The sequence below is a fragment of the Dapis purpurea BLCC-M126 genome (assembly GCF_050015975.1).
Classification (GTDB): Bacteria; Cyanobacteriota; Cyanobacteriia; order Cyanobacteriales; family Microcoleaceae; genus Trichodesmium.
On sequence record NZ_JBNHER010000147.1, the window covers coordinates 1 to 42,965 of the forward strand.

General features: G+C 37.8%; 21 protein-coding genes. 6 read left to right on the forward strand and 15 right to left on the reverse strand.

Features of this window, described 5'->3' with window-relative positions; translation table 11 throughout:
* Positions 1-476: 476 nt before the first annotated feature.
* Positions 477-1,295 (reverse strand): SDR family oxidoreductase, encoded by an 819-nt coding sequence (locus ACP6PL_RS12995; RefSeq protein ID WP_426545684.1) that lies wholly within the window; start codon positions 1,293-1,295, stop codon positions 477-479.
* Positions 1,296-1,689: 394 nt separating this feature from the next.
* Positions 1,690-2,532 (reverse strand): Cif family virulence factor, encoded by an 843-nt coding sequence (locus ACP6PL_RS13000; RefSeq protein WP_426545685.1) that lies wholly within the window; start codon positions 2,530-2,532, stop codon positions 1,690-1,692.
* A gap of 229 nt (positions 2,533-2,761) precedes the next feature.
* On the opposite strand from ACP6PL_RS13000, the gene murG reads away from it, so the two are divergent.
* Positions 2,762-3,826: an undecaprenyldiphospho-muramoylpentapeptide beta-N-acetylglucosaminyltransferase gene (gene murG / locus ACP6PL_RS13005; protein ID WP_426545686.1), complete on the forward strand. Its 1,065-nt coding sequence runs from the start codon at positions 2,762-2,764 to the stop codon at positions 3,824-3,826.
* A gap of 247 nt (positions 3,827-4,073) precedes the next feature.
* Here the strand turns inward: murG and ACP6PL_RS13010 are convergent, their stop codons facing one another.
* Positions 4,074-4,889 (reverse strand): sulfotransferase domain-containing protein, encoded by an 816-nt coding sequence (locus ACP6PL_RS13010; RefSeq protein ID WP_426545687.1) that lies wholly within the window; start codon positions 4,887-4,889, stop codon positions 4,074-4,076.
* Between the two features lie 148 nt (positions 4,890-5,037).
* On the opposite strand from ACP6PL_RS13010, the gene ACP6PL_RS13015 reads away from it, so the two are divergent.
* Both ACP6PL_RS13015 and ACP6PL_RS13020 read left to right on the forward strand, forming a co-directional pair.
* Positions 5,038-7,089: a mechanosensitive ion channel domain-containing protein gene (locus tag ACP6PL_RS13015; RefSeq protein WP_426545688.1), complete on the forward strand. Its 2,052-nt coding sequence runs from the start codon at positions 5,038-5,040 to the stop codon at positions 7,087-7,089.
* A gap of 61 nt (positions 7,090-7,150) precedes the next feature.
* Positions 7,151-7,276: a hypothetical protein gene (locus ACP6PL_RS13020; protein WP_426545689.1), complete on the forward strand. Its 126-nt coding sequence runs from the start codon at positions 7,151-7,153 to the stop codon at positions 7,274-7,276.
* Between the two features lie 163 nt (positions 7,277-7,439).
* Here the strand turns inward: ACP6PL_RS13020 and ACP6PL_RS13025 are convergent, their stop codons facing one another.
* Positions 7,440-7,979: a PEP-CTERM sorting domain-containing protein gene (locus ACP6PL_RS13025; RefSeq protein ID WP_426545690.1), complete on the reverse strand. Its 540-nt coding sequence runs from the start codon at positions 7,977-7,979 to the stop codon at positions 7,440-7,442.
* 563 nt (positions 7,980-8,542) lie between these two features.
* Between ACP6PL_RS13025 and ACP6PL_RS13030 the strand changes: the two genes are divergently transcribed.
* Both ACP6PL_RS13030 and ACP6PL_RS13035 read left to right on the forward strand, forming a co-directional pair.
* Positions 8,543-10,228 carry an NAD(P)H-quinone oxidoreductase subunit 4 gene (locus ACP6PL_RS13030; RefSeq protein ID WP_426545691.1) on the forward strand — a complete coding sequence of 562 codons (1,686 nt, stop codon included), beginning with the start codon at positions 8,543-8,545 and terminating at the stop codon, positions 10,226-10,228.
* A gap of 246 nt (positions 10,229-10,474) precedes the next feature.
* Positions 10,475-10,789: a hypothetical protein gene (locus ACP6PL_RS13035; RefSeq protein ID WP_426545692.1), complete on the forward strand. Its 315-nt coding sequence runs from the start codon at positions 10,475-10,477 to the stop codon at positions 10,787-10,789.
* Positions 10,790-11,152: 363 nt separating this feature from the next.
* Here the strand turns inward: ACP6PL_RS13035 and ACP6PL_RS13040 are convergent, their stop codons facing one another.
* Positions 11,153-11,599, reverse strand: a complete 447-nt coding sequence (locus ACP6PL_RS13040) for a CHAT domain-containing protein (protein WP_426545693.1) — start codon at positions 11,597-11,599, stop codon at positions 11,153-11,155.
* Between the two features lie 758 nt (positions 11,600-12,357).
* Between ACP6PL_RS13040 and ACP6PL_RS13045 the strand changes: the two genes are divergently transcribed.
* Complete coding sequence (locus tag ACP6PL_RS13045) at positions 12,358-12,771, forward strand: hypothetical protein (RefSeq protein ID WP_426545694.1); 414 nt, start codon at positions 12,358-12,360, stop codon at positions 12,769-12,771.
* A gap of 260 nt (positions 12,772-13,031) precedes the next feature.
* Here the strand turns inward: ACP6PL_RS13045 and ACP6PL_RS13050 are convergent, their stop codons facing one another.
* The 10 genes from ACP6PL_RS13050 to ACP6PL_RS13095 all read right to left on the reverse strand — a co-directional run bounded on the left by ACP6PL_RS13050 (position 13,032) and on the right by ACP6PL_RS13095 (position 42,664).
* Positions 13,032-15,581 carry a CHAT domain-containing protein gene (locus ACP6PL_RS13050; RefSeq protein ID WP_426545695.1) on the reverse strand — a complete coding sequence of 850 codons (2,550 nt, stop codon included), beginning with the start codon at positions 15,579-15,581 and terminating at the stop codon, positions 13,032-13,034.
* Between the two features lie 706 nt (positions 15,582-16,287).
* Entirely contained in the window at positions 16,288-20,670 is a 4,383-nt protein-coding gene (locus ACP6PL_RS13055) for a two-partner secretion domain-containing protein (RefSeq protein ID WP_426545696.1), read from the reverse strand.
* Between the two features lie 220 nt (positions 20,671-20,890).
* The gene (locus ACP6PL_RS13060) at positions 20,891-21,136 is read right to left on the reverse strand and encodes a hypothetical protein (protein WP_426545697.1); all 246 of its coding nucleotides are present in this window, start codon (positions 21,134-21,136) and stop codon (positions 20,891-20,893) included.
* Positions 21,137-21,654: 518 nt separating this feature from the next.
* Positions 21,655-23,505 (reverse strand): ATP-dependent zinc metalloprotease FtsH, encoded by a 1,851-nt coding sequence (gene ftsH, locus ACP6PL_RS13065; protein ID WP_426545698.1) that lies wholly within the window; start codon positions 23,503-23,505, stop codon positions 21,655-21,657.
* Between the two features lie 474 nt (positions 23,506-23,979).
* On the reverse strand, positions 23,980-24,948 hold the full coding sequence (locus tag ACP6PL_RS13070; RefSeq protein ID WP_426545699.1) for a TRAFAC clade GTPase domain-containing protein: 969 nt from the start codon (positions 24,946-24,948) through the stop codon (positions 23,980-23,982).
* A gap of 918 nt (positions 24,949-25,866) precedes the next feature.
* Positions 25,867-31,209: a trifunctional serine/threonine-protein kinase/ATP-binding protein/sensor histidine kinase gene (locus ACP6PL_RS13075; protein ID WP_426545700.1), complete on the reverse strand. Its 5,343-nt coding sequence runs from the start codon at positions 31,207-31,209 to the stop codon at positions 25,867-25,869.
* 164 nt (positions 31,210-31,373) lie between these two features.
* Positions 31,374-32,792: an ATP-binding protein gene (locus tag ACP6PL_RS13080; protein ID WP_426545701.1), complete on the reverse strand. Its 1,419-nt coding sequence runs from the start codon at positions 32,790-32,792 to the stop codon at positions 31,374-31,376.
* A gap of 156 nt (positions 32,793-32,948) precedes the next feature.
* Positions 32,949-38,366, reverse strand: a complete 5,418-nt coding sequence (locus ACP6PL_RS13085) for a trifunctional serine/threonine-protein kinase/ATP-binding protein/sensor histidine kinase (RefSeq protein WP_426545702.1) — start codon at positions 38,364-38,366, stop codon at positions 32,949-32,951.
* 166 nt (positions 38,367-38,532) lie between these two features.
* Positions 38,533-39,864 carry a hybrid sensor histidine kinase/response regulator gene (locus tag ACP6PL_RS13090; protein ID WP_426545703.1) on the reverse strand — a complete coding sequence of 444 codons (1,332 nt, stop codon included), beginning with the start codon at positions 39,862-39,864 and terminating at the stop codon, positions 38,533-38,535.
* Positions 39,865-39,874: 10 nt separating this feature from the next.
* A complete protein-coding gene (locus tag ACP6PL_RS13095) occupies positions 39,875-42,664 on the reverse strand; it encodes an ATP-binding protein (protein WP_426545704.1) in 2,790 nt (929 codons plus the stop codon).
* Positions 42,665-42,965: the final 301 nt, after the last annotated feature.

Genomic DNA, 42,965 nt, shown 5'->3' on the forward strand with positions numbered 1-42,965 from the left:
TCCAGTTACTGTTTTGAAGCAAAAAAAAACCTCCACCAATAACGGCGGAGGTTATTCATCAGGGTGCATCTACCTTTTCTCTTTCCCATACTTCTGCATTAATCCCGGAAATAATCGACTTAATTTTCCAGTTACTGTTTTGAAGCAAAAAAAAACCTCCACCAATAACGGCGGAGGTTATTCATCAGGGTGCATCTACCTTTTCTCTTTCCCATACTTCTGCATTAATCCCGGAAATAATCGACTTAATTTTCCAGTTACTGTTTTGAAGCAAAAAAAAACCTCCACCAATAACGGCGGAGGTTATCCATCAGGGTGCATCTACCTTTTCTCTTTCCCATACTTCTGCATTAATCCCGGAAATAATCGACTTAATTTTCCAGTTACTGTTTTGAAGCAAAAAAAAACCTCCACCAATAACGGCGGAGGTTATCCATCAGGGTGCATCTACCTTTTCTCTTTCCTATATTTCTGCATTAATCCCGGAAATAATCGACTGAATTTTTCTCTTCTGTTTTCTTTGTATTATGTCGATGAACCATTGTTGCATTAGCTTGATCTGTCGGGACTACTAATAGTTCACTAATATTGACATGGGGCGATCGCGTCACACAGAAAAATACTAAGTCGGATATATCATCTGCTGTTAAAGGTGTCAAGTCTTTGTAAACATTCTTAGCCTTTTCTGTATCCCCATGAAACCTAACTTCACTAAATTCTGTTTCTACTAAACCTGGTTGAATTTCAGTTACTCGGACTGGAGTTCCTAATAAATCCTGTTTTAACCCCTCAGAAATTGCCCTAACAGCAGCTTTAGAAGCACAATAAACATTACCTCCAGGATATGCCCCACGACCAGCTATAGAACCAATATTAACTACATGGCCTCGACCTCGACTAACCATTCCTGGTACCACATAACGAGTCATATATAGCAATCCTTTAACATTAGTATCTATCATTTCTTCCCAATCACTGAAGTCGCCGAGATGGAGTTTATTTAAACCTCTACTTAAACCAGCATTATTAATCAAAATATCAATATCTTTCCAAGGTTCAGGTAAAGAATTTATTGCTGATTCAACTGCTAGGCGATCGCGTACATCTAACTGTAATAAATAAACTTTACTCTGAAATTTTTTAGTTAATTCTTCAGCAAGTTTTTCTAGTTTTTCTTGGCGACGAGCAATTAAAATTAATTTAGCTCCTGATTGAGCAAATATCTTTCCACAAGATTCTCCAATGCCACTACTAGCACCTGTAATTAAAACTATTTTATCTTCAATAGAAATCATTTTTACTCTTATAAAATCTTGTTGTTTTTTCTGATTTTTGACAAAGGTATTATATCTTTCTTACTTATACTAGAATACGATTCAGATTAAGACTAACATTGATGGTAGTGGTGTACAAGTGGTGATATTCTCAAAAAAATTAAGTGGGCAAGCAAATACTATTCCTCTAAAACTAAGAATCTAGATATATTTTCTGTTGCCTGTTGCCTATTGGTTGTTGCCTGCCTCCATAATAAATCACTACATTTACAGGACTACCAAACTCATAAGGTATAGAACTATGAGATAAACTTCTTCAGATTACAGAACTGCTAAAAAAAATTCTTAACTGAACTGTATTAATCTATAGACTTATCTATTTTACTTCTTGCTTCTTGCTTCTTGCTTCTTCCTTCTATTCTGCAATAACTCGTAAACGATAGGTACTAATAGTAATACCTCCTTTTCGCATTAAAACTGCTGATAACCATTTATCCTCAGAATTTTCTGGAGCCTCACCAATTTTAAAAATTCCCCCAGAAGACAATACATCTAATTTAAAATTAGCCGGTTCAAAATTATAAGAATCTTCATTAATGGGTTCTGCCAAAGCAGTTCCTAACATAATTTCTTCGCCCAAAGGCTCTTCAACAATCACATCAAAATTATACTTTTCACCTACTTCTACATCTGCTGGCAAATTAACATTAACAATAGGTGGTTTTTTTCCTGATGTTAGTTGATTCTGCTCGGCTAAAATTTCTTGTTCAACAATTTTTTCATCTTCATAACGCTGCTTAGAAGTAATAGTAGATTTTAAAGTTATATCTCTATCTTTCATTTCTTGGACACCAGTAATATAAGTGATAGTTTCCGCCACAATAGCATCACCATCGGTTTCCCAAGATTTAACTTTTGTCCGATATTTAACTGATTTATAGAGTTGCCAAAAATTAGCCAAAGCTGCTTCTAAACTTTCCCGATTTAAACCATCAGAATTAGTAAAATCATTACTATAAAAATCCATGACATCTTCTAAGTCTTGACGACTGGCAGCTCGATCAATTTTTTTCAATAGATCTGTCAGTTCTTCAGGTGTTTGATATCTACCTTGAGCTAGAGTCAAATTAGGAGATAAAACTACTCCTGAAAAAACAGTTAAACCCAGTAATAATGAACTAGATAATTTTTTTGATAATTGCTTAAATTTCATCAAAAATTTGCTTTGCGGACGAAATAGGATTTGAGAAATAATCATTTTTAACTTATAAAAGTTGTTAGTTGAAAATTTGCTGGTTATGAGAACCAGCCTCATTAGATGTTTATAAAGCATAACTGAAAAAAGGAGGACTTTCACCCTTTGCCCTATTTTTGCAAAACTCAAAGTCAAATAAATTACAATACAGAAATTATCAATTTATCTTGCTTTTAACTTTTAAATTTCAACTTTTGACTCACTTTCTTGTTATACCAGGGAGACAGAAATCTTGACCAATACACCAATTAAATTGTTAATCGCAGCAAGTGGCACAGGGGGACATTTATTTCCAGCGATCGCCACTGCTAACCAATTAAAGGATTATGACATCGAATGGCTAGGAGTTCCTAACCGTCTAGAAACTAAGTTAGTCCCATCCCAGTATCCTCTCCATACTATATCAGTTGAAGGCTTTCAGCAGAAATTGGGCCTGGGAACCTTCAAGATTTTAAGTGGACTTATTGGCTCTATCCTACAGGTAAGACAGATACTTAAGCGGGGCCAATTTCAAGGATTGTTTACGACAGGGGGTTATATTGCGGCTCCGGCGATTATTGCAGCTCGTTCCCTGGGTTTACCAGTTATTCTCCACGAATCTAATGTTTTACCAGGGAAGGTGACGCGCTGGTTTGGTCGTTTATGTAATGTTGTAGCAGTGGGATTTGAAGAAGGGGCAAAATATCTCCCTTCTGGGAAGACTGTATATGTTGGTACTCCTGTAAGAGAAGAATTTTTGTCTCCTCAATCTTTGGATTTGCCTATTCCAGAAAATGTTCCTGTAATTGCAGTTGTTGGAGGTTCTCAAGGAGCAGTGGCAGTTAACCAATTAGTGAGAAAATGTATTCCAGCATGGGTAGAAACTGGAGCTTGGATTATTCATCAAACAGGGGAAAATGATCCAGATGCTTTTAGTGTAGAGCATCCTCAGTATTTTCCCATGACATTTTATAATAATATGGCTGGTTTATTTCAGCGGGCTAATTTGGTAATTAGTCGTGCGGGTGCGGGTAGTTTAACAGAATTAGCAGTTACTCATACACCATCAATTTTAATTCCTTACCCTTATGCTGCTGATAATCATCAAGCTTATAATGCTGAAGTTTTTTCTAATCAGAATTCTGCCTTAGTTTTTACTCAGGCAGAATTAACTGAAGAAAAACTCCAGATTGAAGTTTTGGAGTTATTAAAATCATCAGAAAAGTTGAAAAAGATGGCTTTAGGAGCAGAAAAATTAGCAGTAAAAGATAGTCATCAAAAATTAGCAAATTTAGTTCATAAATTTTTGAGTCATTAAATTATTATCAATAAGGGAAAAGTTAATCCATGGATAATGGATAATTACATCTTTAACAATTGATAATGAACAATGGATAATTATTTTTGAGCATAATTATCAATCATCTATTATCTTAGAAGAGACTTTAAACCGGATTGATTAATTCTCAATTATCCATTGGTAATCAATATATTGATTATAATAAGTTACATATAATAAGTGTAAACTCTAACTTTTAAAGTCAATTGTGTTTGAAATATTTTGATTATCTATCAAGCCAGCCTGTCTGAGTTTTCTCATAATTCAGTTTAATTAAAACATCATCAAATAGATCTACAAATCTTTCTTCATGAATTGGCTTAAAATATTCTTTCCACTGCTGCTTTTTCCCTGACCTTATATGCTTTCTATTTTGGACTTGCCCAGAAAACAAACTTTTCCTGTAGGCAATTTTTAATAGACGAGGAAAAATTCTTTCATTGAATCCTAGAAACCGGAAAATTTCCCTGAATAAATTTAGATTAACATCTTGAATTAAATCCTCATATTTAATCTCAATAAAGTGAGGATTATCATAGTTCCAAGATTTCATGTCTTGAATTACATTCTTAGATGAATGCTCCATTTCAAAGATTAACTTATCGTCAAAAGATGAATAAGAATTTACTTTTTCCTGATAAGTCAAGCCTGCAAATTCTTCTCTCTTAATATGTAACCATTTTTCTGATGATTTCGTATGATAAAAACAACCAGAAACAACTATATCTCTAGGGTCTCTGATAATATGTAACCCTTTGTAATTAGAAATATTATCAAAATCAAAAAACGAATGATATTGAAGAAAAATATCAAAGTTACTGGATGGAGATATAAGAGATTTGTTGCCTCTATTTGCAGAAATTTTTAAGTCATAGAAGGAGGCAATAGAATTGAAAATATTCCCCATCCAAACAGTTCCAGTTTTGTGGTGAGTTCCGATCAAAACTCTATTATCTAGAACTTTGCCAAACACTAAACTCTTATTAATAATTCCTCGGGATTTAAGAATAAAAGATCGAGTTTGCTTTAGTAATGGTTTCATTATTCTGAATTATCTTAAAGTTTATGGTAGGATAAAAAAATTATAGCAGTAAAAGATAGTGCTAAAAAATCAGTAAATTTAGTACGTGAGTTTTTCCACATAAGTAGTTGATAATTAAACATTCATAATTCAGTTTTCGAGGGTAACTATGTGGCATGAATATTTGTGGCAAAAGTTTAGAAAAGTAGCAAGAGGTAAACTAGGTAGTCGCTCTTTGGCAAAAAATAATCTCTTGACTCTTTCCACAAGGCGAAAAACAGCTACAAGACAAATTGTCAAAATATTAATCATTGCTTGTTTAATACCTTTACTCTTTTTCATAGTACCAGCCTGGGTACAAGCCACTGATAATTATTTAGAAACAGCTCCAGTAACACTTAATGGTAAAAACTTGTTTGAAGTAGCAGGTCATAATGGAGCAAATTTGACCGCTACTGAACGAGCAGGAATTATCAGTTCAAAGTTAGAAAATATCTTCAGATCAGGTGAATCTATAGAGGTCAATATAGATAAGCAAAACCAGCAGATAATTCTGCGTATTAATAATAATTATCTAGTGACTATAACTTCTGAAGATGTCAAAGGAAGAATGGATAGAGAAGAGCAGGCAATTATATGGAAAGACACCATTGAAGAAGGTTTTAAATTAGCAAAACAAGAGAGTCAGCCTCGCAATCTATTGAAAGTATTATTAATCAGTATTATTTTAATTCTAGCAGCTTTAGTCCTAGAATTATTTTTAAGATGGCTAGAATTAAAAATTAACAAAATTTGCGAGGAAAAATATCCTCAGATTGTCAACTATTTACCAAAAATTTTGCCATTCATGGCAATTTGTATCAGAATAATAGTGTGGATAGCTATCATTCTTTATATTACCTATATAATACCATTTACTCGTGACTATCGTAATCTACTATTAGAGATTTTAGGTAATAGTTTTACTTCTCCTATTTTTAATTTAGGCAACAAAGGTCTTTCCATTGTTGATGTGGTTACCTTGATTGGATTAACCATCGGAATGTGGAAAGGAGTTGGGTACTTTATTAAAATCTTTAGAACTAAAATTATTAGTTTAACAGGAGCAGACCGAAGCGTTCAAGATACAATCAGTTTCTTAACTAGATATGGATTAATTTTTTTTGGCATACTAATTATCCTACAATTTTGGGGTATAGATATTAGTTCTTTAGCGATTATTGCTAGTGTTCTTGGTGTAGGTATCGGTTTTGGTCTCCAGAATATTGCTAATAACTTTATGAGTGGTATTATTCTGGTGTTTGAGCGACCGGTTCAAATAGGTGATTTTATTCAAGTAGGAGATTTAGTAGGTGTTGTTGAAAAAATAGGTTTGCGTAGCACTCACATTACGACTTTAGACAAAGTTTCTTTAATTGTTCCTAACTCTCGATTTCTAGAAAATGAAGTTTTAAATTGGAGTCATGGCAACCCTATTTCTCGAATGAAAATACCAATAGGTGTTGCTTATGGTTCCAACATTAAGTTAGTTCGGAAAGCTATTTTAGAAGTCGCAAAAAGTCATCCTGAAGTATTATTACATCCCTCCCCACAACTTTGGTTTCAAGAATTTGGTGATAGTTCTCTAAATTTTGATTTGTTGATTTGGACTAGAGAACCACGGAAACAATCTCAAATCAAAAGTGAGTTAAATTATCGCATTGAAGCAAGTCTACGAAGATATAAAATTGAAATTCCTTTTCCTCAAAGAGATTTGCATTTAAAATCCCCTGAAATAGAGCAGATGATTGAGACTTGGATGCAGAAAAATTCTCCTCCTCAAGTAGAACTTTATTATCCTGATAGTGTCAAATTTAACTGGGAAAATAATGTTTCTCAGTTAGACATAGAAGAAGATGATGATACAAAAGTATTAACTAAAAATTATATCAACTATCAAATTAACAAAAATCTAGATATAGATACCTTAGTTGAGGAAATGCGGGGTCCTAATGGAGTATCAATTAAAAACCGCCAACATCGGTGGGATGTCTACTCAAAATGTTTTGTTGGTTCTGAGGCAGTAAAGTGGTTAATGCGGACTCAAAAAATGGATTTGAATGAAGCAATTTATACTGGTCAATTATTAATTGATCGTGGCTTAATTCATCATGTTGTAGATAGACATGGTTTTAAAAATGAGCATCTTTTCTATCGTTTTTATGAGGATGAACAATATTAATGGATAATGGATAATGGATAATTGATAATGGTTTTCCTTTAAGTAGACCACAGTAGGAACGTTGCATGTAACGTCTCGCTTCCAAGAGCGGTTAGTTGAGGAAGGTTATAATCCTAGTTATGGAGCGCGTCCTCCTGCTGTTTTAAAGTTTGCAGATCAAAAACTGCCATTTCGTAGGTTGGTTTGAGCTTGGGAAACCCAACAAATATCGAGCGACGTTTTTCCTGGACGGTAGACCAAAGTAGGGACGTTGCATACAACATCCCTACAAGGTTTTGGTTGTGATTATGTGGTTCATCAATCAGCAAAAACACTGTATCTATACTATACTTTTTCAGATAACTAAACGCCTATTTTACTCGCTTAGTTAACAATAAGCTACCGCCTACCATTGCTAAAGCAAAAAGGGTAGTAGGTTCGGGGGTTGTTGCTGTCGGTGGAAGTGTTGATGCTAATTCTCCTGCTACATAAGTAGCAGAATCAGCTAATCCATCTATCGATGGATTAACAAAATCAATGGAATTACTATAGCTAGCCGAGTTTCGTCCCAAATCAAAACGGGCTAAAGTAATAGTATAGTCTGCAAAAGCCGGATTCCCCGTCAGACTGTTAAATTGCAAAACACCATTAGGAAAAGCAACATTTAATTGATTTCCATCAGTTGATATCCCTTTTGAGTTACCAATCAACCTAGAGTTAGTTTCAGTGAAAGTAAATCCACTAGCACCGATACCATCAGTCACCATAATATTCCAGGATGTTAGGTTATCTGCAGTTAGGGCACCAATTGTATCATCAGTTGTAATTGTTCCTGTAGCGACAAACCCATCTCCAAAATCTAAGGGAGTAATGTTGAAAGTGGCAGCTTGAGCAACTTTATTAAAACCCATGCCCAGAATAGCAAGAGTTAGGGATGTGGCGAAAGATAAACTTTTTACGGTCTACGACCGTAAAAAGTTGTTGATTGCATTTTTGTTGCCTACTTGATTGACGATCATGATTATCTCCTTCTAGTAATGATTATTTGCTGGTTTAATTTTCTGTGAGTTATTAGATAAATAGGGTATAGTTTTTAGTTAATCTTTTGCTATCTGTAGATATACTGACACAGCCATTATTTGAATAGCAAGAGTTAATTCATAACTTCATGGAATCTTCATAAAAGTGCCTAGAAAACTTTACATAATCTTCATAAAAGTGCGTGTTTACCATGAATTTTCCCTCATAAGAACGCTATAAATCCAGTTCCCATTACAAAGGAAAAGATCGGAATGTTATCTTTGGGAACATTCGCGTAGCGCTATAGGCCCAACTGAGAAAGAATAGATAATCTGGTCACTATAAGTTTAGCTTATACTGTCATTTAATATACATATTTATAAATATCTTTACAAAGATTTACACAATTTAGTAATATGAAAAAAAACAAAGGTAAGTATTTGTTCTCACTGTTATGATGGCAACTCAATTTCCCTGGCTCACCACTATAGTCCTACTGCCCCTTCTGGCAGCCCTACTTATACCCCTCATACCCGATAAAGACGGAAAAACCATGAGATGGTATGCCCTTGGCGTAGGTATCGCAGACTTTGCCTTAATGTGCTACGCCTTCTGGAACAACTACAATGCCAGTGACTCTGGTTTTCAACTTGTAGAAAAATATGCTTGGCTCCCTCAAATAGGTTTAAGTTGGGCAGTATCAGTAGACGGTCTATCTATGCCATTGGTACTCTTAGCTGGCCTAGTAACAACACTCTCAATATTCGCGGCGTGGCAAGTAAACTACAAACCACGTCTTTTTTATTTCTTGATGCTGGTCCTCTACTCTGCCCAGATAGGAGTGTTTGTTGCTCAAGACCTAATGTTACTTTTCATTATGTGGGAGCTAGAATTGGTTCCTGTGTACCTACTCATCTCAATCTGGGGTGGTAAAAAGCGTCGCTACGCTGCAACAAAATTCTTACTCTACACAGCAGCCGCTTCTATATTTATTCTGGTAGCAGCTTTGGGAATGGCCCTCTACGGTGGCGGCAATATTACCTTTGACATGGTAGAGCTAGGTATGAAAGATTATTCACTAGCTTTTGAACTTCTAATGTACGCAGGATTACTTATTACCTTTGGTGTTAAGTTAGCTGTTTTCCCTCTACATACATGGCTACCTGATGCTCACGGCGAAGCTTCCGCACCTGTCTCAATGATTCTTGCTGGTGTATTGTTGAAAATGGGTGGATATGGATTAATTCGCCTTAACTTAGAAATGCTCTCTGATGCCCATGTTTACTTTGCTCCTGTTCTAGCTATTCTTGGTGTTGTTAATATTGTTTACGGTGGCTTAAACTCTTTCGGTCAATCTAACATGAAGCGCCGTTTGGCTTACTCTTCTGTTGCTCACATGGGTTTTGTGTTACTAGGTATTGCTTCCTTTACTGACTTAGGAGTAAGTGGAGCTTTACTACAGATGATTTCTCACGGTTTAATTGCTGCAGTGTTGTTCTTCCTCGCAGGGGTAACTTATGATCGCCTCCACACTTTATCATTAGACGAAATGGGTGGTCTTGGTCAAGTAATGCCAAAAATATTTGCTCTATTTACAGTTAGTGCAATGGCATCCTTAGCTCTTCCTGGAATGAGCGGTTTTGCTAGCGAACTTATGGTATTTGTAGGTGTGAGTAGCAGTGATGTTTACAGCTCTACTTTCCGTACAGTCACAGTATTCTTAGCAGCAGTAGGTCTGATATTGACTCCTATCTATCTACTCTCCATGTTGCGTCAAATGTTCTATAGTACTGGTCAAGCGCCAGCTTGTATCCTCAAAGATACTCCTTATGAAAATGAAATTCTAGATGAGGCTGTTTGCTTCGGTACTAATTGTGTTTTACCTGCGAAAGCTGTTTATACAGATGCTAAACCAAGAGAAGTGGCGATCGCTGCTTGTTTCCTAGCTTTGATTATCGGAATTGGTTTATATCCTAAGATGGCAACTCGGATGTATGATGCAAAGACAGTGGCAGTAAATACACAGGTACGTCAATCATACACTTTTGCTAAGGCTAATCCTCAACTATTTGCTGAACGACCTTTCTTACCCAGAATTCCTGAGTCTGAAGTATTATCTGTTTCTGGTGTGTTTAAATAGAATAGAGATAAACTTTTAACAATTAGCTTTTAGAGGTTAGTTGAAAAATATTAGTTTTAATTGATTCAAAGTAGGGGCGTGAGATTGAACGTCTCTACTATTTTTTTTTCATCCTAAATTGTTCAACCTCGGTTGGAGCTAAAATTCATCTTTAGAACTTGTTTCTATAAAGTTTTTTATCAAGATTCAAAGCTTCTAGAGTTTACCTTGTAGAGTAGGTGTGGCAAATATAAATGGGAGTTAGTTATGACAATTTTGGTAAATCAATCTGGTGGCCAAACTCAGTATATCCATGGTTCAGTCGATTCACAGGGTAATAAGATGTGGGGTGAAGGTTTCAATTGCCGTAGATTGAGCAAAGGTGCTTATTTGATAGAGTTCGACACCCCATTTGTGGGTCAACCAACAGCTGTATGTACAATTAAGGGAGCTCCTCAATCTACGTTTAACATATCAGTTGGAATTGTAGAAACTGATACCTCGAAATTTGTCTGCTTCACTTCAGCACCAGATAAGGTTATAGATTGTGGTTTTTCGTTTATCGTTTTTGGTGAGGCATGAAGGGGCAAATAACTACCTATAATTATTAATTTATAAGTGTTTTATCTAATATTATTCTGAAAGATGCTATCTGCTATTGCGCTCGGAATTCAAAAGATTAATGATAAAATAGAGAATTAAGGCGGCGCGATTGCCAATCACTACATTAATGACCTATCCCAACTGCTAATTTTTTCTGGACGGAGATTCGACAAAAAGCTTTTGGGATAAGCTTTTGAGCTTGCTTGTCACCACCTTCAGGTTTGTAGTAGAGCTTTAGCCCATGAAGTATCTATACTTAGGTATAAAGTTCTACTACCAGCTATAATTATAACTATTAAACCGGACATGATATAAGACTTTTTCAGCAACCCCTAACTATAACTAATTACCAACAATAATAAATGATGACCAATGATAGGGTATATTGTAATTCAAATTCGGATCAATTTCTCCCTTAATAAACTTAATTTGAACTTGACGTAGTGCTTCTGCTTTTTTTAGTTGTGAACTATTAGAGAGCAATAATTGTTGATAAAACTGTTTCATTAATTCTGCTGTAGAGGCATCACTTACCCTCCACAAACTCCCTAAAACACTCTGAGCGCCAGCTCGAATGGAAACTCTAGCTAAACCCAATGCTGCTCGTGTATCTCCCAATGCTGTTTCACAAGCACTCAAAATTAATAATTCTATCGCTCGATCTGATCGCTGCAAATTATCACTCTGAAGTAGTCGATCTAGATCTCTAACATTAATGCGTTCATTCCATAGATGGGAACTCGGATGTATGATGCAAAGACAGTGGCAGTAAATACTCAGGTATGTCAATCATATACTTTTGCTAAGGCTAATCCTCAACTATTTGCTAAATGAGCTTTTTTCCCCAGAATTTCTGAGTCTGAAGTATTATCTGTTTCTGGTGCGTTTAAATAGGATTGCGATTGGAATTCAGCAATTAGCTTTTAGCTTGCCTTAAAATTATTTAATTTATTTGAAAGTAGGGATATATCGCTGTCATATCCCTACTCTTTTTTTTGTAAAAAATTACTGAAGAAATATTTTGAATAAAGAGTCAGGAGTAGGAAATTATAGCAGTTTTCACAAAGGTAGACTTGGACTACACCAGTAACCCACATTTCATACTTCAATTTGTAATATTAAAAGTAGCATAAAAATCAGTAGCGCGTAAGTATTTATACTATAGTGATTTAGTTCACTTTGGTGTAAAATAGATAAATATTCAAATTAGCTGCTATGTAACAAAATGTAAATTTTCCTCAAATTAGCAAAAATATGATTTGTCCTATGCTAGTTACTTAATAAATGAAGTATTACCCAATTATAGCATTACTTTTGGGAATTGGTATTGGTCAGGAATTATCCAAAATATGAAATTTTACAGAATTTTTAGGGGTTAATAGCTTTTAACCTCTGACGTATATAGTGGTTATACGTAAGTACTTTTAGTATTTAAATTACTCAAAAACAACCGAAATATCACTGTAATTTTCCTCACATATTACAAATATCACCAAAAAAAAGTGTGATTATTAGGACATAGAGTTCAAACACAAGAAACCAAAAACATGAAAAAGCAAATAATCGCAATTACAACAACAGCCAAAAAACACATTGACAAACAAACTGTGAATTCCTCATTCAAGAAACTCACTGATGTGGGACTGGAAACATTTGTGTGGGAGAAGTGCTCCTTGACAAGGGACACTAAACCTGGTCAGCTTGGCGAAAAAGAAGAATCAGAAAGCTTTGTGTCCCATGAACAATCAGAAGTAGAAAAATTTCCAATGTCAACAAATAGTTTACGGACACAAAAAACAATGATTTTAGAAGAATTAGATGAATTATTGGACGAAGTAGAAAGCTTCTTATCCGAAGAAGAAAATTCACTTGATGAAGAATCAGAAAGCTTATCCTTCCATGAACAATTAGAACTAAAAGAATTAGTAGAAGAATTAGAAATATCAGTAAAAGAATTATAAGTAAAAAAATGAGACGACTGGCTCCAATAATATATTGATATTTTTGGAGAACCAGACAATTCGGCGTTGCACCAATTAGGAATAATAAAACCCGAAAATACATATTTTTAGATAACTATTTCCTCAATATATGTACAGTTGAAAATCTATTATCATTCTTTAATGTGCAACCCCGACACTTCTGCTACAAGTGGTGTTGATCTTTTCATCGGCGATGAAGAATATGACGATTTATGGGGTAAATGTGAAAAATTGTATAACTATAACCAATTACCAACAATAATAAATGATGACCAATGATAGGGTATATTGTAATTAAAATTCAGATCAATTTCTCCCTTAATGAACTTAATTTGAACTTGACGTAGTGCTTCTGCTTTTTTTAGTTGTGAACTATCAGACTGCAATAATTGTTGATAAAACTGTTTCATTAATTCTGCTGTAGAGGCATCACTTACCCTCCACAAACTCCCTAAAACACTCTGAGCGCCAGCTCGAATCGAAACTCCAGCTAAACCCAATGCTGCTCGTGTATCTCCAAATGCCGTCTGGCAAGCACTTAAAATTAATAATTCTATCGCTCGATCTGATCGCTGCAAATTCTCACTCTGGAGAAGTTGATCTAAATCTCTTACATTAATACGTTCATCCCATCCTAAAATGAAGGTATCATTAGGATTAGAACTAAATTGTCCATGAGTTGCTATATGGACTATGCTAAAGGGCGCAGAATTAATTTTGTCTTGAATATTTATTTTCGTGAAATTTTCATCTGCTAATTGCTCAGACTGTGGTAAAAGATTTTTAATTTCCTCTAGTTCCTGTTGAACATTAGGTAAAGGAGCATAGCCTTCGACTGCATAACTTGGTGCTTGTTTATCTGTTCCTGCACTTAATACTCGTAGCTGCTCTTTTAATAAGGGTTTTGGATCAACTAATTGTAAACCCGGAGCAACAGCTATTGCATATCGTTCTACTAGATATCGCTCCCGTTCACTATCATACAAAACGGACATGGGGATATTTCTAAGTAATCCATCCAAGACAAAAACTAAGGTTTTGATTTGACTCGTATTGTGTTCTAGATTTGTTTCCAAGTCTGTTTCAAAAGGTTTGATTAACCACTGATAAAGTTGACTTGAGTGGGACTTGACTTGATTGATTGGTCTTCGAGCTGTAATGTTCACTCTGAGTAGGAATAGGTTTTTGTTAAATTGGGCTTCAAAGTTACTCTTACTCACTGTAGTATAACGAAAATTATCACTACCAGGCAACTTGACAATGACACTTAATCGATCCTCCAATAAAATTGGATAAATAACGGCTGCATTCTCATCAATTTCATCAATATTAATATCCTCAGCATTAACACAAGCATCTTGGAAAAAGTTATCCAATTCTGCCAATTGTAGAGATTCAATTACCTCACGAGCAGCTTTAATATTTGCCAAACTGGGTTGATTTGAGCCTAGTTCAGGTTGGAGTAGTAACGCCACTAATTTTCTATATAAGGGTTCAACACTAGCACGAAAGTCAAACTGAATATCTCGATTTAAAGCTACTAAATTCCTTCGTAAAACTTGGAGAGTATTAAAAGCAGATTTGTAAGCTAAGAGTGCTTCTGAGGTGTTTCCTTGCTGAATGAAAATATCTCCTAATTGTTCTTGGAATTGATAAGCAATATCAGAAGCAGATACTTTTTGAGCGATTGCCAAGGCTTTATTTGTCAATTCAAGTGCATTTTCCAGTTCTCCATTTTGTTGAATCAATTTTCCTTTTCTGCCAATTCCATAAGCTTGTAAACGATAATTATCGATAATTTCTGCTTGCTGAATTGCCTGATTTAGTAGTTTTTTGGGTGGAGTCAATTCGGCGAAATTAGTCTGAAGTTGAGCTAAAGTTGATTTGGAACTTATTTGCTCAAAATCAATAAAAATTTCTGCTAATTTAATTGTTGCTTTAATTGAGTCAGGAGTAGGATTAATTTGATTTAGAGTTTGAATAATTTTAGGTAAATTATTAATCTGAAATTGCACATACGATTGCAGCAAATTCTTGCGACTCTTTTTAGACCACTTATAGCTAGGTTCTTCAGACCACTGCCTAGATTTAAGCAACAAACTAAGATGATTAATAGTTGCCTGAATTTGAACTAATTGTTCAGCAGAAATAGTTGCAGCTTCTTGATAATTAGATAAACCTTGCTCGACTAGAAGTTGAAGTGCTTCTTCCTCTTTTCTTCTTCTGGGATTAATATTAGCAATACCTTTGGCTTGAGAAAGAATATTATTACCTAAATTCAGCAACAATCGAGCTTTAGTATTGTTAGAATCTGCCAAGGTAAAACTTGCTTCTAATACTTGTTGAGATAGCTCTAATTTCCCGATCGCCCGCAATCCATTTCCCAAACTTTGTAGCCCCTGAAAATTTAGGCGAGTATTTGATGTTTGAAACTTTGGCAGAATATTTTCTAAGTCATTTATAGTTAAGCGATCGCATTCTAAATCATTGCCAAATGCTTGTAGCGCAGTATTACAAGATCGTCGATAAAAACCCAAACTAGTTAAAGCTTGAGCTTGATTAATTTTAGTGCCAATAATACCAATTTGATTCTTATTTTGGCGATAAATAACTTCTGCTTCTTGCCAAATTTCTAATGCGGCTTCAGCTTTTCCTTGTTCTAATAATTGAATTCCTTGCTGAACTAAATTAGAAGCAGAAGATTGTGCTAAAACGGGAGATAAAATATTAATTCCCAGGGTGAAATAAAAACTTAATAGGGCAATGGCAAGGAATTTTATTATCTTCATATTCAGTCTATTTCCATCACAAATTATTAGTTATACAGAAACTTACCTGACTTCTCGACTCATATAATGTTTATATAATTAGTTATAATAAAGTTTTGTTTGTAGTTGGGCTTTAGCACAACTATAATGTCTCTTTGAATACCTGCGATGAAAATTTTAGGGAATAGCCAATAGGGAGTAATATCATGTCCGGTTGAACAGTGATAATTAAAGCTCGTAGTAGGGCTTTAGCCCTAAGATAGGTATTTATCGGGCTAAAGCCCTACTACAAACAAAAACTTTTTTATCACTAATTATCCGGACATGATATAATATCAAATCCGGTAGCATCGATGTAATTAGATAAAGAGTGTGGTCTGGGTGGGGAGTGTGGGGAGATGGGGAAATAAGCGTGCATATTTAGCAATAGCTGAAGATGGAACATTTTTTTATACCGAATTAAGCGGATTTGATATAATTTGAAATATAAAAACATTTTTATTATGGCTAATGGTAATTAATGAGACTTAATATAAGATAAATAAATATTTGATGGGCTAAAGCCAAACTACAAGCTTAATTATAACTGTTATACCGAATATAATATCAGCTATATATATTAACTGTCGCTTCATCAAGAAATGGTATTAACCCAAATGACATCCTGGAAGTTCTTACTCAGGATCGAATTATCATTACATTATATGTCTGTCGGACGAAAACCCCCTCAAAAAGAAAAAGGAGAAGCAGAAATAGAAAAATAAAACCCCTCCTCCTGAGCAGTTTTATCTCGCGAGTCCACATCCACCAACGGAATTCCATAATCCAAGCGAATATTCACCTTATCCCACAAACTCAGTTGCAACCCCACTCCCACTGCCGCCAAACCATTAGTTCTCTCCACCTCTTCACCATTACTATTCCATGCTACCCCCCCATCAATAAACGGCACTACCTGAAATAATCTATTCTCTCCTGATATCCACGGCACTGGCAACCGCAACTCCACCGTTCCCAAGGCTCCATTATCCGTCAAACGAGTATCCTGGCGATAAGCTCTCACACTCCGATACCCCCCCAAACCAAACCTTTCTAACGGCACCAAATCTGATGGAGATAACTGCACGTCTGCTCCTACCACCAACAAAGTATTTTCTGCCAACTCTCGCACCCATTGTCCCTGGCCACGCCAATAGAAAAACCTACTATCCGGTTCATTACTATTCACCGTTGCATCCAATATTCCCAACCCCACATTAAACTGAGAATTAAATGCCAACACCTGATTTTTTTCCCGTAGTTGATAATCTTGGAAAAACTGCAAAATTGATAATTTCGTTTCTCCATTATCATCAGCTCCTTTTGATAATGGAAAATTTGTGCCTAATATTGATGTTTGACTATCTCGCCTTGTTGCAGATAACCCCAAACTTAAGTTTTGTCGTGGCGTTTGCACTATTGGTTGACGAAATGATAATTTGTAAGTATTAGAAATTGACTCAATATCCAGTCTTTCAAATGGTGATTCTATTACTTCATTATCTCTATGGCGGTAAAATAGTTCGATATGACCATTACTGGAGTTGACGGGAATAGAATAAGATACTTCTACCATATCGCTGCCATCAGTATTAGTGTAGAGAGTATTCAAACTGTCACCCAAACCTGTAATATTTCCATAACCTACTTTTACTCCTCGCCGAAATGTACCCACACTTGGTGCCCTGCCGTTATTACTAATGGTTGCTATTTGCCAGGGGTTAGCTGTTACTACTTCTACGTCTAATATATTTGTATCTAGGCGGACTCCTGCTGAAAGTTCGGCAGATATGATTTTGATATTGGGGTCTAGTTGTAATAATTGTAGGGCAGAAAATAGCTTTTCTTGGTTAAGGGGAGCGGTGGTTGCTTTTTCTAATCTACTTTTGATATAATTTTTGTTTAATCTGCCTTGGATATTCACGTTGATTTCACTGACTCTTCCTTCTACTACTTGGAGAGTAACAGTACCCTTTTCCGATATAATTTGGGTCGGGATGAATGCTCCTGATGTGATGTAATTGTTTTCGGTGTAATATTGTGTGATGGTGGTGCGTGCTGCTATGAGTTGGGCAAAGGTGATCGGTCTGTTGAGGTATGGTGTGAGTTGTTGTTGTAGCTCTTCGTTGCTAAATTTGGTGTTGCCAGTGAAGTTGAATTGTTGAATTGTTACTTTTAGGGGTTCGGAAGTTGGGGTGGGAATAGTTCCATTACTGCTGGCGAGTAGATATGGTTGGGGTTGTTGAGCGTCTAATTGTTCGCAGTTGGGTGGTATTAACCAGGGGCGTGCGGGTGTGGCAGTGTTCGGATTGGTTATCAGTTGAATCCCTTGGGGTGTAGATATCCAACCTTGTGCTTCGATAAATTCTTGGTCTGATGAGATGATGGTTTGTGGAGGAGTGTTTGGGGTTTGTTCATCTTGCCAGAGGGTGTTGGGGGTGAGGGGATCTGTAGGGTTTGGTGGTAAACCGCCTTTGCCAGTTATACTGAATTGGCTGCCTTCTCCTTTTCGGCAGGAGTTTTGGTTGATGAGAGCGGAAATGTCTTGGATGGTGTGGTCAAATTCAACGAGTCCATCACTAGGATCTACGTCTGGGGTGTTGATATTGACTTGGCCACTAAATGAGGCTCCAAGTTCTGAAGTGGCAGTGATGTCGCTTTGGTTTGTTTGTTGGGGACGGAATTCTGTACCAAATATCCCTGTGGCAGTGATGTTGATGGTGCCACCCAATGCTTGTTCGGCGTTAGCGGTGATATCGCTGTTTTCCAAAGCAACTAGGTTTTCGGTGTTGATGTTGATGTTGCCTCCAGTGGCGGTGCCGGTGGCGTTGGTGGTAATATTGCTGTTGTTGCGGAGGATGAGGTCTTTATTGTTGTTGATGGTGATACTGCCTTGGCCTGCTGTGGTTTCGGCATTGAGACTAGCTTGGTTTTCGATGAGGATGTTGTTGGTGTTGACTTCTAGATTGCCTGCGGGTTGTTGGGTGGCAGAGCTGACTGTAATTTCGGCTTGGTTGCGGAGATTGAGAGTTTCGGTATTGATGCTTAGTGTTCCTCCCGCTCCTGTTGCCGTGGAGTCTGCTGCTGTAGTTAGTCTGCTGGGTGTACCGTTAGCAGAGGTTTCTGTGAGTTCTAGTTTTTTTGCTGAGATGGTTATATCTCCTGCGTTTCCTTGACCAGATGTGCTGGCTGTTATTCGCGCCCCGTTGTCAATTTGTAGGTTTGTTGTGTTCAGTGTTATGTTTCCTCCATTGCCTATTGCTTCTTTTTGTACTGCTGCTGTTATTTCACTGACTCTTTGATCGTCAGCAGCAACTCCAATTAGTTCTATATTAGTGGCAGAGATAGTTAACTCTCCTCCTTTTCCCTTACCTAAAACATCTACACCTATTTTAGCTCCATCTTCAACTCGTAAATTTTCTGTCTTGATACTTATACTCCCTCCATTTCCTTCCCCTATATCCTGAACTGAAGCAAATAAGCCACTAGGAAATTGAGCATCAGCAGTAGTCCCAATCAGTTCTATATCTCTAGCAGAGATAGTTAAATCTCTTCCATCTCCTTGACCAAAAGTGCTAGTGGCGATCTGTGCTCCATCTTGAACTCGTAAACTGTTTGTATTAATGTTTAAGGTCCCTCCATTTCCTATCTCTAATGTGTTAGCAAATAAACCACTGCTGAATTGATCCGCAGACTCCCCAATAAGTTCTATGTCTTTAGCAAAGATAGTTAAATCCCCTCCATTTCCCTGACCAAAAGTGCTAGTGGTGATCTGTGCTCCATCTATAAGACGTAAATTTTCTGTCTCAAGCCTGAGATTCCCTCCATTTCCTTCCCCTCCCAACTTTACGATACCGTTTATAATCGTGTTCCGAGTAAATGAATCACCAGAACCTCCTACCAGTTCTACATCGGTAGCAGATATAGTTAAATTACCCCCTGTTCCCTCACCTAATGTACCAACAATTATCTCGCCTTTTTCTCTAAGGTATAAACTTTTTGTCTCTATTGTTAAATTTCCGCCTTTACCTGTTGCTCCTGCGGCTACCTCTACCGTAATGCCACTAAGAATTTCACCGTCGGGAGTTGTTCCCACCAATTCAATGGACTCAGATGCTCTAATACTTGATATGTCGCCATCCTCTGACCCCAAGGTGTTCGTTAAAATTCTTGAACCATTCTGTACTTCAATACGCCTACCTTGAATTGTAAATTTTCCTGCTCCATTTCCACTGACATCTAGAGAGCTAGCTTGAGATAGTTGAATGCTACCGAATATAGAGATTTGGTCATAGTTGAGGATATTGGAAGTATCAGTGATTCCTACCACACCACTATGAACACTCCTTAGTTCAATTACTCCTCCTTCTGAGGTAAGGTTTCCTCCTCTTAAAGAAATGTTTCCTCCAATAAGAGCCAAGGTTGCACCAGGTGCAACCTCCAGTCCTACATTTCGGTTGTCTCTGATATAAGAAAAGGTGCTCGAATCGAAACTTAAGTTATGACCTCGCCCTTCAACCAGAATACTACCTGGATTTTTTGGCAATCTTAACCCAATGGGAACATTAACTGTCAGTAGTGGGAGTGCTTGAGTATCTGAAGTAGCAAATTCAAATCCATTTTTAAATAAGATGCTATCGGCAGTAGATCCATAAAAGGAACCTTGAATATCTAATTGAGCTTCTGGTCCAAAAATTATGCCGTTGGGGTTGAGGAAAAATAGGTTTGCATTTCCTAGTACGCCTAGAGTTCCTAATATATTAGAGGTGTTATTTCCTGTGATGCGAGTCAGGATATTTACAACTCCATCAGGGTTAGTAAAGTAAACTCCTCGTCCCTGTTGAATGTTGAATTCTTGAAAACTGTGGAATAGGTTTGCTCCTCTTTGGGCACCACCGTCTATGCGATCGCTTTCTACTTCTTTGATATTTATGTTTGGTGTGACTACTGAATTTTCTTGTCCGAAGGTGCTATCTGGTTGTAGTTGTGAGAAAGCTGGTGGGATATAAAGTCCACAAGTTCCTAAATTTAAAGATATAGTTATGAGTGGAATTTTGTAAAAAAATGACATTTCTCACAAAGAGTTGAGTTGAAATAATATTTACATATTATTACATAGCAACAAATTTTAATGCCTATCTAACTTAGGCTCTTTAGAATTATCTCAAATCTGTTTAATTCGGTATAAAAAAATGTTCCATCTTCAACCATTACCAAATATTTCTCGATTTCCCCATCTCCCCATCTCCCCATCTCCCCATCTAATTACACTGATGCTACCGGATTTGATATTATCTACTAGGAGGACTCATCTGTGCCACAATATATTCGAGTTCATTCGATTGCGACTCTAAGAATTGGTTTTGGTTAGGAACTTCCAATGTAGAAATTGTCGTAATATATCTTGTGGGAATTTTAGCTGCTAATAATATTAGCAGTATGGACATCATGCTCATCCCAATTTTGTGGCATAATTTATTTGTTGATAGTCCGTTAGTGTAGTTTATATTCTCAGAGTTTTTGGAATTTGTAGCCATAATAGTTCTCCTTACTTCAGTTTAATTTTGACATTCAATAGATTCTGGGATTCCTTATATAACTATAATATCTACCTCATTTTTGATCTAGCAGTAATTCAAATCACGGACTCTATTGACTAAAGTCCGTGATTATTCAGTTGGCCATGTTTTTTGTGTCTCGGTTTCAGGAATAAGTCGGGTTTATTTGTTTAATACCAAGTTTGGATAAATACTTATTTATACTTTGTCGTGGACCGAAACAGCTAATTTTGTGGATTAGATTGCATTAGATCATCTGGGGGGCAAGGGCGGGTTCATTTGGTTTCAGGTTAAAACTTATTAATTTAATGTGGAACTGGCCCCTATCTATTGCAACATTTTAGGCGTGTCGGTCCAATAGTAATGTGTCTAGCTTGAGAATGTAGGTTAAAAACCTAATCCTCCAAGCCTCTTCCCTTGCATACGAAGGAAGAGGCTTGGGGTTTCCTTTCCTAAAGGATAGGAGGGTTCAGGGGATAGGTCTTCATTACAGAAATCTAAAGATTTTTATCCCAAGGCGATCGCACCTCTTTTAAGAACTCATATAAGTCCTCTCCTTCTATCACTTCTCTTTCTAAAATTTGCTGAGAAATATTTTCCAACAAATTCCGATTATGATTCAAAATATCTAAAGCTTGCTGATGAGCTTTTTCTACAATTTCTTTAACTTCATTATCTATTGCTTCAGCAGTTTTTTCACTAACTAAACGACGGGGATTAACTCCTTCATTACCTAAAAATCCACCTTGACTACGCCGTTCATAAGCTAATGGTCCTAATACTTTACTCATACCATAAGTTGTTACCATTTGTTCGGCAAAATCAGTAGCTTTTTGTAAATCTCCCGAAGCTCCAGTGGTAATATTTCCAAATACAATTTCCTCCGCAGCACGACCTCCTAGAAAAGTAGCAATTTGCCCCCGAATTTCCTCTTCATCCCTTAAAAATCTATCCTCAGTTGGTAACTGCAAAGTATACCCTAAAGCTGCCATTCCTCTTGGTACAATTGAAATTTTTTCCACCTTGCCACTACCAGGCATTAATGCACCAACCAAAGCATGACCAACTTCGTGATAAGCTACTATTTTCTTTTCGCGATCGCTCAAAACTCGACTTCTTTTTTCTAAACCAGCAACTACTCTTTCAATAGCTTCAGAAAAGTCTATTTGTGCAACAGTTTCTCGTTTATTTCTAGCAGCTAATAAAGCAGCTTCATTCACCAGATTAGCTAAATCTGCTCCTCCAAAACCAGGAGTTCTGGTTGCTATTTTATGCAAGTCAACATCTTCTCCTAACTTAACTTTTTTGGCATAAATATTTAAAATTGCTTCCCGACCAACTAAGTCTGGACGGTCTACTAATACCTGTCTATCAAATCTTCCCGGACGTAACAAAGCGGCATCTAAAGCTTCGGGTCTGTTAGTGGCTGCTAAGACAATAACTGTTAAATCTCCTGCTCCAAAACCATCCATTTCAGTTAACAGTTGATTCAGGGTTTGTTCCCGTTCATCATTACTGCCACTCTGGAAATTTCCACTACTTCTAGACTTACCAATTGCGTCTATTTCATCAATAAAAATAATACAAGGAGCTTTCTTTTTTGCCTGTTGAAATAAATCGCGAACTCTAGCAGCACCAGTACCTACAAATAGTTCTACAAATTCTGAACCAGAAATACTAAAAAATGCTACTCCTGCTTCTCCAGCAACTGCTTTTGCTAATAAAGTTTTACCTGTTCCAGGAGGTCCTACTAATAACAAACCTTTGGGTATTCTAGCACCAATTTCAGTGAAGCGTTGTGGCGATTTTAAGAAGTCTACAATTTCAGTTAATTCTGTCTTTGCTTCTTCTACTCCTGCGATATCAGCAAAGGTAATTTTTTCTGATTCTCCCTCTATATAAACTTTAGCTTTACTCTTGCTCATTGACAGAGAACCTTGGGGTCCACGATTCATAAAAAACTGAAATGCTGCTACTAATATAATGGGAGGAATTACCCAATTTAAAAGAACAGCAAGCCAACGACTTTGAGGGGGTGCTGCTTGAAATATAATTTTATTATCTTCTAAACGTTTAAGTAGTTGAGGGTCATTTATTGTGGTAGTAGCAAGTAAAGGTCCGGGTTTATTTTCTTCTCCTTTGAGGCGATATAAAATTTGTTCGTTATCTATTTGTACTCCTACTACTTGTCCGTTTTCTACTTGTTGAATAAATACACTATAAGGAACACGAGGCGGTTTGCGACGTGGCATGAATGCGTATACTGCTAATAACACAGCTGCCAAAATTAATAAAGCACTTCCAATTTGACGATTACGGGAATTTTTGGGATTCTTCTTAATACTCATATTTATTGTGGTATAATTTCAAGCCATAAATGACAAGAAGTCGGATTATTTCAGACTAATATAAAATCCGGTTTAACAGAATTCAATTGCGACCAAAGGGAAACAATCTCCTAAACCCAAGGGAATTGCTTTCTTCCATTCTCTTTCAGTCGCAATGGCTTAGATATTGTAATTATCCGGATTTGATATAATATAATATTATAGCATTTACATTTGACTGTGAATAAACAGTTGAATGGTAGTATTGGACAAGAACCACTATTAATTGCTTGTAGGTACTTAATTATTAATTATTAATTACTTCAGGACTTACGCAGAGATACCATATATAGCATATAATAGTTAATCGCGATCTTCATTATAATTTTTGCGATACGGCTGACGCCACGCTCCAGGTTTTCCTGACGGAATGCTGCGCGACATGTTTGCGCAGCGAAACACTTAACTATATACCAACAAAACTTCACTCATAAATCACAATAAATCTCTACCCTGCAATACTGCAAAACCCTTAGTATTTTTACACCCCTTAGAAAACTGAATTAGTGCATTTTTAATATGAGCATCTAAACCAATCCAATTCATAACAACTTGTAAAAATTTATGGGTGCGTTTCTCATGGTGCATCTTCAACAAAAATCTTAATAAATAACGTAAAGGTTGGTCGTTATCTTGGGGATTATATTCTGCATTACGACTAATTTTCCTAAATCCAAAAGTTGGTAAATAATCCTTTCTTGGTTCTTCAATCATTGTACAAACTACACAGCCCAAAGTTTGCACTGGAGTAATAGCTATGGCAACTTGAGAATTTAAAGTCGGAGAAGATAAAAAATTGAGTAGGTCGGCATATTCTTTTTTTATTCTTTCTAATAATTGTTTAGCTGCTCTCTCTCCTTTTCTCATTTCCATCTCACATTTAACTGGAGCAAATATTACTAAGCGAGGTTCCTGAATATCTTTATAAGCTTCTTTGAACATTGCTGTTATTTGCTTTGGTTTATTGACATATTCATTAAATTTCCCCTTAGACATCATTAATGCTGGGGTATCAATAGCAATTACAACCGCAGCAGCATCATTCATTAATTCTCTCACAAATCTTTTTTCGTTAGGACTAGCTTTATCAGAAATAAAACCTCCTGGATAGTCATAAAAATTTAGTCTTAAAAATGGTTTTTTATCCTGTTCAGCTAAGTCAAAGATAAAAGAGCGAACTTCTGAAGAACCAGGAATACCTGCTCCAGGTTGTACTTTAAAAGTTTCTGTCAGACTTTTTAATTCCTTCAGGCGTTTTTTGAGAATAGCATTACTTTCTGCTTCTGGAATTAGTTGGAGATTTGCCTGAAAACTTATTCTTTTAAATTGTTCGTACATTGAAGTTAATAGGCTTGTTTTACCAACAGCACTAGGACCTAGAAGTGTAATTTTTAATTCATTCATAGTGATAATTGTTCCTTGATGTAATTGTTAATTGATTGTAGGTATATGAGGTATAGACACTAATAATAAAACTTTTGTGGTGTAGGCATATTACCTGCAACAACTGTAGCTAATACCGTTTCACTCAATTGATAATTCAGAATTGAGAATGCCAGATTTGATAGGCTAAAAACTCTCACAAAACAAAAGTTTCAGGCAATTATTTGACATTTACAGTTTGAAATTATTTGTGACATCCTTAGAGTGAATTGGTATAACTTAAATGAAATTAGCTGTAATAGTGGTCTGCTTATTTGTACTTATAGCGGTTTTTTACAAAGGTAGACTACAGAAAAAAAGAAACAGCAGATTCCAGGTTAATGTGATACAACTAACGGAATGAATATTTTGTGCTTGTTCCTTATTCCCTATTACTTATCTCTCCATCTCCCCTATTCCCCATTCCCGAAAATCATCAATATATTTACTTCCAAAAGAAAAGGGAGATTTTATCTAGGAATCACGATCATAAAAATTGTATCTTCCCCAACTGTGGAATTACAGCCAATCTTACCACCGTGTTTTTCTATTACTATTTGATGTAGAATCCGGTTATATAGTGTATGTTGATAATTCTATAATTACTTCAATATTCAATCTCCCCACCCCCAATCTCTCCCAACTATTATTCCTAGTGCAGGATGACGGAAATAAGTAACCAGTGATATCAAATCCGCTAGTATTGGTGTAATTAGATAAAGAGTGTGGGGAGATGAAGAGGTGGGGAGAGCTAGAAAGATTTGGTAATAGCTGAAGATGGAACATTTTTTTATACCGATGCTACCGGATTTGATATAACAAAATACTCAAAGCCTTACCAATCAAAACTTATGAATTATGAATTATGAATTATGACTTCCGCGTAGCGGTACTAGTGATTCAATGTTTTTTTTGTTGGATAGGAATTTCTATAAAAAAGGTTGTTTCTCCTGGTTGAGATTGACAAGAGAGACTTCCTTCGTGTTGTTCGGTAATAATTTGATAGGCTATTGATAAACCCAAACCAGTTCCTTTTCCCACCGCTTTCGTCGTAAAAAATGGATCAAATAGGCGATCGCGTATTTCGGCCTTTATTCCTTGGCCATTATCCGATATAGCAATCGTCACAGTTTCTCCATTAGTTTGAGTGCGTAGGGAAATCCGAGGCTGAATTTCCGGTGATGATTCTAACGCATCAATAGCATTATTGAGAATATTCATAAACACCTGATTGAGTTGACTTGCATAACACTCGACTAAGGGTAAATTCCGGTAATCTTTGACGATTTGGATTTCTGCTACTTCTTCTCGCCCCTCTAACCGAGATTGTAAAATAGTCAGGGTACTTTCTATTCCCTCATGTAAATCTACTACTTTCAATTCCGCTTCATCTAATCGAGAAAAGTTTCGCAAAGCAAGCACAATTTTTTGAACGCGCTCTACTCCAGTTTTCATAGAGTCTAAAATTTTGTGGAAATCTTCCTGAGAATACTCCAAATCTATTTCTGCGATAATTTCCTCAATTTCTGGATGGGTTTCGGGGAAGTGATGTTGGTAAAGATCAATAACCCGAATAAAATCCTGGGCATAATCTCTCGCATGATTGATATTTCCATAGATGAAATTGATAGGATTGTTGATTTCGTGAGCTATGCCAGCAACCATTTGTCCTAAACTAAACATTTTTTCACTTTGAATGAGAGCAACTTGAGTACGCTGCAGCTCTTTTAGTTCTTGTTCAAGTTGGAGTGCTTGTTGTGCTTGTTGGTATAGTCGGGCGTTTTCCAACGTAATAGCAGCTTGAGCACATAGCAATTTCAGCACTTCTATCCGATCTGCGGTAAAAGCCCCTATTGTTCGATTGTTTTCAAGATAAACAATACCTATAAGTTTTCCGCGTTTCAATAGAGGCAGACATAAAATAGAACGAGGTTGATTTTCTTTGATATACCTATCTCGTGCATAGTCAGTTTCCCCCGCAGCATTATCTAAGAGCAGAGACGTTCGGGTGTGTTTGACAGTATTAACGATCACCAAGGGTACTTCTAGGCTGTCTTCGACGGGAATCCTGTCTATGGGTTGAGTTTGTCCGTCAGTGCTCTTGGCTTCTATGATTAAGGTTTCCTCACGGAATAACATTAATGTGACAGTCTCGGCACCAGCATTTTCTTGGATGACTTGCATGAAGTTAGCAATGGCGCACTCAAGGTTTATTTCTTGGGAAAGGCTGCGGGATGCTTTCATCAGGCTAGCTAAATCTAACACTTCTCCAGTAGAGGTACTTGTATTGGTAACCGTTCCTTTAGTCAGATTTGCCATCGTATCGTTGGCTTTTCCACTCAATTGTTGCCGTTGGAGAATGGGAGATAGCAGTTGGGGATAACGTTTTTCCAGGTCGTCTGTTTTGGCTTTGGCTCCCCACTGAGCATAACAATAATAGGCTTCTTGCATATAGGTACACGCTATTTTTTCTTTACCCCAGTCGAGATAAAATTTAGCTGCAAGTTCATTGGCAATGGCTTCGTTTTGTATAAACTCATTGCTTTTAGCCTCAGAAATAGCACTATCGTAGAAATCTATTGCTTCAAGTATTTGACCTGATATCCGAGCCATTTCCGCAGCAACAATTAAATAGCGATGCAAGAAATTTTCTGGGCAATTATTCGCCCAGATTTTCATCTGTTCTTGATTAGCGATCGCTTGTTGCCAATCGGATGAATTGACATCTATTGAACCAGGTTGATGCAAGGCAAGTAAACTCAGAGAATAGTAAAAGTTATGTTCTACTTCCGAAATATTGCCTTGGATAGATTTAACTACACTTTTGGCCTCGATCGCATATTCTAGAGCCTTTTGAGGTTGATTTTGCAAGTAAAGTACCTGGGATTTAAGAATCAGGTACTGAGGAGTATAGGCCATTGTTGCGATAAAATTTGCTTCCTCCTGCCCTTCTGCTTCTGTTTCTGTTTCCGCAAATTCTACAGCTTCCAGTTGGGAAAGTAATTTCTGGCACGATCTTGCCATATCAATTACGACTTGATCCTGTCTTTTTTCGCCAAAAGCTAGGCATACTTCACTTGCTTTCAAAGTATCTTGTATATGATCTCCGGCAAAAATGAGCATAAACAAACGATATGCAAGATTGTAACCTGCCCATTGTAAATTCCCATATTCCAGCCCTGAATTGTAACCTTTTAACGAAAGATTGTTGCTGATTTTTGCTGGTTCTACCCAAGGACTCAAGCACAGTCCGAAGGAACAATAAGTCATACTTTGAAGACTTTTATTGAAATATCTTTCGCTCAAGTTAACGCCAAGACGACCGAATTTATATCCAGTGCGAAATTCTTCTGAATGAAGATTCAAATATATACCATACTGTGAATAAGCAGGAGCTGCTTCAGCAGTATTTCCGTATTTCATCAGCAAATGAGCGCATTTCACAATTGCTAATGCCCAAACATCCAATTTGTAGAAATATCCAACCGGTTGCATACTGAGTAATAAGCTGATGGCAACTTTGATCTTGGGATTCTCAATTTCTTGAAGTTGCTCTAGTTCGCTAATCTGCCGTTCTCCCAAGGTTTTTTGTGCTAAAGAATATTCTTGCTCAACTGCTTCAGATAAATTCTGTTGAGGGAAATTAATACCTAAAAGTTGTAATCCTGTAATACCCGCCTGGATTGATGCTTCAAAGTCAGCCATTGCCGCATATTGAACAATGAGTAGTTTATGAATCCTGGCTTTTTCTAGGTTTTTTTTAGCAAAGGCAATAATTGCTTCTATGTATTTTTTTGAGGCAGTAAAGTCTCCTTTTAAATCCTCAATTTCTGCTCTTTCCTCGTGTAGCTCTAGTGTCAGATCGTACTGAATTTCCCATGAATTTTCAGGCAGTAGATCCATGGCGATTGCCAAGTAACCACTCGCAGCTACATAGGCAGTTGAAGTTTTTGCCTTTTGACTTGCTCTTAAGTTCAACAACACCAGAGCGTTTCGCTCCCTAGAACTGGTTACTAGCTCAATACCAATGTTTAAATGATTGACTATATCAAATAGCTTGTTTTCTTGTTGATCATTAGATGTTTTTTCTAATAATAATTTTCCTATGTTTAAATGCGTTACTTTTTCTTCTCCAGTAGCAATTAAAGAATAAGCAGCTTGTTGAACGCGATCGTGCAAGAAGCGATAGCCCACTGTAATTCCCTCGGTATTATCCTCCTCTTTTTTCCATCCTTGAAAAAACTTATAGGCTTCGCTCTTGGGTAAAATTAGTCCCTCCCGCAGAGCGCTCCACAGAGCTGCTGCTACTTCCTCAGAAGGGGTTTCGCAGATAATCGCTAAAGTCTCTATGTCAAATTGATTGCCGATACAAGCCGCCAATTTCAAAACACCTTGGGTAGCTTCTGGCAACTTGTGCAACCGTCCTGCCATAAATTCCACCACATCATCTGTGAGGGCTGCATCTTGGACTTTCACCAAATCGCATTCCCAATATCCCAAATTTTGATTAAAAGTAATTAACTCATCCTCATGCAATCCTTTTAAGAACTGAGTCGTAAAGAAGGGATTGCCTTTCGTCTTTTGATAAACTAAATCTGTTAAAGGAGCCACTAACTCCACCGAACAGCTGAGAGTTTCCGCCACCAATTGATTGATATGAGCCACAGATAAGGGAACAAGAGTAATAGTCGAAATTGTTGTCTGTTGTTTCTCCAACTCTGCCAAAGTTAACATCAATGGATGAGCCGGGAAAACTTCGTTATCTCTATATGCCCCCAACAGGAGCAAATATCCCGTTTGAGTGTCTCCCATCAATACTTTCAATAAGTTTAACGAGGCTGAGTCCGCCCATTGCAAGTCATCGAGAAAGATTGTTAAAGGATGCTCAATTGTTGTGAATACAGCGATAAATTTCTCAAACAGGAGGTTAAAGCGGTTCTGGGCAGCACTGCCTTCGAGTTCAGGGACAGGGGGCTGTCCTCCAACGATCCTTTCCAGTTCGGGAATAACGTCAATGAGAACTTGCCCATTTTCTCCCAATGCTTCTAGGATTTTCCCTTTCCATTCTTGCAATTGGGCATCACTTTCTCCAAGTATTTGCCCCATTAAGTCTCGGAATGCTTGGACAAAGGCAGAGAAGGGAATATTGCGATTGAATTGGTCGAATTTGCCTTTGATAAAGTATCCTTTCTGTCTGGTGATGGGTTTGTGAACTTCATTTACCACGGCAGTTTTCCCAATGCCGGAAAATCCTGCTACTAGCATCATTTCTGTTTTTCCTGTTGCTACTCTTTCAAAGGCATCAAGCAAAGTTTGGACTTCTTTTTCCCTGCCATAGAGTTTTTCTGGGATTAAAAAGCGCTCGCTCAAATCCCGCTCTCCTAATGTAAAAGGTTGAATTTTTCCTGTTTCTTCATATTCAACCCTACATTTTTCTAGGTCATATTTTAGCCCCAATGCACTTTGATACCGCTCTTCACCATTTTTGGCCATCAATTTCATAACTATATTAGCTAATGGTTTCGGTACTTGGCTCTCAGCAATTGTCGGAGGGGCTTTGGCTATGTGTGCGTGAACCAATTCCAGGGGGTCTTCACTTTCAAAGGGCCGTTTTCCTGTCAGCAGTTCATAAAATGTGACTCCTAGAGAATAAAAATCACTGCGATAGTCTATAGCTCTATTCATCCTTCCTGTTTGTTCCGGAGAAATATAAGCCAGAGTTCCTTCTAAAACATTGGGGGTTTGCAAACTTGTTCGTTCTTTCGGTAGTAACGAGGAGATACTAAAATCTATTAATTTTACTTCTTTTGTTTCTGGATGAATTAAAATATTTGCTGGTTTGATATCTTTATGAATAATTTGATTTTGATGGAGATGGTGCAGAATTTCTGCTATTTGCAAAGAAATTTCCCAAAATTGTGCAACGGATACAGAGAATTGTTGCTGATATTCTGCCAGAGAGATGGCTCCTATATCTTCCATGATCAGAGCATAGCCATTCTTGTAACGCAAGAGCGAGTAGTGTTTGAGAATGCCGAGGATGTCTAGATTTTTGGCAATGGCGTATTGATTTCTAAACTGGACTAATTCGTTAAAGGATGGATATTCGTTACCCATTAATTTGACTACTAAGGGTTGCTCAGTCTCAATATTTCTACCACGATAGACTAGGGTACGTTCGCTTTCGTAGATGAGTTGATGAGTTTGATAATTGGCGATTTTTATGTTTTTTGTTTCAGTCATTGGTTTCTTTTGTTTGTTGTTGAGTCTAATTTTGATGATATTTATGCTTAGTTTACTTCTTTTTTTGATCAAAGTCTAACTATCATAAATCTTTACAGTTGTCTGTTTTCATCATTAGTGCACCCATAATTCTTGCGACAGTTTAAAGGAAAGCCATATTTTATTTATCTGGGAATCACAATTGTAAAAGTTGTACCTGCCCCAACTGTTGAATCACACCTAATCTTACCACTGTGTTTTTCTATGACTATTTGATGGGCGATCGCCATGCCCAAACCTGTTCCTTTGCCCACTCCTTTTGTAGTAAATCCTTGCTCGAATACTCTTGCTTTTAATTCTTCGGGCATTCCCATTCCGTTATCGGCAATCTTCAGGATAACGCTCTGTTTGTCTGCACTAAACTCTGTTTCAATAGTAATCTGATTTGGTTCTTTTTCTATTTCTTCAAAGCTTTTATCCCCATTACTTTCATCTAAAGCATCAATCCCATTCGCGAATACATTCATAAACACTTGATTTAGTTGCCCGGGATAGCATTTCACTTCTGGAATATTACCATAATTTTTAATAATCTTAATGGCAGGACGTTTTTCATTAGCTTGCAGGCGATATTTTAAAATTAATAAAGTATTATCTATTCCATCGTGTAGATTAAATTTAGTTTTATTTGCGGTATCTGTACGCGAAAATGTACGCAAAGATGTGCTGATATTGCGAATAATATCACATCCTTCTTCCATTGAACCAATCAGTTTTGGGAAGTCTTCGGCAATAAATTCTAGCTCAAGATCTTCGAGTTTTTCGACGATTTCATCTGGAAGGTTAGAATGTTCTCCATACAGAGAAATTGCTGTCAATAAATCTTGCAGATGCTCTTGTGCCGCACTAATATTTCCCCTGATAAACCCTACAGGATTGTTGATTTCGTGGGCAACTCCAGCCGCCCAATTACCCAGCATTGCCATTTTCTCATTCTGCACCAGTTGCAATTGAGTATCTTGCAACAGTTGCAACGCATGAGCTAATTCTTCAGTTTGTCGTTCTATAGTCGCAATATTTTGATATGCGCGTAAAGCTGCAATTGTTGTTGTAACTAGCTTTTGTCGCGTCAGATCAATTTTGAGCTTATAATCGTTGATTTCATAATTGATAATTACTGATTCTTCTGGTGCTTCTCCAGGTTGTCCAGTGCGTAAAATAATCTGGACTTTGCGATTGTTTAAATCTTCACGAATGTAACGCACAACTTCCAAGCCAGCATCATTGGTTTCCATGACTACATCCAACAACGCCAAAGCAATATCAGGATTTGAGTGCAAAACTTTTTTTGCTTCTGCACCAGAATAGGCGTAAATAAATTCTATTCCTTTTCCTTCAAATTCAAGATTTTTCAAAGCCAGTTTTGTGGCTTGATGAACGCTGGGATCGTCATCAACAATCAGGATTGCCCAAGTGTTACCAATGCCTCGAACGGGAGATTCTTCAGTTTCCTCTTCTTCTAAAAAGATAAGATCCTCATCTTCTAAAATTATCAGGTCATCAATTTTTTTGTCCGGTTCGGGTTTGCTTGATTTGTTAGACATAAGTGTAAATAAATGAAGTTGCAGATACAATTACAGAAGTATAAATTATGGCGTTGCTGAATCAAGGGATGAAACTTTTGGGAATAGGTAAATCCCATCTTTTACTTCCTCTGTCTCGAAAACTACAATTCATCCCACAAATATGCAACGCCGAAATTATTGAGGAATGGAGAGGGTAAAGTTTATCCCCTCTCCTAGTTGGCTGTGTGCCAATATTGTTCCTTGCAGTTTTTGCGTTACCAAATTATAAACTATATGCAGTCCCAAACCACTTCCACCTTGATTTCTGGCTGTTGTATAAAATGGCTCAAAAATTTGAGAAAGCTCTGCTTGTGAAATCCCACAACCATCATCTGTATATTCAATAATTAATCGCTCTTTTACCTGTTCTATCCTCCAATTTAATTTTCCCGTTTTTCCATCACGATAAGCATGAACTAGAGAATTGTTGGTTAAGTTGGTAACTATTTGCGCCAATGCTCCCGGATAGGTTGTAATATTTAGATTTTCATCTCCTTCGATATTCACTTGATGCCCCCGTTGTCGGATCTTAGGCATTAAACTCGTCAGCAGTTCCTCTAGGTACGGTTTAATGGCAAAGGTACGTATTTCTAAATTGCTTTGATCTACGGCTACTTGCTTAAAACTGCCGATTAATTCCCCTGCTCGCTTTAAATTATCGACAATCAATTGTGTACATTCAGTGCTAGTTTCTATGTAATCATTTAAAAAAGACCGCTTGATTTGACCAGAAGCTATAGTTTCTGCGAATGCTTGAGTTTCCTGGTTAAGGGTTGATGCTACGGTGATGCTGGTGCCGACTGGAGTATTGATCTCGTGGGCAACTCCCGCTACCAGTCCTCCCAATGATGCCATTTTTTCTGATTCCACCAGTTGTTTTTGAGTATTTTTCAACTTTTCCAGAGCTTGAGATAGTTCGGCGGTGCGCTCTTGTACTTTGATTTCTAAATTGTTGTAGAGTTGTGCATTTTCAAGGGAAATGGCTGCTTGGGAACAGAGCAAATTCAATAACTCTATGCGGTCAATGGTAAATGCTCCGCTCGTTTGATTGTTTTCTAAGTAGAGGATGCCTATAAGTTGGCCTCGGTTAATTAAAGGTATACATAGTACTGACTGTATTTGATGCTTTTGGATGTAATCATCTCGGTCATAGTTACTGTCTTCTTTGGCATTATCTAGGACGAGGTACGCTCCCGTGTTTTTTACTTTATGAACTAGGGTTAAGGGAAGATTATTACTGGTATCAACCGGAATGTTGATTACAGACATTTCTGTTCCTATAGCGTGGGCTGTTAGCATAAGCACATCTGCTTGAAAGAGCATGAGTGAAGCGGTTTCAGCTCCGGCGTTTTGTTGAATGACTTGGATAAAATTGACAATAGTGCGTTCCAGGTCGATTTCTTGGGAAAGACTACGGGAGGCTTTCATCAGACTGGCTAAATCTAATACTTCTCCTGTGGAAGTTCCGGTATGGGAAAGGGTTCCTTTAGTGAGAGTAGATATCGTACTGTTGGCACTTCCACCTAATTTTTGCCGTTGTAGAATGGGATTAAGTAGTTGATGATATTTTTTCTCTAGGTGCTCAATTTTGGCTTTGGCTCCCCACTGAGCGTAACAATAATATGCTTCTTGCATATATAGAGAAGCCTCTTTATCTCGCCCCCAGTCGAGGTAAAATTTGCTAAATAATTCATTAGCGAGGGCTTCTTCTTGAATGTATTTGTTTTCTTTGGCTCCGGCGATCGCTTTTTCATAGAATTCCATCGCCTCTAATTTCTGTCCCATAACCCGGTGTTGTTCCGCCTCGACTAGATTGAATTTATGGGCGTAGTTCATGGGTGCATCATACATCCATTGTTTTAACTTCTCCTGATTTGAGGAAACTTTCTGCAATAAAACCACTTGCTCGTCTTGAGCTACTTCAGAGAAATAAGCTATTCTTACCAGTGAATCGTACCAGTAGAAAACGGGAACCGAATACAGTCCATTAACGCCATGAATATTCTCTTCAGCTAGTTTTGCCGATTCAATTGCTGCTGAATAATCCTCAAAAAGATAGCTGAGAATCATTTTATTCAGGTAAATTTTGTTGAGGGAGGTATAATCAACTTGTTGCTGTAAAATGGGAATTGCTTCATCTTCATTGCAAATCGACCCTAGTAAGCGGGAAGTATTATCCGTTTTTCCTTGCAAATTTAAGACAGATTCATAAAATATTGCTTGCAAGTAAAGTATTCGTGTTTGCTTCAACTTTTCCTTGGTTGTGGTGTAGCAAGACTTCATGGCTGCTTCCACAGTCGAAAGTTCGACTCCAGCAAAGTAAGAGTGATAACAGTAAATTGTTGCACTATACCCTGCGTATTCTAAATCTCCTACTTCTAATGAGCTTTGATACCCTTCTAGTAATGGCTCGATTGTTTCTTTAATATGAGATTGCCATCCTTTAACTTGACCATAGAACACTTGAAAGGTTTTGCCTTTTACTTCTTTGGCATCTAGTTTATTGAGAACGTCAATAGCAAGCTGACCGAACTGAAAGCCCAGTTCGCTATTGTTGAATTTACTGTGAATCATATACGCCAAGGAGACATAAGCAAAGGGAATCAAAGGATCGTTGCCATTGTGCAAGGCTGAGTCAACGGCCTGGAATAATGCCAAAATAAGTAAATTCGGGTTAGTACCAAATAATGCTGGGTATAATCGAGCCATAATTCGAGCGATCGCTAAACTGACCGGATCTTCATTGTTCGGTAACTCTAGTAAGTTTCCCACAGATAAATTTGCTGCTGCTAAATTGGCTTTCATGGTCTCAAAGGCTTGTTGGACATCCTCTGAGGTATTTTCGGGGAATTGAATGCCAAATGCGTCAAGAATCTCTAAACCCGTGCTAACCGCTTCCTTAAGTTTGTGCTGCGACATAAGGGACTGAATAGCGATTTCATAGACCTGAGCTTTATCTAATGTTGTTTTAGCTTGTTCTAAAACCGTTTCTATCAAGGATTGGGCCTCGCTAAAATCACCATTTAGATAATTAGATAATGCAAGTTCTTGGTGTAAGGAAAGCGCGAGTTTATACTCTTGTTTCCAATAATTTTCTGGGAGAAGTTTTTGCCCCACAGACAGGTATTCGAGTGCAGCAGCGTAAGCTGTCGCTTGGATGGCTTTTTTGCCTGCGGTTAAATTGAGTTGAGCCAGTTCTTTTTTCTCGTGGCGATCGCTAAGTAGTTCTAAGCCTCGATTCAAATGAACAACAATTGAGAAAATATCCTCTTCTAGTCGGGCTTTGGGAGTATTTTTGTAAATTAGTTGTCCGATCTGGTAGTGAGTGATCTGTTTCTGATCGTCGGGAATGAGGGAATAAGCTGCTTGTTGAACGCGATCATGTAGGAACCGATAACCGACGGCAATACCCTCGACTTTCTCTTCATCTTTTTCCCATCCTTGGAAAAACTTATATGCTTCACTTTGGGGTAAAATTAGCCCTTCTCGCAGAGCGCTCCATAGAGCGGTAGCTACTTCCTCTGATGAAGTTTGGTAGATAATGGCTAAAGTCTCTAAGTCAAACTGATTCCCAATACAGGCAGCTAATTTCAGGACTTTTTGGGTTTCTTCGGGCAACTTGTGCAACCTTGTGGCCATAAATTCCACCACATCATCTGTAAGGGCTGCATCTCGGACTTTCACTAAATCGCATTCCCAATAACCCATATTGGGATTAAAAGTAATCAACTCATCTTCATGCAATCCTTTTAAGAATTGGGTGGTAAAAAAGGGATTGCCTTTCGTCTTTTGATAGACTAAATCTGTTAAGGGAACAGCTAACTCTACCGAACAACTCAGGGTTTCGGCTATTAATTGATTGATATAACCCAAAGACAAGGGTGCTAAAGTAATTGTCGAAATCGTCACATTTTGTTCTGTTGGTGTGCGTCCCCTCTCTTGTTCAGAATTCGGTTGCGTATTAAGCCACTGCGAGAACTGAGTGTTTGTGTCCTTCGCCAACACAGAGCTGCACCGCTTCTCTAATTCTGCTAAAGTTAACATCAACGGATGAGCGGGGAATACTTCATTATCTCGATAGGCTCCCAACAAAAATAAATACCCTGTTCGAGTATCTCCTATCAGCACTTTCAGCAAGTTTAATGATGCTGAGTCCACCCATTGCAAATCATCTAAAAACAGGGTTAAGGGATGCTCTTTTGTGGTGAAGACGGCGCTAAATTTCTCAAAAAGCAGATTAAAGCGGTTTTGTGCCGCACTGCCTGATAGTTCCGGGACAGGAGGTTGTGCTCCGATAATCCTTTCAAGTTCGGGAATAACTTCAATGAGAACTTGCCCATTTTCTCCCACTGCTTCCAGGATTTTTCCTTTCCACTTTTGCAATTGGGCATTACTTTCTCCCAGTAATTGCCCCATTAAGTCTCGGAAGGCTTGAACAAAGGCAGAGAAAGGAATATTGCGATTGAATTGATCGTATTTCCCTTTGATAAAATATCCTTTTTTTCTGGTGATGGGTTTGTGCACTTCATTCACTACGGCAGTTTTCCCTATTCCAGAAAATCCAGCAACGAGTATCATTTCTGTTTTTCCGCCTGCGACTCTTTCAAAAGCATCAAGAAGAGTTTTCACTTCTTTTTCCCTTCCATATAGTTTTTCGGGGATTAAAAAACGAGCGCTTCTATCTTGCTCTGCCAAGACAAACGATTCAATTTTCCCAGTTTCAATATATTCAACCCTACATTTTTCCAAGTCATATTTTAGCCCTAAAGCACTTTGATACCGCTCTTCCGCATTTTTGGCCATCAATTTCACAACTATATTGGCTAAGGGTGTTGGCACTTTCACATCAGGAATTGTCGGAGGAGTTTTCGCTATGTGTGCGTGGACCAATTCCAGGGGATCTTCACTTTCAAAGGGCAGTTTTCCTGTCAGCAGTTCGTACAATGTCACTCCTAGAGAATAAAAATCGCTGCGATAGTCTATGCCTCTATTCATCCTTCCTGTTTGTTCGGGAGAAATATAAGCTAGAGTTCCTTCTAATACATTGGGGGTTTGTAAACTTGTTCGTTCTTTCGGCAGTAACGATGAGATACTGAAGTCTATTAATTTTACTTGTTTTGTTTCTGGATGTATTAATATATTTGCTGGTTTGATATCTTTATGGATAATTTGATTTTGATGGAGATGATGCAGAATTTCTGTTATAGACAGAGCAATTTCGCAAAATTGTTGGAGTGAGACACAGAATTGGTGCTGATATTCTGCGAGGGAGATTGCTTCTATATCTTCCATGATGAGAGCATAGCCATTTTTGTAACGCAAGAGTGAGTAGTGTTTGAGAATGCCAAGGATGTCTAGATTTTTGGCAATGGCGTATTGATTTCTAAACTGGACTAATTCGTTAAAGGATGGATATTCCTGAGCCATCAATTTGATAATTACGGGTTGCTGTGTCTCAATATTTCTACCACGATAAACTAGGGTACGTTCGCTTTCGTGGATTAGTTCTAGGGTTTGATAATTGGCGATTTTTATGTTTTTTGTCTCTAGCATTGGTTGGGTTTTTCCTTGAGTCTAATTTTGATGATATTTATCCCTAGTTTACTTGATTGGTTGCCGAAACTCCAAACTATTACAAATATTTACGGTTGTTGATTTTGAGCATTAGTGTTGCCGGAATGCTGAGTTAGTCGTTATTACTGAAGTTTCAAGCCAAATTTTATCTAGGAATAATAATTGTAAAAGTTGTACCTTGTCCAACTGTTGAATCACAACTAATCTTACCACCGTGTTTTTCTGTCACTATTTGATGGGCGATCGCCATTCCCAAACCCGTTCCTTTGCCCACTCCTTTGGTAGTAAATCCTTGCTCGAATAGCCTGGCTTTCACTTCTTCTGGCATTCCCATTCCATTGTCAGCAATTTTAACAATGACCTGTTTGTTGTCTTCGCTTAATTCTGTGGCAATGGTAATGCAATTAGGTTGTTTTTCTATTTCTGCAAATGTTTTCCCTTCATTGCTTTCATCTAAAGCATCGATTGCATTTGCTAATAAGTTCATAAACACTTGATTTAGTTGTCCCGGATAGCATTTTACTGTCGGAATTTCCCCATATTTTTTGACAATTTCAATAGCTGGTCTTTGCTCGTTTGCTTTCAGGCGGTATTTTAAGATTAATAAGGTGCTATCTATCCCATCGTGCAGATTAAACTCGGTTTTGCTGACAGTATCTGTACGGGAAAATGTTCGTAGAGATATACTGATATTACCAATGCGCTCCATCCCTTCTTGCATGGATGCAATTATTTTGGGAATATCCTCCAGCACGAAATCAAGATCCAATTCTTCAATCTCTTCGGCTAGTTGGGGGCTGGGTTTGGGGAATTCTTCACGATAGCCTTCAATAATTGCTGACAGATCGGCGAGATTTTCCTTGAGAATCTCAACATTACCCCCGATGAAACCGAGAGGATTATTAATTTCGTGGGCAACCCCGGCCACCAATTGGCCTAATGTTGCCATTTTTTCATGTTGTACGAGTTGCAGTTGTGCTTCTTCAAGTTGCGTGTATTTCTCTTTAAGTTGTTGATTGAGTGTCTTGAGTTGTCGATTTTGTTGGGCTAATTTTTGAGACTGAACAAAGTTAGTTTGTTGGAGAATTTGTTGCAAGCGAAAAAGTTGTAAATGAGTTTCAACGCGAGCCAAAACTTCTTCAGCTTGTACGGGTTTGGTAATATAATCTACTCCCCCCACGCTAAATGCTCTAACTTTATCAAAAATTTCGTTCAATGCACTGATAAAAATCACGGGAATATCTCGCCATTTTAAATCTTCCTTGAGATACTCACACATTTCATAACCATTCATTTGCGGCATCGTAATATCCAGTAATATTAACTCGGGAAGGAAATTTTCCATTGCCTTTAGGGCTAACTTCGCATTGGGGAAAGCTCTAACTTCATAGTCGTGTTCCTCCAAAAGATTGGATAATAAATGCAGATTAGCGGGGGTATCGTCAACAATAATAATTCGACCATTATTTTCAATCATAACTATTTTTTTAAGATAAAATGTTCAAGATTTTTTCATACTCGAAGTTATAAAGGCATTCTTTTAAGGCCCCTGCTAACTCCTCGTTTTCCAGAGAAATTTTCTCTACTATACCATTAATGGTTTTCCGGTCTGAATTCACAATGGCATTCTCTAATTCTCTTTGCCATTCTGCGGGTAATGCTGCTAAATTTTCTCGGGTTAATATCTCTCTCGTTTGCTTTGTTGTTTTTTCTTCCACTTTTTCATAAATAAATTCCACCCCGATATACTTGTGCATCGCGGTAAAAATATCTTCTTCTCGAAAGGGTTTTCTCATAAAGTTATCGCATCCTGCTGAGAGGACTACTGCTTTTTCTTCTTCCAGAACGCTCGCCGTCAAGGCAATGATTGCCGTCGCTTGTCCTTGGGTCGTAGCTTTAATTTTCTGAGTGGCTTCGTAACCATCCATCACAGGCATCCGCATATCCATCCAAATCAAATGGGGTTGCCATACCTCGAAAATTTCGATAGCTTCTTTGCCATTGCTGGCTTCTTTGAGTTCAAATCCTAGGGGATTGAGCAATTTTACTAACAACTGGCGATTTAGGACTTTGTCATCTACGATCAGGATACGATAGCGTGGTTGAGCGGGGGCGAGAGCGATAACTTTCCGTTTTGGTTTTTGAGTTTCTAAGGCTTTGGCTTCTACCTCTTCAGCTTGAATTTCAAAACTGAAGGTTGTGCCTTTTCCCACTTGAGAGGTGACTTGGATATCACCACCCATCAACTGGACGAATTTACGAGATATGGGCAAGCCTAACCCTGTTCCTTCTTGTGATTGTTTGCCGGTTTCAGTTTGGACAAAGGCTTCAAATAGTTTGTCAATCTCTTCTGGGGCAATTCCCGCTCCGGTATCTTCTACGGCAAAGGATATTTTTTTGGACTGGGAATTTTCAGTGGTTTCGACGAGGGTCACTCGTAGAGTAACACCTCCTGATTCGGTGAATTTGATGGCATTGTTGAGCAAATTTATCAGGACTTGGCGTAGTTTCACTTCGTCGGTACACAGGTAACGGGGTATGTTTTCTTCTCTTTCGAGCAACAATTGCAACCCTTTACTATCTGCTTTGAGTTGGAACATATCATGGATGTCGTCAAGGAGTCGGTGCAAGTCAAAGTTGTTTTCATTGAGGGTGGTTTTACCGGCCTCTATTTTGGAGAGATCGAGGACGTTGTTGATGAGAGTGAGGAGGTGTTCTCCACTGCGGTAGATGATACCGATGTTTTCTTGGTGGTCAAGAGGGAGGCTTTGGGAGCGGGTCATAATTTGAGCGAAGCCGAGGATGGCGTTGAGGGGACTCCTCAGTTCGTGGCTCATGTTGGCAATAAATGAACTTTTGGCTTGGTTAGCGACTTCGGCTTTTTCTTTGGCTACTTCTAATTCGGCTGTTCGCTCTTGTACTCGTTGTTCAAGTTGGGTATTAGCTTGTTCTAAAGCAGTAAAGGATGCTTGCAACCGTTCGGACATTCTGTTGAAAGATGTGCCGAGATTCTCTAATTCAGCGATCCCTCGAATGTCAACTTTGTGAATCAGTTGGCCTTCATTAGCTATCGCTCCTGCGGATTCTTGCAAGCGCAAAATCGGCTTGGCTATCCACCAGGATGAGAACAGACCTAGAGTGATTGCTACTCCTAGAGCCAGGAAACAGAGAGCGATAGTTTGCCGACGGTTGGCATCGATCTGTTCCATGAAGTCTTTTTCGGGAATGGCGAGGACAATCAGCCATTCAATACCCCGCTCGTCTTTCAGGGGACTTACTTGCAGAAATTGACGCTCCCCATCCAACTTAAAGTCTAGTTTTTCGGGGCTTTTGATTTGGTCTAAGGCGCCGAATTGCCCTAAAATATAGTCAACACTGGCACGAGTTAACTTGTTCTGGCTTTCTGTTGCTGTGATTCTTTCGGTGACTGATTCTTGATTCTCTTTTTTAATCAGGAGAGGGGATTCACCTGTAGATGTGGCAACTAAAGAACCATCCAATTCAACAATAAAGACTTGCCCTGATTTGCCGATTTTTAGCTCTTCCAAGAAATTGCTAATATGTTCGAGGGTTATATTGACTCCAGTGACACCCGTTACAACTTCAGAGTCTGCTTCAAAAACAGGAGTTGAAGCAGTAATGCCAATTTTTGGCTGGCTCACATACACAAAGATGGGTGACCAAACTGCTTCTCCAGCTTTAACTGCGGATTTATACCAGGGACGCTCCCTTGGATCATAATTAGGGCTTTTGAAAGATACTCGTCCGAGCTCTCCTTGCTCGTTAGTCTCATAAACAACTCGAGCGTAACCTGTCGATTTACCGGCTCGGGTAACGATCAGATTCTCGCCATCCCCAACGATTTCCTTCTGTACATCGAGATATTCTAATTTTTCATTACCATAACCAATGGCACTAACTGTATCGAATTGTTGAATTTGATTGAGGTAGTAACGTCTCAAGGGCAGATTAATATCAAGGGAAGAATCTACATCAAAATAACCTTGACGAATCGCATCTAGATTAATGCGAGTGACTTGGTGAGGAACTTCTAGGAAGAAAAGGACTGTTGCTTCTACCCGGTAAGTCAGTTCTTGTTTTAACTGATCTACAACATTATTCACTGCTTGCCGTCCATTGCGAAAGGAGAACCAACCCACTAATCCCACCGCTGCAAAGATTTGCAAAAGAAAGGGGATAATTAAAACCGAACGGAGGGGGAGTTGGAAACGACGCGGGATAGTTGAAGGGCTAGAGGTGGTTATTGGTTGTAACATTAAGAGGATTGACTTAATCAAATAGTATATAATAACGACATAATATATCATTATTATATACTATTTAGACAGGCTGCCAATACCCATACACCTATGATGAAATCCATCAGAACCAAACTCAAACTTAATAACAAACAGAAAACCATGATAGCTCAACACAAAGGTTATTCAAGATAGGTTTATAACTGGGGGTTAAATTTGTGGATAAGAGCTAATGTTGATGGTTACAAACCTAATGTCCTTCATTAATTGATAATGGATAATTGATAATTACCTCTGGTTAAAACCCTTCGGGAATTGA

What these genes read in the sequence shown, in the direction of transcription:
- ACP6PL_RS12995 (WP_426545684.1), bottom strand. Translation starts at nt 1,295, where the DNA reads ATGATTTCTATTGAAGATAAAATAGTTTTAATTACAGGTGCTAGTAGT.
- ACP6PL_RS13000 (WP_426545685.1), bottom strand. Translation starts at nt 2,532, where the DNA reads ATGATTATTTCTCAAATCCTATTTCGTCCGCAAAGCAAATTTTTGATG.
- ACP6PL_RS13010 (WP_426545687.1), bottom strand. Translation starts at nt 4,889, where the DNA reads ATGAAACCATTACTAAAGCAAACTCGATCTTTTATTCTTAAATCCCGA.
- ACP6PL_RS13015 (WP_426545688.1), top strand. Translation starts at nt 5,038, where the DNA reads ATGTGGCATGAATATTTGTGGCAAAAGTTTAGAAAAGTAGCAAGAGGT.
- ACP6PL_RS13025 (WP_426545690.1), bottom strand. Translation starts at nt 7,979, where the DNA reads ATGGGTTTTAATAAAGTTGCTCAAGCTGCCACTTTCAACATTACTCCC.
- ACP6PL_RS13030 (WP_426545691.1), top strand. Translation starts at nt 8,543, where the DNA reads ATGATGGCAACTCAATTTCCCTGGCTCACCACTATAGTCCTACTGCCC.
- ACP6PL_RS13035 (WP_426545692.1), top strand. Translation starts at nt 10,475, where the DNA reads ATGACAATTTTGGTAAATCAATCTGGTGGCCAAACTCAGTATATCCAT.
- ACP6PL_RS13045 (WP_426545694.1), top strand. Translation starts at nt 12,358, where the DNA reads ATGAAAAAGCAAATAATCGCAATTACAACAACAGCCAAAAAACACATT.
- ACP6PL_RS13050 (WP_426545695.1), bottom strand. Translation starts at nt 15,581, where the DNA reads ATGAAGATAATAAAATTCCTTGCCATTGCCCTATTAAGTTTTTATTTC.
- ACP6PL_RS13055 (WP_426545696.1), bottom strand. Translation starts at nt 20,670, where the DNA reads ATGTCATTTTTTTACAAAATTCCACTCATAACTATATCTTTAAATTTA.
- ACP6PL_RS13060 (WP_426545697.1), bottom strand. Translation starts at nt 21,136, where the DNA reads ATGGCTACAAATTCCAAAAACTCTGAGAATATAAACTACACTAACGGA.
- ftsH (WP_426545698.1), bottom strand. Translation starts at nt 23,505, where the DNA reads ATGAGTATTAAGAAGAATCCCAAAAATTCCCGTAATCGTCAAATTGGA.
- ACP6PL_RS13070 (WP_426545699.1), bottom strand. Translation starts at nt 24,948, where the DNA reads ATGAATGAATTAAAAATTACACTTCTAGGTCCTAGTGCTGTTGGTAAA.
- ACP6PL_RS13075 (WP_426545700.1), bottom strand. Translation starts at nt 31,209, where the DNA reads ATGACTGAAACAAAAAACATAAAAATCGCCAATTATCAAACTCATCAA.
- ACP6PL_RS13080 (WP_426545701.1), bottom strand. Translation starts at nt 32,792, where the DNA reads ATGTCTAACAAATCAAGCAAACCCGAACCGGACAAAAAAATTGATGAC.
- ACP6PL_RS13085 (WP_426545702.1), bottom strand. Translation starts at nt 38,366, where the DNA reads ATGCTAGAGACAAAAAACATAAAAATCGCCAATTATCAAACCCTAGAA.
- ACP6PL_RS13090 (WP_426545703.1), bottom strand. Translation starts at nt 39,864, where the DNA reads ATGATTGAAAATAATGGTCGAATTATTATTGTTGACGATACCCCCGCT.
- ACP6PL_RS13095 (WP_426545704.1), bottom strand. Translation starts at nt 42,664, where the DNA reads ATGTTACAACCAATAACCACCTCTAGCCCTTCAACTATCCCGCGTCGT.